Annotated in this window: 53 protein-coding genes and 3 tRNA genes (1 of these 56 running past the window's edge); 36 read left to right on the plus strand and 20 right to left on the minus strand. The window is 52.0% G+C overall.

The window, feature by feature from the left end:
- Positions 1 to 164: 164 nt before the first annotated feature.
- The gene (locus EC840_RS23540) at positions 165 to 482 is read right to left on the minus strand and encodes a PTS lactose/cellobiose transporter subunit IIA (protein WP_015696044.1); all 318 of its coding nucleotides are present in this window, start codon (positions 480 to 482) and stop codon (positions 165 to 167) included.
- Positions 483 to 760: 278 nt separating this feature from the next.
- Here EC840_RS23540 and EC840_RS23545 point away from each other — a divergent pair, with 278 nt between their 5' ends.
- From EC840_RS23545 to EC840_RS23565, 5 genes are read left to right on the plus strand one after another with little or no spacing between them, the layout of a single operon-like run.
- On the plus strand, positions 761 to 2,104 hold the full coding sequence (locus EC840_RS23545; protein WP_113877584.1) for a PTS transporter subunit EIIC: 1,344 nt from the start codon (positions 761 to 763) through the stop codon (positions 2,102 to 2,104).
- Between the two features lie 24 nt (positions 2,105 to 2,128).
- Positions 2,129 to 3,565, plus strand: coding sequence for a glycoside hydrolase family 1 protein (locus EC840_RS23550; protein ID WP_132967254.1), 1,437 nt, complete (start codon positions 2,129 to 2,131; stop codon positions 3,563 to 3,565).
- Positions 3,566 to 3,580: 15 nt separating this feature from the next.
- Positions 3,581 to 3,898, plus strand: coding sequence for a PTS sugar transporter subunit IIB (locus EC840_RS23555; RefSeq protein ID WP_112288284.1), 318 nt, complete (start codon positions 3,581 to 3,583; stop codon positions 3,896 to 3,898).
- 37 nt (positions 3,899 to 3,935) lie between these two features.
- Positions 3,936 to 4,709, plus strand: a complete 774-nt coding sequence (locus EC840_RS23560) for an FCD domain-containing protein (RefSeq protein ID WP_095923259.1) — start codon at positions 3,936 to 3,938, stop codon at positions 4,707 to 4,709.
- A 5-nt stretch (positions 4,710 to 4,714) separates the two neighbouring features.
- Positions 4,715 to 5,164, plus strand: a complete 450-nt coding sequence (locus EC840_RS23565; RefSeq protein WP_129638915.1) for a GNAT family N-acetyltransferase — start codon at positions 4,715 to 4,717, stop codon at positions 5,162 to 5,164.
- Here the strand turns inward: EC840_RS23565 and galR are convergent.
- On the minus strand, positions 5,161 to 6,168 hold the full coding sequence (galR, locus tag EC840_RS23570) for an HTH-type transcriptional regulator GalR (RefSeq protein WP_112288286.1): 1,008 nt from the start codon (positions 6,166 to 6,168) through the stop codon (positions 5,161 to 5,163). The genes EC840_RS23565 and galR overlap by 4 nt on opposite strands.
- A gap of 223 nt (positions 6,169 to 6,391) precedes the next feature.
- On the minus strand, positions 6,392 to 7,312 hold the full coding sequence (locus EC840_RS23575; protein ID WP_113877587.1) for a LysR family transcriptional regulator: 921 nt from the start codon (positions 7,310 to 7,312) through the stop codon (positions 6,392 to 6,394).
- A gap of 119 nt (positions 7,313 to 7,431) precedes the next feature.
- On the opposite strand from EC840_RS23575, the gene EC840_RS23580 reads away from it, so the two are divergent.
- From EC840_RS23580 to lplT, 9 genes are all read left to right on the plus strand, one after another.
- Entirely contained in the window at positions 7,432 to 8,403 is a 972-nt protein-coding gene (locus tag EC840_RS23580) for a transporter substrate-binding domain-containing protein (protein WP_113877588.1), read from the plus strand.
- Positions 8,404 to 8,479: 76 nt separating this feature from the next.
- Complete coding sequence (gene hilA, locus EC840_RS23585; protein ID WP_112288289.1) at positions 8,480 to 9,373, plus strand: L-isoleucine 3(1)-dioxygenase; 894 nt, start codon at positions 8,480 to 8,482, stop codon at positions 9,371 to 9,373.
- A gap of 62 nt (positions 9,374 to 9,435) precedes the next feature.
- Positions 9,436 to 10,167, plus strand: a complete 732-nt coding sequence (gene hilB / locus EC840_RS23590; RefSeq protein ID WP_132967256.1) for a 3(1)-hydroxy-L-isoleucine 4-dioxygenase HilB — start codon at positions 9,436 to 9,438, stop codon at positions 10,165 to 10,167.
- Entirely contained in the window at positions 10,164 to 10,895 is a 732-nt protein-coding gene (locus EC840_RS23595; RefSeq protein WP_132967258.1) for an SDR family oxidoreductase, read from the plus strand. The genes hilB and EC840_RS23595 overlap by 4 nt, the downstream gene beginning before the upstream one ends.
- A gap of 47 nt (positions 10,896 to 10,942) precedes the next feature.
- Positions 10,943 to 12,199, plus strand: coding sequence for an ATP-grasp domain-containing protein (locus EC840_RS23600; protein WP_132967261.1), 1,257 nt, complete (start codon positions 10,943 to 10,945; stop codon positions 12,197 to 12,199).
- A gap of 59 nt (positions 12,200 to 12,258) precedes the next feature.
- Positions 12,259 to 13,497, plus strand: a complete 1,239-nt coding sequence (locus EC840_RS23605) for an MFS transporter (protein WP_129638920.1) — start codon at positions 12,259 to 12,261, stop codon at positions 13,495 to 13,497.
- A 136-nt stretch (positions 13,498 to 13,633) separates the two neighbouring features.
- Positions 13,634 to 15,892: a molybdopterin guanine dinucleotide-containing S/N-oxide reductase gene (locus EC840_RS23610; protein WP_132967263.1), complete on the plus strand. Its 2,259-nt coding sequence runs from the start codon at positions 13,634 to 13,636 to the stop codon at positions 15,890 to 15,892.
- A 356-nt stretch (positions 15,893 to 16,248) separates the two neighbouring features.
- On the plus strand, positions 16,249 to 18,414 hold the full coding sequence (aas, locus tag EC840_RS23615) for a bifunctional acyl-ACP--phospholipid O-acyltransferase/long-chain-fatty-acid--ACP ligase (protein ID WP_132967264.1): 2,166 nt from the start codon (positions 16,249 to 16,251) through the stop codon (positions 18,412 to 18,414).
- Positions 18,411 to 19,619, plus strand: coding sequence for a lysophospholipid transporter LplT (lplT, locus tag EC840_RS23620; protein ID WP_112288295.1), 1,209 nt, complete (start codon positions 18,411 to 18,413; stop codon positions 19,617 to 19,619). The genes aas and lplT overlap by 4 nt, the downstream gene beginning before the upstream one ends.
- A 76-nt stretch (positions 19,620 to 19,695) precedes the next feature.
- On the opposite strand, the gene EC840_RS23625 is transcribed toward lplT, so the two are convergent.
- The 3 genes from EC840_RS23625 to mutH form a co-directional block, all read right to left on the minus strand.
- Positions 19,696 to 20,736, minus strand: coding sequence for an NADP(H)-dependent aldo-keto reductase (locus tag EC840_RS23625; protein ID WP_112288296.1), 1,041 nt, complete (start codon positions 20,734 to 20,736; stop codon positions 19,696 to 19,698).
- Positions 20,737 to 20,913: 177 nt separating this feature from the next.
- Positions 20,914 to 21,132 (minus strand): YgdI/YgdR family lipoprotein, encoded by a 219-nt coding sequence (locus EC840_RS23630; protein ID WP_162940790.1) that lies wholly within the window; start codon positions 21,130 to 21,132, stop codon positions 20,914 to 20,916.
- Positions 21,133 to 21,237: 105 nt separating this feature from the next.
- Entirely contained in the window at positions 21,238 to 21,924 is a 687-nt protein-coding gene (gene mutH / locus EC840_RS23635; protein WP_112288298.1) for a DNA mismatch repair endonuclease MutH, read from the minus strand.
- A 695-nt stretch (positions 21,925 to 22,619) separates the two neighbouring features.
- On the opposite strand from mutH, the gene rppH reads away from it, so the two are divergent.
- From rppH to ptrA, 9 genes are all read left to right on the plus strand, one after another.
- Positions 22,620 to 23,147 carry an RNA pyrophosphohydrolase gene (gene rppH / locus EC840_RS23640; RefSeq protein ID WP_132967266.1) on the plus strand — a complete coding sequence of 176 codons (528 nt, stop codon included), beginning with the start codon at positions 22,620 to 22,622 and terminating at the stop codon, positions 23,145 to 23,147.
- An 11-nt stretch (positions 23,148 to 23,158) separates the two neighbouring features.
- Positions 23,159 to 25,405, plus strand: coding sequence for a phosphoenolpyruvate--protein phosphotransferase (gene ptsP, locus EC840_RS23645; RefSeq protein WP_132967268.1), 2,247 nt, complete (start codon positions 23,159 to 23,161; stop codon positions 25,403 to 25,405).
- Positions 25,406 to 25,587: 182 nt separating this feature from the next.
- Entirely contained in the window at positions 25,588 to 26,457 is an 870-nt protein-coding gene (gene lgt, locus EC840_RS23650) for a prolipoprotein diacylglyceryl transferase (protein WP_112288300.1), read from the plus strand.
- A gap of 6 nt (positions 26,458 to 26,463) precedes the next feature.
- Positions 26,464 to 27,258: a thymidylate synthase gene (gene thyA, locus EC840_RS23655; RefSeq protein WP_113877596.1), complete on the plus strand. Its 795-nt coding sequence runs from the start codon at positions 26,464 to 26,466 to the stop codon at positions 27,256 to 27,258.
- Between the two features lie 249 nt (positions 27,259 to 27,507).
- The gene (locus tag EC840_RS23660; RefSeq protein ID WP_341798977.1) at positions 27,508 to 28,002 is read left to right on the plus strand and encodes a prepilin peptidase-dependent protein; all 495 of its coding nucleotides are present in this window, start codon (positions 27,508 to 27,510) and stop codon (positions 28,000 to 28,002) included.
- Complete coding sequence (locus EC840_RS23665; RefSeq protein ID WP_132967270.1) at positions 27,993 to 28,580, plus strand: prepilin peptidase-dependent protein; 588 nt, start codon at positions 27,993 to 27,995, stop codon at positions 28,578 to 28,580. Before EC840_RS23660 ends, EC840_RS23665 begins: the two co-directional genes overlap by 10 nt.
- Positions 28,577 to 29,062, plus strand: coding sequence for a YgdB family protein (locus EC840_RS23670; protein WP_243701118.1), 486 nt, complete (start codon positions 28,577 to 28,579; stop codon positions 29,060 to 29,062). Before EC840_RS23665 ends, EC840_RS23670 begins: the two co-directional genes overlap by 4 nt.
- Entirely contained in the window at positions 29,055 to 29,399 is a 345-nt protein-coding gene (locus EC840_RS23675) for a prepilin-type N-terminal cleavage/methylation domain-containing protein (protein ID WP_112288304.1), read from the plus strand. Before EC840_RS23670 ends, EC840_RS23675 begins: the two co-directional genes overlap by 8 nt.
- A gap of 301 nt (positions 29,400 to 29,700) precedes the next feature.
- The gene (gene ptrA / locus EC840_RS23680) at positions 29,701 to 32,586 is read left to right on the plus strand and encodes a pitrilysin (RefSeq protein ID WP_132967272.1); all 2,886 of its coding nucleotides are present in this window, start codon (positions 29,701 to 29,703) and stop codon (positions 32,584 to 32,586) included.
- Between the two features lie 83 nt (positions 32,587 to 32,669).
- Here ptrA and argA read toward each other — a convergent pair whose 3' ends face one another.
- Positions 32,670 to 33,995, minus strand: coding sequence for an amino-acid N-acetyltransferase (gene argA / locus EC840_RS23685; protein ID WP_112288305.1), 1,326 nt, complete (start codon positions 33,993 to 33,995; stop codon positions 32,670 to 32,672).
- 228 nt (positions 33,996 to 34,223) lie between these two features.
- Here argA and amiC point away from each other — a divergent pair, with 228 nt between their 5' ends.
- Positions 34,224 to 35,474 carry an N-acetylmuramoyl-L-alanine amidase AmiC gene (amiC, locus tag EC840_RS23690; RefSeq protein WP_132967274.1) on the plus strand — a complete coding sequence of 417 codons (1,251 nt, stop codon included), beginning with the start codon at positions 34,224 to 34,226 and terminating at the stop codon, positions 35,472 to 35,474.
- Between the two features lie 114 nt (positions 35,475 to 35,588).
- On the opposite strand, the gene EC840_RS23695 is transcribed toward amiC, so the two are convergent.
- From EC840_RS23695 to EC840_RS23705, 3 genes are all read right to left on the minus strand, one after another.
- Positions 35,589 to 35,665: transfer RNA gene (locus tag EC840_RS23695), tRNA-Met, on the minus strand.
- 73 nt (positions 35,666 to 35,738) lie between these two features.
- Positions 35,739 to 35,815: transfer RNA gene (locus EC840_RS23700), tRNA-Met, on the minus strand.
- A 62-nt stretch (positions 35,816 to 35,877) separates the two neighbouring features.
- Positions 35,878 to 35,954 (minus strand) — tRNA-Met (locus tag EC840_RS23705).
- 220 nt (positions 35,955 to 36,174) lie between these two features.
- On the opposite strand from EC840_RS23705, the gene mltA reads away from it, so the two are divergent.
- Both mltA and tcdA read left to right on the plus strand, forming a co-directional pair.
- The gene (mltA, locus tag EC840_RS23710) at positions 36,175 to 37,287 is read left to right on the plus strand and encodes a murein transglycosylase A (RefSeq protein WP_112288307.1); all 1,113 of its coding nucleotides are present in this window, start codon (positions 36,175 to 36,177) and stop codon (positions 37,285 to 37,287) included.
- Between the two features lie 33 nt (positions 37,288 to 37,320).
- Positions 37,321 to 38,136, plus strand: a complete 816-nt coding sequence (gene tcdA / locus EC840_RS23715) for a tRNA cyclic N6-threonylcarbamoyladenosine(37) synthase TcdA (protein ID WP_112288308.1) — start codon at positions 37,321 to 37,323, stop codon at positions 38,134 to 38,136.
- Here the strand turns inward: tcdA and csdE are convergent.
- Both csdE and csdA read right to left on the minus strand, forming a co-directional pair.
- Positions 38,124 to 38,558: a cysteine desulfurase sulfur acceptor subunit CsdE gene (csdE, locus tag EC840_RS23720; protein WP_113878230.1), complete on the minus strand. Its 435-nt coding sequence runs from the start codon at positions 38,556 to 38,558 to the stop codon at positions 38,124 to 38,126. The genes tcdA and csdE overlap by 13 nt on opposite strands.
- A 20-nt stretch (positions 38,559 to 38,578) precedes the next feature.
- Entirely contained in the window at positions 38,579 to 39,784 is a 1,206-nt protein-coding gene (csdA, locus tag EC840_RS23725) for a cysteine desulfurase CsdA (RefSeq protein WP_132967275.1), read from the minus strand.
- A 188-nt stretch (positions 39,785 to 39,972) separates the two neighbouring features.
- Here csdA and EC840_RS23730 point away from each other — a divergent pair, with 188 nt between their 5' ends.
- The 4 genes from EC840_RS23730 (at position 39,973) to rlmM (ending at position 43,196) form a co-directional block, all read left to right on the plus strand.
- Positions 39,973 to 40,194, plus strand: a complete 222-nt coding sequence (locus tag EC840_RS23730) for a YgdI/YgdR family lipoprotein (protein ID WP_112288311.1) — start codon at positions 39,973 to 39,975, stop codon at positions 40,192 to 40,194.
- A 492-nt stretch (positions 40,195 to 40,686) separates the two neighbouring features.
- On the plus strand, positions 40,687 to 41,607 hold the full coding sequence (locus tag EC840_RS23735) for a transcriptional regulator GcvA (protein ID WP_112288312.1): 921 nt from the start codon (positions 40,687 to 40,689) through the stop codon (positions 41,605 to 41,607).
- A gap of 94 nt (positions 41,608 to 41,701) precedes the next feature.
- Entirely contained in the window at positions 41,702 to 42,097 is a 396-nt protein-coding gene (locus EC840_RS23740; protein ID WP_112288313.1) for a DUF423 domain-containing protein, read from the plus strand.
- Complete coding sequence (rlmM, locus tag EC840_RS23745) at positions 42,090 to 43,196, plus strand: 23S rRNA (cytidine(2498)-2'-O)-methyltransferase RlmM (protein ID WP_113878228.1); 1,107 nt, start codon at positions 42,090 to 42,092, stop codon at positions 43,194 to 43,196. Before EC840_RS23740 ends, rlmM begins: the two co-directional genes overlap by 8 nt.
- A 158-nt stretch (positions 43,197 to 43,354) precedes the next feature.
- Here the strand turns inward: rlmM and xni are convergent, their stop codons facing one another.
- The 3 genes from xni to queF form a co-directional block, all read right to left on the minus strand.
- Positions 43,355 to 44,107 carry a flap endonuclease Xni gene (gene xni / locus EC840_RS23750; RefSeq protein WP_112288315.1) on the minus strand — a complete coding sequence of 251 codons (753 nt, stop codon included), beginning with the start codon at positions 44,105 to 44,107 and terminating at the stop codon, positions 43,355 to 43,357.
- Between the two features lie 77 nt (positions 44,108 to 44,184).
- Positions 44,185 to 45,549 (minus strand): nucleotide 5'-monophosphate nucleosidase PpnN, encoded by a 1,365-nt coding sequence (gene ppnN, locus EC840_RS23755; protein WP_132967277.1) that lies wholly within the window; start codon positions 45,547 to 45,549, stop codon positions 44,185 to 44,187.
- Positions 45,550 to 45,719: 170 nt separating this feature from the next.
- Positions 45,720 to 46,565, minus strand: a complete 846-nt coding sequence (queF, locus tag EC840_RS23760; RefSeq protein ID WP_112288317.1) for an NADPH-dependent 7-cyano-7-deazaguanine reductase QueF — start codon at positions 46,563 to 46,565, stop codon at positions 45,720 to 45,722.
- A gap of 79 nt (positions 46,566 to 46,644) precedes the next feature.
- On the opposite strand from queF, the gene syd reads away from it, so the two are divergent.
- The gene (gene syd / locus EC840_RS23765; RefSeq protein WP_112288318.1) at positions 46,645 to 47,196 is read left to right on the plus strand and encodes a SecY-interacting protein; all 552 of its coding nucleotides are present in this window, start codon (positions 46,645 to 46,647) and stop codon (positions 47,194 to 47,196) included.
- A gap of 676 nt (positions 47,197 to 47,872) precedes the next feature.
- On the opposite strand, the gene EC840_RS23770 is transcribed toward syd, so the two are convergent.
- Positions 47,873 to 49,111 (minus strand): MFS transporter, encoded by a 1,239-nt coding sequence (locus EC840_RS23770; RefSeq protein WP_112288319.1) that lies wholly within the window; start codon positions 49,109 to 49,111, stop codon positions 47,873 to 47,875.
- Positions 49,112 to 49,300: 189 nt separating this feature from the next.
- Between EC840_RS23770 and EC840_RS23775 the strand changes: the two genes are divergently transcribed.
- From EC840_RS23775 to EC840_RS23785, 3 genes are read left to right on the plus strand one after another with little or no spacing between them, the layout of a single operon-like run.
- A complete protein-coding gene (locus EC840_RS23775) occupies positions 49,301 to 49,615 on the plus strand; it encodes a YqcC family protein (protein ID WP_112288320.1) in 315 nt (104 codons plus the stop codon).
- A gap of 1 nt (position 49,616) precedes the next feature.
- Positions 49,617 to 50,396 carry a tRNA pseudouridine(65) synthase TruC gene (gene truC / locus EC840_RS23780; RefSeq protein ID WP_112288321.1) on the plus strand — a complete coding sequence of 260 codons (780 nt, stop codon included), beginning with the start codon at positions 49,617 to 49,619 and terminating at the stop codon, positions 50,394 to 50,396.
- A 42-nt stretch (positions 50,397 to 50,438) separates the two neighbouring features.
- Positions 50,439 to 50,888 carry a flavodoxin gene (locus EC840_RS23785; RefSeq protein WP_112288322.1) on the plus strand — a complete coding sequence of 150 codons (450 nt, stop codon included), beginning with the start codon at positions 50,439 to 50,441 and terminating at the stop codon, positions 50,886 to 50,888.
- Positions 50,889 to 50,975: 87 nt separating this feature from the next.
- Here the strand turns inward: EC840_RS23785 and EC840_RS23790 are convergent, their stop codons facing one another.
- The 4 genes from EC840_RS23790 to map all read right to left on the minus strand — a co-directional run bounded on the left by EC840_RS23790 (position 50,976) and on the right by map (position 55,963).
- Positions 50,976 to 51,365 (minus strand): DUF3461 family protein, encoded by a 390-nt coding sequence (locus tag EC840_RS23790; RefSeq protein ID WP_132967279.1) that lies wholly within the window; start codon positions 51,363 to 51,365, stop codon positions 50,976 to 50,978.
- Between the two features lie 136 nt (positions 51,366 to 51,501).
- Positions 51,502 to 52,326, minus strand: a complete 825-nt coding sequence (dapD, locus tag EC840_RS23795) for a 2,3,4,5-tetrahydropyridine-2,6-dicarboxylate N-succinyltransferase (protein ID WP_101079222.1) — start codon at positions 52,324 to 52,326, stop codon at positions 51,502 to 51,504.
- Between the two features lie 46 nt (positions 52,327 to 52,372).
- Positions 52,373 to 55,063 carry a bifunctional uridylyltransferase/uridylyl-removing protein GlnD gene (glnD, locus tag EC840_RS23800; protein ID WP_165353147.1) on the minus strand — a complete coding sequence of 897 codons (2,691 nt, stop codon included), beginning with the start codon at positions 55,061 to 55,063 and terminating at the stop codon, positions 52,373 to 52,375.
- 108 nt (positions 55,064 to 55,171) lie between these two features.
- Positions 55,172 to 55,963 carry a type I methionyl aminopeptidase gene (gene map, locus EC840_RS23805; protein WP_113878223.1) on the minus strand — a complete coding sequence of 264 codons (792 nt, stop codon included), beginning with the start codon at positions 55,961 to 55,963 and terminating at the stop codon, positions 55,172 to 55,174.
- A 367-nt stretch (positions 55,964 to 56,330) separates the two neighbouring features.
- Between map and rpsB the strand changes: the two genes are divergently transcribed.
- Both rpsB and tsf read left to right on the plus strand, forming a co-directional pair.
- Complete coding sequence (rpsB, locus tag EC840_RS23810; protein WP_095923217.1) at positions 56,331 to 57,056, plus strand: 30S ribosomal protein S2; 726 nt, start codon at positions 56,331 to 56,333, stop codon at positions 57,054 to 57,056.
- A gap of 147 nt (positions 57,057 to 57,203) precedes the next feature.
- Positions 57,204 to 57,671, plus strand: the 5' portion of a protein-coding gene (tsf, locus tag EC840_RS23815; protein ID WP_112288325.1) for a translation elongation factor Ts. The gene runs 384 nt beyond the window's last position; the window shows 468 of its 852 coding nt (coding positions 1-468); its start codon is at positions 57,204 to 57,206; its stop codon lies off the right edge, out of view.

Raw genomic sequence — 57,671 nt, forward strand, 5'->3', positions numbered from 1 at the left:
ATATGTGGCGACCTCATACCCATCTTGGTGGTCTTTCACCAAACGAATATGAGGTCGCCGCTTAATGGGGTGTCAACTTTTACTAGACCAGAACAAGCACACTTTGAATTTTGTTTTGGACCTTAATACCCCACCCCAGCCCTCCCCTTCGCAGGGGAGGGAGCTTACTTATCAAACATCTCTTTTCTCAGTAACACGATCTCTTCGGCCAGATCACGGCACAGCATGGCGGTCATCAGATGATCCTGCGAGTGCACCATAATCAGATTCACCGGGATTTTGCCCACGCCTTCATCCAGACCAATCAGTTGCGTCTGGACTTTGTGTGCGACCCGCGCCGCGTCGTCCGAGGCTTTCAGCATCGCATCAGCCTGTGCCCACTCTTTTTTACGTGCGTGCTGAATTGCCATCATTGCGTTAGATCGTGCTTCTCCGGCGTTGATCAATAACTCCATCACCGTTTGTTCCAGATCGAATTCCATCGAAAACTCCAAATTGGTATACCAGAAAAGTGTGAATCCATCATATTGGAATTCCAATATTCACATGTGAGAACGCTGTCACAGAAATTAATTCGTATTCCGCTATTTTTTGGCATGCCACATTACGGAAAGTTCGCCGGAAAGTGGCCGACAGGATAATTAACAGAACCGGATTCTGACTCAGCTTCGGACGACACCTTTAATCCTCATTCAATATAAAAAGGTGAAGACGAAACCAACACCTGTGAAGTATAGAAAAAAGAAAATGAGGTGCTGTCATGTCACTGAAAGACCGCTTTATCGATTCTCTCGGGGGATTCGCCAATACCTTTAATAGCCTCAGATATATCATGGCTATTAAGGCGTCTTTTATCACGTTAATGCCCGTTATTATTGTGGGGGCATTCTCAGTTTTAATTTCTAATATGGTGATGGATCCGAAAAACGGATTAGCCCATTTTGAAATGTTCTCCTGGCTGGCAACGCTTAAGCCGATCATGAGCAGTATTAACTACGCCACGCTGAGTTTTCTGACCATCGGTGCCGTATTTTTAATTGGTATTGAACTCGGTAAAATTAACGGCTCACGTTCGTTATTTCCCGGCCTGCTGGCGGTAATTTGTTTTATTGCCGTGACGCCGACCACCGTCGATATGATGGTCAATGGCCAGATGCAGGAAGTCAAAGATGTACTGGCCAAACAGTTCTCCGATACCAAAAGCCTGTTCCTCGGCATGTTTATTGCCATTCTGTCGGTTGAAATTTATTCCCGTCTCGAGCGGATAAACGGCCTGCGTATAAAAATGCCGGAGAGCGTGCCGCCAAACGTGTCGGCATCTTTCTCGGCGTTAATTCCCGCCATTATTACCGTGGTTATCGTCGCGACGTTTGGCTTTGTTTTCCATCGCGTCACCGGCATGTATTTGTACGACGCGGTGTATCAGGTGATTCAGCGTCCGCTGGAATCGGTGATGCAAAGCCTGCCGGGCATCCTGCTGCTGATGTTTGTCGCGCAGCTGTTCTGGGTGATCGGTATTCACGGCAACCAGATGATTAAACCGATCCGCGAACCGCTGCTGCTTGGCGCGATCATGGTCAACATGACGGCGTTTGAGCAGGGCCATGAAGTGCCGAACATTATCACCATGCCGTTCTGGGATGTGTATATGAGTATCGGCGGTTCCGGTTGCACCATCGGTTTGCTGCTGGCGGTGATGCTCGCCACACGGCGTAAAGAGATGCGCGAAATCGCCAAGCTTTCTCTCGGGCCAGGCTTCTTCAACATCAATGAACCGGTAATTTTCGGTATGCCGATCATGCTCAATCCGATTCTGGCGATCCCGTTCATTATTACGCCGCTGATCACCGGCACCATCGGTTATTTTGCGACGAGCCTTGGTTTCGCCGGACGTGCCGTCGTCATGGTGCCATGGACCACGCCGCCGATTATCAACGCCTGGCTTTCTACTGCGGGGTCGATGGGCGCGGTGGTCACGCAGATTGGCTGCATCGTGGTGGCGGTACTGATTTATCTGCCGTTTGTGAAAGTGGCTGCACGCCGTGCCGAACAGGCGCAGCTGGAAGCCCTGCAACAGAGCCAGAAACAGGCTGCTACGGCGTAAACCATTCGGAAAAAGAGGGACGTTATGAGTAAGGTTTCAATCGCCATTCCTGACGGATTTATTCTCGGTGCTGCGGCATCTGCGTGGCAGACCGAAGGCTGGAGCGGCAAAAAAGACGGGCAGGATTCGTATCTGGATCTCTGGTACAAAAACAACCGCCATGTCTGGCACAACGGCTACGGCCCGGCGAAAGCCACCGATTTCATCAACCGCTACAAAGAAGATGTGGCGCTGATGAAAGCCAGCGGACTGACGCATTACCGCACGTCGGTTAACTGGTCGCGTTTTTTCACCGACTACGAACGGGGCACCGTTGATGAAGAATACGCCGCCTACATTGACGACTATCTGGATGAGATGAAACGCAACGGCATCGAACCGATGCTGTGTCTGGAGCACTACGAGTTACCGGCGTTTCTGATTGAAAAATACGATGGCTGGAGCTCAAAAAAAGTCGTCGAACTGTTTGTGCTCTACGCGGAAAAAGTCTTTGAACGCTATGCCGGAAAAGTCAGCCGCTGGTTTACCTTCAACGAACCGGTGGTGGTGCAGACCCGCGTGTATCTGGATGCGATCCGCTGGCCGTTCGAACAAAACACCGCCAAATGGATGCAGTGGAATCATCACAAAGTGCTGGCAACCGCCAAAGTGGTCGAGCTTTTCCATCGCAAAAAATATAACGTCGCAGGCACAGTCGGGGTGATTTTAAATCCGGAAGTGACGTACGCCCGCTCATCGGCGGCGCATGACCAAAAGGCGGCGCATTTATACGATTTATTCTACAACCGCGTATTTCTGGATCCGATGATTAAAGGGGAATATCCGCAGGAATTGCTGGAGTTACTCGAAAAGCACGGCGTGCATTTCGAGTATTCTGAAGCAGAACTGGCGGTTATCCGTAATAACACCGTGGATGAAGTGGGTATTAATCTTTATTATCCGCACCGCGTAAAAGCCCCATCCCGCGAGTGGAATAAAGACACGCCGTTCCATCCGGCGTATTACTACGAACATTTCGAATTACCCGGTCGGCGGATGAATAAGTCGCGCGGGTGGGAAATCTATCCAAAAATTGTTTATGACATGGCGATGCGTATTAAAACAGAATACGGAAATATTTCGTGGTTTGTTGCTGAAAACGGTATGGGTATCGAAAATGAAGGTCAGTTCCGCGATGCAAAAAACGGGGAAATTCAGGACGACTATCGTATTGAATTTGTTGCCGAGCATCTTTACTGGACATTAAAAGCGCGGGAAGACGGTGCGAATTGTCAGGGATATATGCTCTGGGCGTTTACCGATAATGTCTCGCCAATGAACGCGTTTAAAAACCGTTACGGTCTTATTGAAATTGATCTTGATAACAACCGTGATCGCCGTCAGAAGAAATCATCTCACTGGTTTAAATCGCTCAGTGAAAGTGGTGTGTTGTCATTAACGCTCGATGACCAGGAAAAATAACCTAAGGAAAACACTATGAAACGACTCGTTTTAGCCTGTTCGGCAGGGATGTCCACGTCACTGGTGGTCACCAAAATGGAAAAAGAAGCCGCCGCGCGCGGTCTGGAATTTAAGATTTACGCCATCCCGGAAAATAACCTGCGCGATGAACTGGACGCTTATGGCCGCGATATTGTTGCCGTCCTGCTCGGACCGCAGGTGCGTTTTAAGCTGGCGGAGAATAAAAAGCTGACTGATGAGCACGGTATCCCGATTGCAGTAATCGACATGGTGGCTTACGGCACGTTAAACGGTGCAAAAGTGCTGGATCAGGCGCTATCTCTGATACAGTAACATCCGGTCTTTATTGTTTTTGCATCAGGGTGATTGTGTGGAAAAAGGTGTGGTTTCGCAGGACAGAAAGCAGTATCAGGAAATCGGGCACGACCTGCGTGAGCAAATCAAGCAAGGGCATTTCGCCGTAGGATCCCGCCTGCCGCCCGAACGCAATATGGCGGAAACCTACGGTGTCAGCCGGACGATCGTGCGCGAAGCCTTACTGATGCTGGAACTGGAAGGCACGGTGGATATCCGTCAGGGTTCCGGCGTGTACGTGATCCGCATTCCTTCTCAGGAAGAAGGCGAAGACGAACTGATGTATCAGGGGCAGATTGGCCCCTTTGAAATCCTGCAGGCGCGGCAGTTGCTCGAAAGCAATATTGCCGCGTTTGCCGCCAAAATGGCCACCAAAGCGGATATCGAAAACCTGCGCCGCACGCTGGAGCAGGAACAAATCGCCATCGTCGCCAATGATGAAAGCGGCGACAACGACCGGTTGTTTCATCTGCTGATTGCCGGTGCGACGCAAAACCAGATGCTGCTCGATTCGGTGAAAAATATCTGGATGCACCGCGATTCCAGCCCGCTGTGGAAACAGTTACACAGCCATATCGCTACCCGCGGTTACCGCCTGAAATGGCTGGCTGATCATCAGAATATTTTGGCCGCACTGCGCCGCCGCGACGTGATGGGCTCGTATCAGGCGATGTGGCAGCACATGGAAAACGTCAAAAATACGCTGATGGAACTGTCGGATGTCGATGCACCGGAGTTTGACGGTTATCTGTTTGAGTCAGTGCCGATTTTCCAGGGCAAGCTGGTCTGAGCGCGGTGAAAATCATTAATCTCACGGAAAGCCCGGAATTTGCCGATACGGTAACAGACTGGCTGTGGCAGGCGTTTGGCAGCGAAAACAGCCGGGCGTTTTTTGCCAGCGTGGTGAAAAGCTGTCTGACCGGCGCAGATTTGCCGCAAACCTTTATTGCGCTCGACGGAGAGACATTAGCGGGAACGGTGGGATTGTGGCGCTGCGATTTGATCAGCCGTCAGGATCTGACGCCGTGGCTGGCCGCGTTATACGTGGATGAAGCGTATCGTTCGTGCGGGCTGGGGCAGCAGTTACAGGAATTTGTGCTGGAGCAGAGCCGCCGCAGCGGCTTTCATGAGTTGTATCTCTACGCCGAATTTACCGGCTATTACGAACGTTTTGGCTGGAAATATATCGGCGACGCGCTGGATTATCCGGACAAACCGGTGCGCGTCTATCACCAGTCGCTTTAGGTATTCGACGGGCTGCTTACCGAGTGACGGCGCACCAGCGTCGGGCTGAACATATGGGTCGTTTCCGGCAGCGGCTGGCCGTTTGCCAGGGCTAATGCCAGTTGCGCAGCCTGATTCGCCATCGCCACCACCGGATAACGAACCGTGGTCAGGCGCGGGCGCAGGTAGCGCGAAATCAGCACATCATCAAAGCCAATCAGCGAAATCTCACCTGGCACATCAATGCTGTTATCGCTTAATACCGATAATGCACCGGCGGCCATCGGGTCGTTATAGCAGGTCACCGCCGTGAATCCTTTGCCCAGTCCGAGTAAATCCGCCATGGCTTTTTCGCCGCCAATTTCATCCGGTTCCGCGTAAGCAATCAGCTTGTCATCGACCGGAATATTGTGTTCCGTCAGCGCGTCGATATACCCCTGCAAACGGTCGCTGGCATCGGAAATACCGTGGTTGGAACATAAAATCGCGATGCGCTGATGTCCGGCCTGGATCAGATGGCGGGTCGCCAGCCAGGAGCCGTAACGGTCATCGAGGGCGATACAGCGTTGTTCGAAGCCCGGCAACGTGCGGTTAATCAGCACCATGCCGGGGATTTGCTGCATCAGGCTGGTCAGTTCATCTTCCGGCAGCATTTTGGCGTGAACCACTAACGCCGCACAGCGGTGGCGGATCAGCTGCTCAATGGCCTGACGCTCTTTTTCCACGTTATGGTAACCGTTACCAATCAGCAGAAAATTGCCGGTGGCATAGGCGACCTGTTCGACGGCTTTGACCATCGCACCGAAAAACGGATCGGAAACATCGGCCACGATCAGCCCCAGCGTTTCGGTCGCCTGCTGAGCCAGGGCGCGGGCGTTGGCATTCGGGTGATATTGCAGATGTTGCATGGCGTTCTGTACGGCTTCCCGCGAGCTGTCGCTGGCTTTCGGGGAATGATTTATTACGCGTGAAACGGTCGCAACCGATACGCCTGCCAGTTTTGCTACATCCTTAATCGTCGCCATAACACTTCCGTTTTCCGTGAGGGTAATCGTTTACACTGACCAGTTTTGCGGAAAAGACCGCTGGCTGCAAGGATGCTGATCGCAACTTTGGGATGTAAGCGGAATGTAACGGGAAAAATACCGGAAGGTTTTGGCCTCCTCTGCGAAGGAGGAGGCGGGGCAGGGACAGAGATTTCGCAGGGAAAGGATTTCCAGCGTACACGTCAGTCCCGTTTCATTCTGGCTAAACTCTACCTTCCTCCTTAATCCACTGCATAAAATCATCGATAAATACTCTGGTTTTAAGCGGCAGCAGTTTATTGGGCAGGGTGATTGCGTAGGTGTTGCGCGGCAGGGGGTTCTCCACTCGCCATTCAGGCAACACGCGATGCAATTTACCATTCGCGATATATTTGTTGGCGATGAAAGTGGGGATCAGCGCAATGCCGACACCTTGCAGGATGGCATCAATCATGGCGTCGCTGTTATTGATCATCAGCCGTGGAACCAGCGTCACAGTCTCCATTATATCATTGTGCCAAAAACGCCAGGCACCGCGAAATTGCCGTTCATCGGGGAAAAAAATGTTGTGTTTGGTGAGCGCAGCCGGGAAATCGGGCAGCACTTCGTCGTAATCCGCAGCACAAACCAGTACGTAATCGATAGGCATCAGGGCACGGGCAACCATATTTTCCGGCGGACTTTCGGTGACGCGAAGTGCCAGATCGTAGGCGTCCTGCGTCAAATTAGTGACGCGATCGGTCAGCGACAGTTCGACGTTTATTTCTGGATAGCGGCGTAAAAAGGCGGGCAGAAATGGGGTGAGCAGGATCTTACCCAGTGTATTTGGCGCGGTGATACGCAAAACACCCTGAGGGGTATCGCTGAAGCTATCCGCCCGGGAGAAAAGTGTCTGCGTGGCGGACAGTACCGTCAGCGCCTGCTGATAAATTTCCAGTCCGATCTCGGTGATGGCAACAGAGCGGGTCGAGCGGGTAAATAACACCACATTGAGGCGTTTCTCCAGCCGGTCAATCATCCGGCTCACCGATGAGGGAGCCAGCGAAGCTTCCCGTCCTGCTGAAGAAAAACTACCTTTTTCAACCACCTGAATAAAAACGGACAAACTGGGAAGGAGTTCGGCTAACTCATTTGTGCTTTTCACGCATAGCTCTTTTGTTTCTGGAATATCTATCCAAATTATCATCAAGCCGTATGATGTTCAACAGAGGCAATCTCTGGTGAGAACCAGTCACAATAGTCAATTTAATTAATAGGTTAGCTATGTTGAACCAAACGGTTATTGAACGGATACGCCAGCACGATGTGCTGAATGTTGGCGTTAGTCTGGGTTTTAAAGGATTGTCGTTTCGCAATGCATTACACAATTGCTGGGAAGGGTTCGACATTGATTTAGCCCGGGCGGTCGCGGTGGCGGTGTTAGGTGATGTCGGAAAAATTCATTATATGCCGTTGCAGTCCGGCGATCGGTTTCGGGCGTTGCGTGACGGAGTGATTGACCTGGGGTCATTTAATTCCAGCATCACCTTCCAGCGTGAATCTGAGTCAGAAGTCAGTTTTGTTCATCCGATGCTGTTTGATGGTGAAGTGCTGATGACGCCGGCGAGTAATTTGCTCGAACCCGTTGAACAGGCAAAGTATACCCGCGAGCGCCGGATAGCAGCCATGCGGGGATCAACCACCGAAGAAAACCTGAAGCGTTATTTTGGAAATTTAAATCTCTCTTGCGAGATCCGACTGTTTGATTCGCCGACGCAGGCTCGTCAGGCTTATCAGCTGGGCGAATGCAATATTTACTGTCTCGATTCCTATCTGCTGGCCGGCGAACGTGCTCAGCTGAAAGATAAAGAAGCGCACATTATCTTGCAGGATCGCATCTCGCTGGAAGCCATGTCACCGGCAGTGTCCTCTCATGATACGCAGTGGCTGAAAGCGGTGACCTGGATCATGCGTACGCTGATAGAAGCGGAAAACTTACAGATCACCAGCAAAAACATTCTGGAAATGAGTCAGGAGGCGACGGGATACCTGCGTACTTTCCTTTATCCGTCAGAACAGCATTGTAAAAATCTGGGGCTGCGTCCGGATTTTATCCGCGCGATCATTCATCAGGTCGGAAATTACGGTGAAATATTCCAGCGTAATTTAGGTAAATACTCAGAGCTTAATCAGGAACGTCGGGATAATAATTTATGGTCTCAGGGTGGGATGCTGTATTCGCCTTTATTTATCTGACATATTACTTACCCAGATTAATTAATAACAAAATTTTTGTGCGATTATCATTTTAATATTCTTTGGCAGGAACTTCATGAGTGAATTATTGGCTGAAAAACAGCAAGAGATGGTATTGTCCGGTTCAGTAAAAAAGGGCTTCAGTTATTTAGAAACTGAGCCTGATAATGTCGATTTTAGTGTTATCAAGAATATTATTCTGCACGGTCATCATCAGGGTAATGTTCTGTATATTATCCGTAATTTTGCGAATAAAGAAATCTGCCAGGATGTAGCAGAAAAGTTTAATCAGATGGTGGATCGCAACGGTGGCGGAAACCGCGCCGATGACGGTTTTGTTCTGACCAATCAGATTGGCGCCACACAGTTTTCCCGTAACGGCGAGCAATATATGGCGGAAGTTAACCGGGTCAACGGCAGTGTTGCAGAACTGATGTCCGTCGCAGACAGCTATGCCACCGAGTCCCTGTTCCTCAACCGCACGCTGGAAGATTTATTCCTGGATGAAGGCATCCATTTTGGCCCGGCGCGTTATAAAAATTCTTACGCCTGTTTTGCCACGTTCCGTCGCTGGCTGGATAACGGTGTTATGTCGCTGATGCCTCATGAAGACCGCGCCCAGCTTAAGTTTGCACAACAGGATGATTTTGAAATTGCCGATGCAATGACGGTTACCGCGTTTAATGTGTGTCTGGAAGCGGCGCAGGGCGGAGGCGAATTGAAGATGTGGAACCTCGATCCGGATGAGCCTTGCCGCGCCCGCTTTGGCGTGACGGACACCGGTTATCCGTATCCCCCGCACCTGTTACAGGGAGTGGAATCGCTGTCAGTGCGACTGAATGCCGGGGATATTTATTTCATGAACGCCTGTCATCTGCACGGTGTCAGCAGCGTCAGTCAGGGAAGTCGTCTTACGGCCGGGCGCTTTATTGGCAGACTCAATAACAGCAAAGTGGTGTATTGGACATAACAGGAGTGAATTAATCCTGGTGATACTTTCCCTCTTTGTCCTGAATTAATAACGAGTCTTATATGGAATATGTTAATCATCTTGCCGCCGGAGGGTATGCATTTATTCCCGGTGGCTATTATCAGACATTGTCTGATGTGAATTACGATAATAAAGATATTTTTCTTTCTGAACTTGAACAGTTGAAACTGGCGTATGAACAACTGACGCTGGATCCTTATTCTGCAGGAAATCGCTGGCGCGGTTATGCGCAATGCCGGCGTAATGAGCAGGGTGAACTCAGTTTTGGCCATTTTGCGGAATATAAGCAAACCAAAAAATACAATCCGGATACCGGAGGTATTGTTCGCCATTATCCTTTGCTGCCCGAAAACATTACTGCTAACCGCCTGATGCAGGCAATTTTGCAGGACGACATCGCTTTTGTTGAAGCCTATGAGCGTATCGGGCCGCTGGAAGAGCTGTCCGTCGGTATTCATTTATTCCGCTATGAGGCGCAGTGCGATGCGCCGGCGTACAGCTCGCCCGTCTGGCTGCATAAAGATGATGAGGATGTGGTGTTTGTTCACCTGATCCATGCCTCCGACAACATGCTGGGTGGCGACAATCTGATTGCCCCGAACCCTAAAAATATTGAGCGGGTACTGCGTCTGGAGGCGTTATTCGACACGCTGGTGGTCAATCACGACAAATACCATGCGGTGACCCCCATTGGCTGCCGCCAGCCGGGAGAGACGGCACTGCGTGACATCATTCTGGTGACGTTCCAGCGCACGATGAAGGAAGCAGCATGAGACTGAAAAATAAAGCATTTATCACGGGCGCCTCCAGTGGTATCGGTCAGTCGATGGTGGCGGCCTATCTGGCTGCGGGCTATGCGGTAGAGGGCATCGACTGTTCCCCGTCCGTTTTCGCCAATGAACCTGAATACGTTCACCACCAGCTGGATATCACCGATTCAGTGCGTCTGAATGGCGTATTTGAAGCAGCAGAATACGCCAGCGATAACAATGTCTTAATAAACTGCGCCGGTACGCGTGAAATCTGCCGCATCGATGAATTATCACTGTCGCTGTGGGAACGTGTTTTTGCCGTCAACGTGACCGCCAGTTTTGTTGCCGGACGTGCATTCTGTCAGCAACTGGTTCGCCATAACCTGCCGGGCAATGCCGTCAATATCGCCTCGGTCTCCGGTCTGATGGGCGAGCCGGATCGCACCGCTTATGTTTCATCAAAGCACGCCGTGATCGGCCTGACAAAACAGCTGGCGCTGGAATACGGCAAGCATCAAATCCGGGTGAATGCCATTGCGCCCGGTGTAATCCGCACACCGCTGACCGAACCTTACTACGACAACCCGGCACAGATGGAGAAGATCCAGCGCGGTCAGTTCCTGCCTGTGCTCGGCGAAACGCAGGATGTGGCAAAAGCGGCCATGTATCTCACCTCTTCCGATGCGCGATTTGTGACCGGTTCCACGCTGGTTATAGATGGCGGCTGGACGATTGGTAAAGACCTTTAATCCGATGGCCGGCATAACGGCCACTACTGACTTGCAGGAGTTTTATTATGAACAACACCTATATTTTGATCCTTGGCGGTGAGTTTGCTTTACGTGAGCGTGTGCTGGCCGGGGCTTTACGTGCCTCAGGCGGAATGCGGGTACTGACGATGGCAAAAAATCGCACCACGCCGACCATCAAATTTTTCGACGGCTTTATTCCGGGGGATGTGGCCGATGCAGAGGCTGTACTGAGTGCTGTACAGGCTCATCAACAGGAAACCGGTGAAACCCCTGCGGCGGTTATCCCGATGAACGATTTCACCGTGCGCGCCGCCAGCCTTCTGACTGAGCATTACCAGCTTCACGGAAATGATTGCCAGACGATCACCAACTGCCGTGACAAATTTGTGATGAAGCAAATCCTGCAAGCCGCTGGCCTGCCGGTGCCTCGCTTCGCGGCGTTCCGTACGCTCAACGAACTGAAAAACCTGATCGCAGAGTTCGGTCTGCCGGTGGTGATCAAACCGCGTGAACTGGCGGGTAGCCTGGGCGTGTTGAAAATCACTCACGAACAGGAAATCGAAGAAGTGTTTGCCCGTTGCGTTACCGATGTGATTTCACTCAATGGTGAATCCTTTGCGCCAGAAGACTTGTTCCAGGTCGAGGAATATATTCCGGCGTGGCAGGAAGTCAGCGTTGAGGTGATCAATCAGGGCGACTATCACCGGGCCATGGCAGTTACCGACAAATACCTGGGTGAAGAGCCGAATTTTGTTGAAGTCGGCCACAGCATGCCGTCGCTGCACAGTGACAATCAGCAACTGCGTGACATTGCTGAACGGGCCTGTCATGCACTGGGGATCCGTTACGGGGTGGCGCACTTTGAAGCCCGTATTACGCCTGCCGGTGAAATCAAAATCATCGAAGTGGGCGCACGCACCGGCGGCGACACCATTATGGATTTGGTGGAAAGAACCTACGGTATCAACCCGTATGAACTGCACGTACTCAGCCATCTGAACAAACTTAAACCGCTGCCGGATACGCTCGAACCTCGCGGCCTGAGCGCCGTTGCTTTTATTAAAGCCGACGTGGGTGTGATTGAGAAAATCACCTTGCCCGCCAGCCTGCCGGATCATGTGGTGAATATGCAGGTGACCGCTAAGCCGCTGGATCTGTCGAAAAAGCTGGTGTCGTGGAAAACCCGTGAAGGTTCCGTGGAGTATTTCTGGCCACAGCGTGCCGCAGAACAGGGTTTTGATGAGCATTTAACCATTGCCGATCAATACGCCCGCTCGCTGTTTACCCTCCGTCAGATCTGATATCACCCGAGCCACCTCATTTGTGGTGGCTCCCGAACTTCTTTAAGGAAAGCAATGATATGAACAGTGATCGTTTTGGATTAAAACGTTTCGTCTTTTCCCGCTTTGCCGGGTCACTGTGCGATCAGTTTCTGCTGTTTGCCGTGCCGCTGGCGATTTTAAAAGCCACCGGTTCTCTCACCTTTTCGTCGCTGGCATTCGTGATTGAATGGCTGCCGCGCATTCTGTTTTTCCCGCTTTCAGGTTTTCTGGCTGACCGTATCAAGCCCCGTTTTATCTTCTTTAACGTGGAAGCCGGACGCTGCGTGTTAATGGTGATCGCTTTCCTGACACTGACCTTTCATCCCGGCGCCACATTCCCGGTGCTGGCGGTCATGATGGCGCTGCTGTCGGTAGCCTATGTCCTGAACTTTGTCGCCACTGAGGCACTGTTACCGCGCCATATCCCGGCAGAGACTCTGCCGAAAGCGCATTCAATGTTGCAGGGTGTCGACCAGACCACGCAGGTTCTTGGCCCGGCGCTGGCCGTGGCAATTTCTGTTTATGGTGGCGTAGGGGCGATTTTAGCCTGTGCCGCCGTGCTGTTTGCTGTCTCTGCCATCAACTATCTGTTCCTCGAAACGCATGACCTGGAAGTGGCAGAGAAGATGAGTCTGCGTTCCATTGTGCAATCCAATATTACGGCGATTCAGGTACTTAAGCAGAATAAAATCCTGCTGCATCTGTGTGCGCTGACCTGGGTCGTCAATCTGGTCTACGGTGCGGCGCTGGTGGTGAGTGCGGCGGTGATCCTTAAAGAGTTTCATCTGCCTGAGAGTTACTTTGGTGTATTACAGACCTCGGCGGCGCTGGTCACCATCATTACGTTTTTCTTTGTGCCGCGCATTGCCAAACGCTTTGGGCTTTCCACGCTGGGAACCCTGTCATTTTGCGGCATGATATTGTCAGGTGCCCTGATGTCGCTTTCGCTCGATTATGCGATGTATCTGGCAGGTTACGCATTACTGATGGCGTTTGACGGTGCATTCAGCGTCTACCTGCGCACCTTACGCAGCCAGATTATTCCGCAGAAACATCTGGGAAAAACCATGGGGCTGATTGGCCTGATGAATATGTGTTCGGTCCCGGTTAGCGGTCTTGCGGTGACAGCGCTGGCAGGCAGCTTTATGCCGTTGCAAATCATCGCCATCATTCTGGTTTTTGCGCTGATATTAGGATTGATGTTGATCGTCATTGGCCGTCGTGCTTTTGGCTATAACAGCTGGTTACCGCCGGTCATCGCTCAGCCACAGGCCTGAATGAGCATGTCTTAGTAAATGAGGATGAAGGGGGAACAGGTCACCTTTTCTGTTTATCCACATTTGTGCTTTGAGTTATCAGCGCAGTGAATGGTATTTTTAAAGTCATTTATCTGCGCTGAGAAAAACAGAAATAATGTCTATTAAACGCTATCCGCAACTGGCCCACTGGGGCGCGTACACCGCCGTGGTGGAAGATGGCCGGTTAATCCGCTGCGAACCTTATAAAGCGGATGCCGATCCTTCCCCTCTGCTCGATTCCATTGCGCCGCTGGTCTATTCCGACAAACGTATCCGTAAACCTGCCGTGCGCCGGTCGTGGCTGAAAAACCATGAGAACAGCGATCGCTCGCTACGCGGACGTGAAGATTTTGTCGAAGTGGACTGGGATCTGGCGCTGGATCTGGTGGCGGAAGAGAACAAACGCGTGCGTGACCGTTACGGCGCTTCCGGCATTTTTAATGGTTCTTACGGCTGGTCATCGGCCGGTCGCCTGCATCATGCCCGTTCTCTGGTGCGTCGTTTTTATTTCACCGGCGGCGGTGGTGTGGATCAGCAGGGCAACTACAGCTGGGGTTCGGCGCAGTTCTTTCTGCCTTATGTTATCGGCACGTTTACCCCGCTGACCGGACGTGTGACGTCATGGCCGAGCGTGGTCGAACATGCTGACATTCTGGTGGCGTTCGGTGGTCTGGCGCTGAAAAACGCGCAGGTCGCTTCCGGCGGTGCAGTGGAACATACCCTGAAACCGGCGCTGGAGCAGCTGGCGAAGAAAGGCACGCGTGTCATAAATATCAGCCCGATGCGTGACGACTGCCCGGAGTTTGTGAATGCGGAGTGGATCCCGATCCGCCCGAACACGGACGCGGCGCTGATGATGGCGGTAGCGTATGAGATTCAGCGCCAGGAAGCGCAGGACGACGCGTTTCTTGGCACCCATTGCGTCGGTTATCCGCAACTTGCCGCCTATCTGCGCGGCGAAACCGACGGCATCCCCAAAACGCCTGACTGGGCGGCCCATATTACCGGCGTTCCGGCAGAACGTATTGCGCGTCTGGCAGACGATCTGATCGGCGTGCGCAGCTTTATTACCTGTTCTTATTCGGTGCAGCGCGCCCATCGCGGCGAGCAGCCTTACTGGATGATGATCGCCATTTCCGCCATGCTCGGGCAGGTCGGTTTGCCGGGCGGCGGCTTCTCGTTTGGTCATGGCTCGATGAACAGCGTCGGCAATCCGCGTTATGACACGCCGGGCCCGGCGGTCAGCGCCGGACCGAATCCGTCAGGACTGTCGATTCCGGTGGCGCGCATCAGCGACATGCTGCTCAATCCCGGTCAGCCGTATGGATTCCAGGGCGAGACGCTGACTTATCCGGATATTCACCTGGTCCACTGGGCGGGCGGCAATCCGTTCCATCATCATCAGCAGCTTAACCGGCTGGTGGAGGGCTGGCAGAAGCCGGACACCGTGATTGTGCAGGATAACGTCTGGACGCCAGCGGCGCAGATGGCGGATATCGTGCTGCCCGCGACGACCTCGCTGGAACGTAACGATATCGGCGGTTCATCGCGTGACCGCTTCGTGCTTGCGATGCATCAGGCGATAGCGCCTCAGCATCAGGCGCGTAACGATTTTGATATTTTCGCGGATATTGCGGATCGTCTCGGTTATCGCGAGCAGTTCACGCAAGGGCGCAATGAAGATCAGTGGCTGCGCCATATTTACCGTCAGTGCGGTGAAGCGCAGAAAGGCACCGGCGTGGAATGGCCGGACTTCGAAACGTTCTGGGAGCGCGGTTTTGTTGAACTGCCGATGCCGGAAAAAGATTACGTGTTCTTCGAGGAATTCCGCAAAAGCCCGCGCGCTAATCCGCTCGGCACGCACAGCGGCAAAATCGAATTGTTCTCTGAAACCATCGCCGGTTACGGCTATAAAGATTTCGCGCCGCATCCCGAATGGCAGCCGCCGGTCGAATGGCTGGGTGCTGAAAGCGCCAAAGAATGGCCTTTGCACCTGATTTCCATTCAGCCGAAAGATCGCCTGCACAGTCAGCTCGATCAATCGCCACTGGCGCAGTCGAACAAAACCGCCGGGAAGGAAACGCTGTTTATGCATCCGGAAGATGCGGGCAGCCGTCAGCTGAAAAATGGCGACCGGGTTAAAGTGCATAATGCGCGCGGCAGTTGTCTGGCGGGTGTTTCGCTTAACGACGGGATCACGCGTGGCGTAGTACTGATGTCCACCGGCGCCTGGTTTGATCCGGGCTTTGGTGGCAAATGGCAGGAAACCGAGCAGGCGGGCAACCCGAATGTGCTGACGCTGGATATCGGCACATCGCGTCTGACGCAGGGGCCAAATGCCATGAGTTGTCTGGTTGAAGTTGAAATTATTTAAAGTAGTTTTCGATGGTTAGCCCGATTTAAGAGAAATCGGACTCATTTTCACCACTCGTTACACTTTGCGGAATTATGTTTCGATTGCCTGCTGGCTGTGGTTCGTACAAAACAGCTAAATTGAACGTCCCAGAGGTATTGATTGGTGAATCATCAACGTGCTCTGCATGTTGATACCGATTAAATTTGCACCAACCTACGCGGATGCGTAGGTTTTTTTTTGCTTCAATTCCGGCACGTCGCTAAGCAACCTCCTAAACTCTCTCTGACTGGCGTCTTTTACAACGGCTTATAGTATGCTGTTTCCCCAACCTTTTTCTTTCAAGATCAGGGATGACACATAAGGAGATGGCAAACATGTATAACTTTCTTTTCGCCGCATTCAGGTGGCTTTTCCGTCTGATGTTCCGGGTCACTGTGACCCCGGTGAAAAACGACTTTAATTACCCGCGATTAATTCTCACGCCGAACCATGTCTCGTTTATTGACGGCATGCTTCTGGTGCTTTTCCTGCCGATCAAACCGGTATTTGCAGTGTATTCCAACATCACGGACAGTTGGTTTATGCGCTGGCTGAAACCGTATGTGGACTTCATGCCGCTGGATCCGACCAAACCGATGGCGATCAAGCATCTGATCCGCGAAGTGGAAAAAGGACGTCCGGTGATTGTCTTCCCGGAAGGCCGTATCACGGTGACCGGTTCACTGATGAAGATTTACGACGGCGCGGCCTTTGTGGCGGCGAAGTCACAGGCGACGGTGATCCCGGTGCGTATCGACGGGCCGGAATACACACCTTTTGGCCGTTTGTTCGGCAGCTTTAAAATCCGCTGGTTCCCGAAAGTCACTATCAATCTTTTGCCGCCGACCACCATCCCGATGCCGGATGCGCCACGTTCCCGCGACCGCCGTGTGCTGGCCGGTGAGCAACTGCATAAAATCATGATGCAGGCGCGCATGGATACCCGCGAGCCGGAAACGCTGTATCAGGCGTTGTTATCCGCGCAAACCCGTTATGGCCGCCGCAAACCTTGCATCGCCGATATCGCGTTCAAAGAAGATTCCTATCAGGGCCTGCTGAAAAAATGCCTCGGTGTGAGCCGTATCCTGCAACGTTTCACCCGTGAAGGTGAACAAGTCGGCATGCTGTTGCCGAACGCCACCATCATGGCGGCGGCGCTGTTTGGCGCATCGATGCGCAACCGTATTCCGGCGCTGCTCAACTACACCGCCGGGGCGAAAGGGCTGCAAAGCGCGATGAAAGCTGCGCAGATCAAAACCATCATTACCTCCCGCCAGTTCCTTGAGAAAGGCAAACTGACGCATCTGCCGGAGAATGTCCCTGAGGCGAACTGGGTCTATCTGGAAGATCTGAAAGACACGGTGACCACGCAGGATAAGCTGTGGATCCTGTTCCATCTGATTTTCCCGCGTCGTGCGATGCTGCCGCAAAAGCCTGATGATGCGGCGCTGGTACTGTTTACTTCCGGTTCGGAAGGCAATCCGAAAGGTGTGGTGCATTCCCATGCCAGCCTGCTGGCGAACGTTGAGCAAATCCGGACTGTTGCAGACTTTACGCCGCGTGACCGCTTTATGTCGTCGCTGCCGCTGTTCCACGCTTTTGGCCTGACCGTCGGATTACTGACGCCGCTGATCACCGGCGCACGCGTATTTTTATACCCAAGCCCGCTGCATTATCGCATCGTGCCGGAACTGGTGTATGACCAGAACTGTACCGTGCTGTTTGGGACTTCCACCTTCCTGGGCAATTACGCCCGCTTTGCCCATCCGTATGATTTTGCCCGTTTGCGTTATGTGGTGGCTGGCGCTGAGAAACTGGCTGAAAGCACCAAGGAAATCTGGCAGAACAAATTCGGTATCCGCATTCTCGAAGGCTACGGCGTGACCGAATGTGCGCCGGTGGTGGCCATCAACGTACCGATGGCGACCAAAGTGAATACCGTCGGCAAAATTCTGCCGGGGATGGAATCGCGCCTGATTACCGTGCCGGGGATTGAAGAGGGCGGTCGTCTGCAACTGCGTGGCCCGAACATCATGAAAGGCTATCTGCGCGTGGAAAATCCGGGCGTGCTGGAAACTCCGCAGGCTGAGAATGCCGCAGGTGAAATGCAGGCTGGCTGGTATGACACCGGGGATATCGTCACGCTGGATGAAAAAGGTTTCTGCGCCATCCGTGGTCGCGTGAAGCGTTTTGCCAAACTGGCGGGAGAAATGGTGTCGCTGGAAAGCGTCGAGCAACTGGCGATCAAGGCTTCACCGGATAAACAGCATGCGGCGACGTCGCGCAGTGACGCCAGCAAAGGCGAGGCATTGGTGTTGTTTACCACTGATACTGAATTGCGTCGTGATGCGCTGAGCAAAGCTGCCCGTGAACTCGGGCTGCCGGAACTGGCGGTACCGCGTGATATTCGTGTCGTTAAAGCGTTACCGTTGCTCGGCAGCGGTAAACCCGATTTTGTCACCCTGCGCCAGATGGCAGAAAACCCGGAGACTGAGGCATGATCCAGCCAGTCAAGGCGGCATCGCCGCTGATGTCAAAAAGTATGAGTGCGGTGATTGTGGCGCAGTTCCTGTCCGCTTTCGGTGACAACGCACTGTTATTTGCCGCGCTGGCGCTGATCAAACAGCAGCTTTATCCCGACTGGAGCCAGCCCGTTTTACAAATGGCGTTTGTCGCGACGTACATTATCCTCGCACCGTTTGTCGGGCAGTTCGCGGACAGCTTCTCGAAGGGCCGCGTGATGATGGTGGCTAACCTGCTGAAACTGGCGGGCGCAGCGGTGATTTGCGCCGGTATGAATCCGTTCCTCGGCTATACGCTGGTTGGTATTGGCGCTGCGGCGTATTCACCGGCGAAATACGGCATTCTCGGTGAAATCGCCAGCGGTGAGCAGTTAGTGAAAGCCAACGGTCTGATGGAAGCGTCCACCATTGCCGCGATCCTGCTGGGTTCTGTTGCCGGTGGCGCACTGGCTGACTGGAGCATTCTGGCGGCGCTCGGGATCTGCGTGCTGGCGTACGGCGCGGCAGTGGCGGCAAACTGGTTTATTCCAAAGCTGGATCCGGCGCGTCCGGGGCAGTCGTGGAATCCGGCAAAAATGAGCCGGACGTTTTTCTCTGCCTGTAAAACCTTGTGGCAGGATGGCGAAACGCGCTTCTCGCTGGTCGGCACCAGCTTGTTCTGGGGTGCGGGCGTGACGCTGCGTTTCCTGCTGGTTCTTTGGGTGCCGGTGGCGCTGGGTATCACCGATAACAAAACGCCGACGCTGCTGAACGCGATGGTGGCGATCGGGATTGTGTTTGGTGCGGGAGCCGCGGCGAAATTAATCCGCCTGGACACTGTGAAGCGTTGTCTGCCCGCCGGTGTCGCCATTGGTATCGCTGTCGTGGTATTTGCGCTGCAAACCAGCATGCTGAGTTCTTACATCGTTCTGGTTGTTGTGGGGATTTTGGGCGGTTTCTTCGTGGTGCCGCTGAACGCCCTGTTGCAGCATCGCGGTAAAATTTCTGTCGGTGCCGGTAATGCGATTGCCGTACAGAATCTGGGTGAAAACACCGCTATGCTTTTGATGCTGGGTCTCTATTCGCTGGTGGTCATGGCGGGTGCGCCGGTCGTGGCGATTGGTATCGGATTTGGTGTGGTATTCGCGCTGGCGATTGCCGGGCTGTGGATCTGGAAAAACATGCAGAAACGCCGTCTGGCGTAATGTGGTTTTAGCACAAAAGGAAAGGGCGCTGAGCGCCCTTTTTTGTTGCCTGCGATCCGCATTAACTATGCAGGAATTACGGTGCAGGAATAGTGAAGCGTTTGTGGATATTTTCCAGGTCAGCGAGGATTTCTTCGTCAAGTGTCAGGTTCTGACTGTCGATGTTGATCTTCAGCTGTTCCATGGTCGTCGCGCCGAGCAGCGTGCTGGCCACGAACGGCTGCTGACGCACAAAGGCCAGCGCCATTTGTGAAGGATCCAGATTGCGTTTCTTCGCCAGAGCCACATATTCGGCAATCGCCGCTTCTGCCTGCGGTGAAGAATAACGGGTGAAGCGGCTGAACAGCGTATTACGCGCACCCGCCGGTTTCGCACCGTTCAGGTATTTGCCGCTTAAGGTGCCGAACGCCAGGCTGGAATACGCCAGCAGTTCAACGCCTTCGTGCTGGCTGATTTCTGACAAACCGATTTCAAAGCTGCGGTTCAGCAGGCTGTACGGGTTTTGAATCGACACGATGCGTGGCAGATCGTGTTTCTCCGCCAGTTGCAGATAACGCATCACGCCCCACGGGGTTTCGTTAGAAACGCCGATGTAGCGGATTTTACCGGCACGTACCTGTTCATTCAGTGCTTCCAGCGTTTCCAGCAAGGTCACCGGAGACTGTTCTTCGGTGTACTGATAACTCAGTTTGCCAAAGAAGTTGGTCTGACGCTGCGGCCAGTGCAGCTGATACAAATCCAGATAATCTGTATTCAGACGCTTGAGGCTGGCATCCAGCGCGGCGCGGATATTTTTGCGATCCAGCATCTGAGCCGGGCGGATAGCGTTGTCACTACCACGGGAAGGTCCCGAGACTTTGCTCGCCAGAACAATCTTCTCACGGTTGCCGCGGGCTTTGAGCCAGCTGCCAATATAACTTTCTGTCAGTCCCTGCGTCTCTGGACGCGGAGGAACGGGATACATTTCGGCGGTATCAATCAAATTGATGCCTGCTGAAACGGCGTAATCGAGCTGCTGATGGGCGTCGGCTTCGCTGTTTTGTTCACCAAAAGTCATGGTGCCAAGTCCCAGTAAGCTCACTTCTAAAGAACTGTGGGGTATACGGTGATATTGCATTGCCGGTCTTCCTTTATATCTGAGAATGTCAGGCTAATGAAAAAGCGCCTCAACTGACTATATACAAGGGAATCATCAGGGGGAAGTGGCAGAGAGTGCCGGTCATCTGAGCAGGGCGGGGAATGAGCAAAAGAGCCGGTAAAAACCGGCTCTTATCGGACAGGACTGATACTTAACTTAACGCTTCATGACCTGACTGACGTTATCATTGTTGATCTGGCGTTCATTGCCTTGTTCATCGGTGTAGCTCAGCAGACCAGTGGATTTATCCAGCTTTGGTTTGCCATCGGTCAGGATCATGCTGCCGTCTTTGGTCGAGATGACGTAATCGCTGGCGCAACCTGCCAGGGTAAAAACCAGCATTGCGGCACCGGCCATCATCAATGTTTTTTTCATCATTATTATCATTCCTTTTATGTACGACAAGAGAGTCAGATTCTAGCGTAGCAAAACGTTTTAAAAGTGGCAGAAAAGGTGATTAAAATTTTCTAAATGCGGCGATCAAAGCAAAAAATGCCGGGCGAGCAATGCCGAGGTAAAACGCTTCTTAAGATAGAAACCGCGAGGCAACGTCAGGATCGGTTGCCCGAATTCGCCGATGGCTTCGGTCAGCGCCTTACTGTTCGCGGCCTTTGGCCTGATTTGTAAAAACTCGCCATGACGGGCAGTGATGCTTTCTACTTTGCCCAGCACAATCAAATCCATCAGTTCTTCCCAGTCCTGACGCAGTTGTTCATCTTCTTCAGGAGAAGGCTGCCACAGCAACGGCGCACCAATATGACGGTCTGACAGCGGGATCTGACGTTCGCCTTCAACCGGTATCCACAGCACCCGCGCCAGTTTGTGGCGCACATGGCTGCTTTCCCACGTCACACCGCTGTTGCCGGTTAAAGGTGCGACACACACAAAGGTAGTTTCCAGCGGCTTGCCACGGGAATCCACCGGAATGGTTTTCAGCTCAATGCCAATGTCAGCAAAATCCTGCTCAGGTTTACTGCCGGCTATCGCACCAAGATAAACTTCCAGCAACATGCCGACCCAGCCTTTCTCCCGTTTAAGGTTTTCCGGAATAGGGAGTCCCGCATGCGCCGCCAGTTCGCCCAGCGTGTGACCCGCCAGCGACTGCGCGCGTTGCAGCAGTTCCTGTTCGTGACGGGGCGGTGAGGTCGCGGGTAAAGGAATAGACATAAAAAACAACGCTCAATTAAATGATTAATTTTTGTACTGCTTTGTGCAGGCACAATGAATAAAAAGTTATCCCTGTGGAGTAATGAAATAATAGCATGATTTACCTTAGGTTTTTTTCCGCTTTCTGGTCTCTTTTATTCACATTTGATTAGGTTGATCACCTGTTGAAGGCGACAATAAACAGGATCTTCCACCTACTTATCCACAGATTTCTTGGATAACCCTGTCTTTTACCGATCACTGGTTCGATTTACAGGCTTGACGGAAGGGGTTTTATGCAATTTTTGCCCTGATGACGTCAACTTTTAAACGATCGCTGTGGATAAAAACGACATTGGTGGATCTTTCACCAGGTCACTGTGCAGTGTGAGATAACTCTCATTTTTGACCGTGGGATAACTTCAGTTATTGTCAGTAATGTTATGTTTTATAGTGATTTTATGGAAATCCATTTTGCTGGCAAAAATAAGTTCAGCAGAGTTTTACCCCGCTTACTCTTAAGTTCTTCACATATCTATCCACAGAAAAAGTGAATAAAATCGCGGGTGATTTCCAAAATCTGTTTATAACTTCGAGGTTAACGGAGAGTTATCCCATTTTTATTCATGCTCATCGGCATTAACCAGTGGTTTACCGCCTGTTGGTAGTATGAAACAATCAGAACATCTATGATTTTAAGCTATTGAGGTAGTCCGGTGATCGATGATGATGGCTACCGCCCGAATGTTGGTATCGTAATCTGTGACAAGCAGGGTCAGGTATTGTGGGCCAGACGATACGGTCAGCACTCCTGGCAGTTTCCGCAGGGGGGCATAAACCCCGGTGAAACCGCTGAGCAGGCCATGTACCGCGAGCTGTTTGAGGAAGTGGGGCTTGGCCGTAAAGATGTACGTATTCTGGCTTCAACCCGTAACTGGTTACGTTATAAATTACCAAAACGTTTGGTGCGTTGGGACACAAAGCCGGTTTGTATCGGCCAAAAGCAAAAATGGTTCTTGCTGCAACTGATGTGTAACGATGCTGATATCAATATGCAGCGCAGCAGTACGCCTGAATTTGATGGCTGGCGTTGGGTGAGTTTCTGGTATCCGGTTCGTCAGGTGGTTTCTTTTAAACGCGATGTTTACCGTCGGGTGATGAAAGAGTTTTCCACCACGATTATGCTGATGCAGGAAGTCTCCCTTCCCAGGACATCACCCGCTTATCGTCGTAAAAGAGGCTAAGTCACGAAGAGATGCTCACGCGTTTGCGAGAAATTGTTGAAAAGGTAGCAATGTCATCCAGCCTCAATGATGCGCTGGATGTACTGGTCAATGAAACCTGCCTGGCGATGGACACAGAAGTGTGTTCCGTCTATCTCGCTGACAATGACCGCCGTTGTTATTACCTGATGGCGACGCGAGGTTTGAAAAAACCTCGCGGGCGGACTATTACTCTGGCGTTTGATCAGGGGATTGTCGGTCTGGTAGGGCGTCTTGCCGAGCCTATTAACCTTGCTGATGCGCAGAGCCATCCCAGCTTCAAATATATTCCTGCCGTAAAAGAAGATCTGTTCCGATCCTTTTTAGGCGTACCGATCATTCACCGTCGTCAGTTGCTTGGCGTGCTGGTTATCCAGCAACGCGAACACCGCCAGTTCGATGAAAGTGAAGAGTCATTTTTGGTCACGCTGGCGACGCAGCTGGCCGCGATCCTTTCTCAGGCACAGCTTAATGTGCTTTACGGACGCTTTCGTCAGACCCGTGTCCGCGCGCTTGCGGCATCGCCGGGTGTGGCTATCGGTATCGGCTGGCAGGACAGCTCGCAGCCTTCGCTCGAGCATGTTTATATGGCGTCCACGCTTGATACGGTGCGTGAACGCGAACGTCTGACCCGCGCACTGGAAGATGCTGGTGCTGAATTCCGTCGTTTCAGTAAGCGTTTTACTGCCAGTGCGCAGAAAGAAAGCGCCGCGATTTTCGATCTCTATTCCCACCTGCTTAACGATGCACGCCTCAAGCGCGAGTTGTTCGCTCAGATTGATCAGGGCGCGGTGGCGGAGTGGGCGGTCAAAAAGGTGGTTGAGGAGTTTGCCGCTCAGTTTGCCAGTTTGCAGGATACTTACCTGCGTGAGCGCGGCAGCGATTTACGTGCGCTGGGTCAGCGACTGGTTTTCCATCTCGATGACACGATCCAGGGCAATACCCAGTGGCCTGAGCGTTTTATTCTGGTTGCCGATGAGCTGACGGCTACTTTGCTGGCCGAAGTGCCGCAAGACCGGCTGGCCGGTGTCGTGGTTCGCGACGGCGCCGCCAACTCCCATGCGGCGATTCTGGTGCGCGCAATGGGCGTGCCGACCATTATGGGCGCTGATATTCAGCCTGCACTGCTGAGCCAGCGACAACTGATTGTTGATGGCTATCGTGGCGAGTTACTAATTGACCCCGAACCCGTGCTGGTCACGGAATATAAGCGTCTGATCAGCGAAGAAATGGAGCTGAGTCAGAAAGCTGAAGACGACGTTGAGCAACCCGCCGCGCTGAAAAGTGGCGAACGGGTGAAAGTGATGCTCAATGCCGGTCTGAGTGCCGATCACGAAAAACTGTTCGGCAGCCGCGTTGACGGTGTCGGGCTGTATCGCACGGAAATACCGTTCATGCTGCAAAGCGGCTTCCCTTCTGAAGAAGAACAGGTCGCGCAGTATCAGGGCATGTTGCAGCTGTTTCCGCAAAAACCGGTCACCCTGCGCACGCTGGATATCGGTTCTGATAAACAACTACCGTATATGCCGATCAGCGAGGAGAACCCTTGTCTGGGCTGGCGTGGTATCCGTATTACTCTCGATCAGCCTGAAATTTTCCTCATTCAGGTACGCGCGATGCTGCGTGCTAATGCGGCGACCGGTAATCTCGGCATTCTTCTGCCCATGGTGACCAGTCTTGAAGAGATTGACGAGGCGCGTCGTTTAATCGATCGTGCCGGACGTGAAGTAGAGGAACAACTCGGTTACGAGCTTCCGCGGACACGTCTTGGCGTGATGATCGAAGTCCCTTCCATGGTCTTTATGCTGCCAGCGCTGGTCGGAAGGGTCGAGTTTATCTCCGTCGGTACCAACGATTTAACGCAGTATCTGCTGGCGGTGGATCGCAACAACACCCGCGTGGCCGGGCTCTATGATAGCCTGCATCCGGCGATGCTGCGCGTGCTCAGGCAGATTATCACCAGTGCAGAAGTCGCCGGACTGGACGTCAGTTTGTGTGGCGAAATGGCGGGTGATCCGATGGGCGCATTGCTGCTTACCGGCATGGGGTTCCGTAATCTCAGCATGAACGGACGCAGCGTCGCCCGTGTAAAATACCTGCTGCGACGCATTGATTTAGCCGATGCAGAAGAGCTGGCCGGACGGGTGTTACAGGCGCATTTCACCACGGACGTGCGTCAAATGACCGCCGCATTTATGGAAAGACGCGGACTGGGCGGCCTTATCCGCGGCGGTAAATAAGCGCCGGACGCCAGGTTTTGCGCTGCAGTATTCTCATCCTGATCGCACTCTGGCGCGGGATGAGATGATTTTTTACAGAACTTTTCCAGCGGCTTAGCCCCGGAAAACCTTCCGGCTATGCTACTATTCGCTCCCTGCTGGCCCCTGACCGGGCAATAATGATAAACAATTTGTGGTGATAGATGAGCAACAGCTATCTGGCGTTTCCCCAGTTTGATCCGGTGATTTTCTCAATCGGACCGGTATCTCTTCACTGGTACGGACTGATGTATCTGGTCGGTTTTGTCTTCGCAATGTGGCTGGCGGTACGCCGTGCTAACAAGCCAGGCAGCGGCTGGACCAAAGACGAAGTTGAAAACCTGTTGTACGCGGGTTTCCTTGGTGTCTTCCTCGGTGGTCGTATCGGTTACGTATTCTTCTACAATCTGCCTTTGTTCCTCGAAAACCCACTGTATCTTTTCAAAGTGTGGGACGGCGGCATGTCCTTCCACGGCGGCCTGATTGGCGTAATCGTGGTCATGCTGATTTTTGCCCGTCGCACTAAGCGCAACTTCTTCCAGGTTGCCGATTTTATCGCTCCGCTGATCCCGTTTGGTCTGGGCGCGGGTCGTCTTGGTAACTTTATCAATGGCGAGCTCTGGGGCCGCGTGACCACGGATGTGCCATGGGCAATGCTGTTCCCGGGTTCCCGTCAGGAAGATATTGCGATTGCCGCCGCTGACCCGAAATGGCAGCCGCTGCTGAACCAGTACGGCGTGTTGCCGCGCCATCCTTCTCAGCTGTATGAACTGCTGCTCGAAGGTATCGTACTGTTCATCATCCTGAACGTATTTATCCGTAAATCCCGCCCGATGGGCGCGGTATCAGGCTTGTTCCTGATCGGTTATGGCTTATTCCGCATCATCGTTGAACACTTCCGCCAGCCAGATGCACAGCTTGGTTTGTTCGACGGGATCATCAGTATGGGACAGGTGCTGTCCATCCCAATGGTTGTCATTGGCCTGATTATGATGGTCTGGGCATATCGCCGTCCGCAGAAACAATTGTCGTGAGGTAACATGAAACAGTATCTGGATTTAATGCAGAAAGTGCTCGATGAGGGCACCCCTAAAGCCGACCGTACCGGTACGGGCACGTTGTCGATTTTTGGTCATCAGATGCGTTTCAACTTGCAGGAAGGTTTCCCGCTGGTCACGACCAAACGCTGCCATTTACGCTCCATTATTCATGAACTCCTGTGGTTCCTGAAAGGCGAAACTAACATTGCTTATCTGCGTGAAAACAATGTCAGCATCTGGGACGAGTGGGCTGACGAAAACGGCGACCTCGGACCGGTTTACGGCAAGCAATGGCGTGCCTGGGGTGCGGCTGACGGCAAGCAAATCGACCAGCTGGCAAATGTGGTTGAACAGCTGAAGAAAGACCCTGACTCGCGTCGTATTATCGTGTCTGCATGGAACGTGGGCGAACTGGATAAGATGGCGCTGGCACCTTGCCACGCTTTCTTCCAGTTCTATGTGGCCGACGGTAAATTGTCCTGCCAGCTGTACCAGCGCTCATGCGATATCTTCCTCGGCTTGCCGTTCAATATCGCCAGCTACGCACTGCTGGTGCATATGATGGCGCAACAATGCGACCTTGAAGTGGGTGATTTTGTCTGGACGGGTGGCGATACGCACCTGTACAGCAACCACATGGAACAGACGCATCTGCAACTGAGCCGTGAACCTCGTGCGTTGCCAAAACTTGTTATTAAACGCAAACCGGCCTCCTTGTTTGATTACAACTTCGAAGATTTCGAGATTGAAGGGTACGATCCGCACCCTGCAATCAAGGCACCTGTCGCTATCTGATCCTTCGTTGCATGCCGCCTGACACTTGCGTCAGGCGGTCATTCCCCCCTTATCCTGCTTTCCAGTTGCTCCACTTTTTACGCCTTTTCCTGACAATTTCTATCCCGATTTATATCCCGGTGCTATCCCTGCGAGACATCACGCAACTTTTTTGTCGCGTGGATTTCGTTGCATCGAAAGTCCTCACGACATCCTGGAAAAAATGACTCTGCCAGTGGCAGAAAAAATCTAAATGCCTATTTTGGCCGCATGAAAACATTTGAGCGGGCAGGGGAAGAGGGAATGTCGCTGATTGAAATGATGGTTGTCGTGGCTCTGGTCGCCATGTGTACGTTGTGGGGGATCCACAGCTGGCGCAATTACCAGCAGGCATTAAAGCTTGAGCAATCTGCTCAGCAACTGCGTTTGTATCTTTTCGGGGTGCAGGCAGAAGCCAATAATTACAATCGCTCTGCTGTCTTATGGGGCATTGCCGGCACTGATGGATGCGTGGGAACCGGAACCCCTCCTTCAGGTTGTCATAATGCTGTGGGAAAAATATTCGCCACCCGTGGATCCGGTGTGGAGTTACTTGCTGTCAGCGAAAAAAACATGGGCTTTTACGGCCTGCGTAATGCGGCGCTGGCCGGGCATATCACACTGAAAAATTCAGCGGGAAGTTTGCGGATCGTACTTTCTGTCAGAGGACGGTTGCGTACGTGCAGTGAAGCGCAGCCATTGTTGGGCATCGGCTTATGCCAGTGAGCATACCCCGCTGTCAGGGGTTCACGTTACCAGAAGTCATGATAGCAATGGGGATTGGCAGCATGCTGATGCTCAGTGCCGCACAAATCTATCCGCTGATGCGTCAGAGAAGCCAGAGCCTGGGCCGGCATTATCAGCTCGAGCAACTTTTACGCCAGACTACTTTTGCTATTGGCAAAGATATTCGTCGGGCCGGTTTCTGTAACGGAACCTGTGAGGGCAAATCTGTCATCATCGGCAATGCTGCGGGTGAAGCGGCGAGTTCCTGCATCCTTGTTATCTATGACCTGAACCGTAACGGAAAATGGGATAAGCCCGGGACGGCGGAGTCTGAATACTTTGGTTATCGTTTACGTCAGGGCGGTATTGAGGTTCAGCGCGGGGCAGGTGATTGCAGCAGTTTGGGGTGGGAAAAATTTCTCGACCCTGCTGAAGTCAACGTGACCCGGTTTGTGGTAACCGAGGTAGCAGCAAGTGGCTCCGGCCGCCTGTATTCACTGCAACTTGACGCCAGCTGGAGCAAAAATCCTTTTATCCACCGGCAGGTGACCGAAATGATTGCAGGCCACGTTTTATGACAGCAGCTGAAATGCGCGATTCGGGCAAACAGCAGGGGAGTGCAATGATCCTGAGTATTATGGTGATGATGGGGTTGGGGTTGATCGCCCTAAACTCACTGCAACAGCAACTTTCCGCGGGACTGGCGCTGACATCGAATCAGCATCGTTATGTCATTGCCTGGGAAAATGCAGCATCAGCGTTAGCGTGGGGTATACGCCAGTCATGGAAAGACAGCAGCGAACCTTTCTGGCAGTGCCGGAATGTGGCAGCAGGCATCATCGCTTCAGGCACCGGCAGAGTGTGTGTCCGGCCTTCATTGCGCCAGGATATTTTCCTGTTTCGTGGCGAAGGAAGAATGGCAGAAGGCAATGAATCTGTTATGCAATATCAGCAGGTCAGTGTGAAAAAGCAGGCCAGCGGAGAGGTAATTTTTTCACCCCTGAAACAGGGATGGCTGGATTTTTGCCCTGAGGCTGATGAGCAGTTCTGCAATGAATGAAAGCCGGGCAGAACAACAAGGTTTTAGTCTGACAGAGGCTCTGATTGCAATGTTGTTGCTGTCAGTGTCGATACTTGGACTCCTGAACTACTACCAGTCGCTGACGTACGGGTTTATGCGTCAGTGGCAGGTTCAGCAGGCGTGGGCAGAAGCGCATTCTCAGCTTGAGGCCTATTCAGTGACAGGAAAAGGCACTGAGCCTTTTACCGAAGGTTGGGAATTTCTGCTTACTGGCATTTCAGATGCACAATCCTGCAAGTTAGTCAGTGCTAAGATTCAAACGCCGGCAAAATATCAGGCAATATTGCAGCGCCTGATATGCAATTCCAGTCCCTGAAACGGTGTCCGTCAGCGGCATAACCAAGGACAAAAATACGCTCAAGCCACTTGCAATGGTGAGCTAACAGCTTAGAGTGGTTTAACAGGGTGATTTTTCCCTATTGGAACATTTGGCTTTATGGCTAAAACGTGACGGAACACAGGAAGAAAATCCCAATGCGATTTTTTTCACAACTATCCTGTTTCTGCGGGGTCTGAACAGACTCATCTGCTCAAAACAGCTTGTTGAGGTTCATCTGTTGTTGAACCCTGTATTTATTGCCCGTGTGGCACGTTTATTCGATTTAGGGAGTGTGGCAATGTTAAAACAGGTTACCCGTATTTCCGGGTTACTGTTGTTATTGACCTTTTGGGCCCCTGTTGTTTCAAGTGCAGCCGACTGGCAGCCTTATCCACAAGCTATCAATAAAAGTCAGAACGACCCGCGTCAGTATCAGGCCATCAAACTGGCGAATGATATGACCGTTTTGCTGGTATCTGATCCTCAAGCCCCCAAGTCTCTCGCTGCACTGGCTATTCCTGTCGGATCACTGGAAGATCCCGGTTCCCAATTAGGCCTGGCTCACTATACCGAACACATGTTGCTGATGGGTTCTAAGAAATATCCTCAGCCTGAAAGCCTTTCTGAATTCCTTAAGAAACACGGCGGTAGTCATAACGGCAGCACGGCTTCTTACCGCACGGCCTTTTATCTGGAAGTAGAAAATGACGCTCTGCCGGAGGCCGTTGATCGCCTTTCCGATGCCATTGGCGAGCCTTTACTGGATCCCGCTAATGGCGACCGCGAGCGTAACGCTGTCAACGCTGAGCTGACGATGGCACGCTCCCGAGACGGAATGCGCATGGCGCAGGTTCGCGCAGAGACATTGAACCCTGAGCATCCGGCAGCCCGTTTCGCCGGGGGGAATCTGGATACCCTGAAAGACAAACCCGGCAGCAAGCTGCATGATGAACTGACGGCTTTTTATCACCGCTATTATTCCGCTAACCTGATGGTCGGCGTGATTTACAGTAATAAGTCTTTGCCGGAACTGGCAGAACTGGCCTCAACGACCTTTGGTCAGATAGCCAATCATCACGCGGTGGTTCCGCCAATCACGGTGCCCACGTTAACCGCTGAACAGAAAGGGGAGTTCATCCATTTTGTTCCCGCACAACCCCGCAAAGAATTACGCATTGAATTTGCCATCGATAACAACAGCGCAGATTTTCGCAGTAAAACTGACACCTATATCAGCTATCTGATTGGCAACCGCAGCCCGAATACACTCTCTGACTGGTTACAGAAACAGGGTTATGCTGACGGGATAAGCGCCGGTGCTGATCCGATGGTGAACCGTAATATGGGCGTCTTCAATATCTCGGTTTCCCTGACGGATAAGGGGCTCGCACAGCGTGACACCGTGATTGCCGCTGTATTCAGTTATCTCAATGAGATGCGCGCCAGGGGTATTGAGAAGCCCTATTTTGATGAAATTGCGCACGTGATGGCGCTCGATTTCCGGTATCCGGCATTAACGCGGGATATGGATTACGTCGAATGGCTGGTGGATACCATGCTGCGCGTACCGGTTGAGCACGTTCTCGATTCGCCTTATCTGACAGATCAATACGACCCCAAGGCCATTGGATCCCGTCTGGATGAAATGACGCCGCAAAATGCGCGCTATTGGATAATCAGCCCAAATGAGCCGCACAATAAAATGGCTTACTTCGTGAATGCGCCTTATCAGGTCGATAAAGTACCGCCTCAGACCTATGAGCAATGGAAAACCATCGGGCAAACTATCGCGTTATCACTGCCGGCACTGAATCCCTATATCCCTGAGTCACTCGCGCTGGTGACCAAAGACTCTAAAGCGACAAAACCTGAACTGCTGGTGGACGAAAAAGGTTTACGGGTGTTTTACATGCCCAGCAGATACTTTGCTGACGAGCCAAAAGCCAATGTGACAGTCTCTTTCCGCAACGATCAGGCGCTCAGCACGGCTAAAAATCAGGTGCTGTACGGTCTTACGGATTATCTGACCGGCGTAGCGTTCGATCAACTGAGCTATCAGGCCTCCATCGGTGGGATTACTTTCGGCACATCGCCGGACAATGGCCTGCAATTTACAGCCACAGGTTTTACCGAGTGCCTGCCTGATTTGCTGGCAGCGCTGGTAGACAATTATCCTGACTTCAAACCGACACAGGAACAGCTGGATCAGGCGAAATCCTGGTATCTCGAACGACTGGCTTCAGCAGATAAAGGAAAAGCGTTTGAACTTGCGCTGCAACCTGTTCAGCTGCTTTCCCGCGTGCCTTATACCGAGCGCAGCGAACGAGAAAAACTGGTTTCCGCCATCACCCTTGAAGATGTGAACGCTTACCGTGAACAACTGGTACATCATGCCGCCGTAGAAGTGATGGTTGTCGGTAATATGACTGCCGCTCAGGTTAAAGCCATGTCGCAACAGATCATGCAAAAGCTTGGCGCACACGGAGACAAATGGTGGCGTGGCGAGCAGGCGCAGGTGACTGAGCCGGTTAAAGCCAATATTCAGCGTGTCGGGACCAGTTCGGACTCCGCGCTGGCTGCCGTTTATGTGCCAACAGGCTACGATGAAGTCCAGAGTATGGGATACAGCGCACTGCTCGGGCAGATTATTCAGCCCTGGTTCTACAGCCAGCTGCGTACTCAGGAGCAACTGGGATACGCTGTCTTTGCTTTCCCAATTCCTGTCGGAAAACAGTGGGGGATTGGTTTCCTGCTGCAAAGTAACAGCAAACAACCTGACTATCTGTATCAGCGCTATCTGGCATTTTATCCACAAGCCGAAAAACGCCTGCGTGAAATGAAAGATGCTGAGTTCCTGCAGTACAAGCAGGGGCTGGTCAACGAAATGCAGCAGAATCCGCAAACACTTGATGAAGAAGCCGATCGGTTCGGTAATGATTTCAGTCGCGGAAATGCGCAATTTGATACCAGAGCGAATGTCATCCGCGTGATTGCCGGTCTGACACAAACCCAGCTGGCGGATTACTTCCAGAAAGCGGTGATTAAGCAAGAAGGGCTGGCGATGTTGTCTCAGGTTTCTGGCAATGACAGCAAAATACCGCAATATGCCACACCGGCAGGTTTTAAAACCTGGCCAGATACGTCGACATTGCAGAAAACGCTGGAACCCAAATCTGCTGAATAATTTTGCAGGAACCAGCAGAAAACTAAAAAAGGACGCTTTTGCGTCCTTTTTGTTTTTTATAAGTCACCGTTCAGTACGGAGAGTTACAGCTCAGATATCAGGATTTTTGAACGACGCTGATAGTTGTACATTTCCTGTTTCTGGATCGGCAATACATCTACCTCTGCCGGTTTAAAACCGCGTTCCTGGAACCAGTGAATGCTGCGCGTCGTCAGGACAAATAAACGGTTTAGTCCCATCATTTTTGCCTGGCTGGCAACACGCTGCAGCAGCATCTCACCTCGTGAAGAACTGCGGTAATCCGGATGAACGGCAACGCAGGCCATTTCGCCAATGCCTTCGTCATGGAACGGATAGAGCGCGGCGCAGGCGATGGTCAGATTATCCCGTTCGATAATCGTGAATTTATCGATTTCCATTTCCAGCTGTTCGCGGGAACGACGCACCAGAATGCCCTGTTGCTCCAGAGGGCGGATCAGTTCAAGGATACCGCCGATGTCGTTAATGGTGGCGCGGCGAACCTGTTCAGCGCTCTCCATGACGATTTGCGTACCGATGCCATCGCGGGAGAACAATTCCTGAACCAGCGCACCATCTTCCTGATAACTGATCAGGTGGCTGCGACGAACGCCGCTGCGGCAGGCTTTCACCGCACCACGCAGGAAGCGCACTGTGCCGGAAAGATAATCGCCACTGGATTCCATCTGATCAATCCGTTCCTGCGCGTCATTCGGGAACAATTCGGAAATGATATTACCTTCCTCATTAATGACCCCCTGTGAAGAACAGAAGCCGATCATTTTCTCGGCTTTAAGCTTAATCGCCAGCTGCGTTGCCACTTCTTCTGATGTCAGGTTGAAGCTTTCACCCGTAACGGAAACCGCAACCGGACCTAGCAATACAATGGCATTGCTGTCGAGCTGACGATGAATGGCTTCTTCATCAATACGGCGGATACGGCCGCTGTGGCAGTAATCGATACCGTCATCCACTCCCAGCGGCTGCGCGATAATAAAGTTGCCGCTGACCACGTTGATGTGAGCGCCCTGCAGTGGCGTATTATTCAGGCTCATTGAAAGCCGGGCGGTGATATCAAGCTGTAAAAGGCCGGCTGCCTGCTTAACCAGTTCCAGTGAACGGGCGTCAGTGACGCGGATATTTTTATGGTAAATCGGTTCGTAATTGTGCTCAGAAAGGTTCGCATCAATCTGCGGACGGGCACCATAAACGACCACCAGACGAATACCCAGACTGTGTAACAGGCCGATATCATTGACAATATTACTGAAGTTCTCATGTTCAATGGCTTCACCACCGAGCATGACAACGAATGTTTTGCCACGGTGAGCATTGATATAGGGAACTGAGTGGCGAAATCCCTGAACCAGTTCAGTACTACGTTCCTTCACGGCAAAACCTCGTTTGAATTTTTATTCGTAATTTTTGTATTTTTATTCTTTTGGGGCCGTGTGGCAAGTAAGAAATCTCTGTTTTTGAATTAACACTGATTACAAACAGGCAACAAATTGATAAATCGAATAAATGTTAGGGAATGACATGCGGGATTCGATTCGCTAGAATTCGCAAACTGATTTTTTTATCACCTGTTTTTTACTTTTAGATACTTTTGAGACTGCATGACTGACGATAATCACAATCCCGGACGACGACGCCTTCTTCAAACCGTAGCTGCCTCCTGGATGCTTAGTGTCAGTAAAGTAGGTTTTGCCGCCAGCTCACAGGTTATCGCGGTACGCATCTGGCCTTCCTCGACGTATACCCGCATTACTCTTGAATCCAGCACTCCCTTAAAATATAAGCAGTTTCTGCTTAATGATCCGCCGCGAGTGGTCATTGATATTGAGGGCGTCCACCTGAACAGCGTGCTTAAAGGTCTGGGCGAGAAAGTTCAGCAAAGTGATCCCTATATCCGCCAGGCGCGGGTGGGGCAGTTCGATACCAAAACGGTCCGTATGGTGCTGGAACTCAAGCGGGCCATCAGTCCGCATGTCTTTACGCTTAAACCAGTGGCGGAGTTTCATAACCGTCTGGTTGTCGACCTTTATCCGCAAGAAGGGGAAGTCAGTGTTCAGGACGATCCTCTGCTGGCATTACTGGAAGACTATAACCGCGGGGATGTCGCAAGAACGCTGCCGCCGGAAACCAAGAAAGACGGTAAGGCTGGGCGCAGTCGGCCGCTGGTGATCATGCTCGATCCCGGACATGGCGGCGAAGATCCGGGTGCTATCGGCAAATATAAAACGCGTGAGAAAGACGTGGTGTTGCAGATTGGACGCCGGTTACAGAAGCTCATTACGCGCGAGCCGAATATGAAAGCGTATATGACCCGCAATGAAGACGTATTTATTCCGCTGAAAGTCCGCGTGGCAAAGGCGCGAAAGCTGCGGGCAGATCTGTTTATCTCAATTCATGCGGATGCGTTTACCAGCCGGGCTGCCAAAGGATCGTCGGTGTTTGCGTTATCAACGAAAGGCGCAACCAGTTCAGCGGCACGTTTTCTGGCACAAACGCAGAATGAATCCGACCTGATAGGCGGCGTCAGCAAAAGCGGTGACCGCTATCTCGATCATACGATGTTTGATCTGGTTCAGACTGCGACCATCAGTGATAGCCTGAAATTCGGTAAAGAAGTGCTGACGCGGATGGGTAAGATTAATCATCTGCACAAAAACAAAGTCGATCAGGCTGGATTCGCTGTGCTGAAAGCGCCGGATATTCCTTCGATTCTGGTCGAGACGGCGTTTATCAGTAATATCAATGAAGAGAAAAAACTTCGGACTGCGCATTTTCAGCAGCAGGTGGCGGAGTCCATTCTGGCCGGGATCAAAGCGTACTTTGTTCAGGGCGGGATGTCGGCGAGAGGATGATTCTGTTGTGAGGCGGGAAGTGCGTTCCCGCTGTTTACCGGAATTCAGATACAAAAAAACACCCGTTAAGGTGCCTGATGTTTTACTGCTTAATAATACTGATTTTTAAGTAGTTGGTTGCGGGGGCCGGATTTGAACCGACGACCTTCGGGTTATGAGCCCGACGAGCTACCAGGCTGCTCCACCCCGCGTCCGTCACTACTTGGTACTGCTTTACTTCATCACATTATCCGAACTGAGCATCTTCATACTTCAGTCTCGAATTGGTTGCGGGGGCCGGATTTGAACCGACGACCTTCGGGTTATGAGCCCGACGAGCTACCAGGCTGCTCCACCCCGCGTCCGTATACTGCTTTACTTCATCGTACAATTCAACTGAGCATTTCATACATCGAAATCGAATTGGTTGCGGGGGCCGGATTTGAACCGACGACCTTCGGGTTATGAGCCCGACGAGCTACCAGGCTGCTCCACCCCGCGTCCGATGGAGGCGAACTATACTCCCCATGAGATTTCGTGCAACCCTTTTTTGAATTTATTCAAATAAAGCACTTAGTTGCTGGCTTTTTATCCACAAAATGACCGTTTGAGGCGCAATTTGAGTCAGTACACTTTTTTCGACTGTGACAATTCCTTTCTGACAGGCCGTTTGTTATCGTTTCGCCAGTCATTTCCCTGAATGTAAGAGAGCGCGGCAATAATGAAAGGACGTTGGAGTAAATATCTGCTGGGTGGTCTGGTGATAGCGGTACTGGCGGGATGTTCCTCGCGACCAACCGACCGTGGTCAGCAGTATAAAGATGGTCGCCTGGATAATGCGCTTGAATACGTGAATGAGCCGAATGCGACGGGCAAACCGGTTAATGCGCTGGATTACTCCAATCAGGTTGCCGCAGTTCAGATTGCCTCTTCTTCTTTATACGGTCGTAACAACACGACATTTCAGGCTGTCGAACAATGGTTACGGTCCGGCGCGGATACCCGCAATCTGAGCCAGTACGGCATCAGCGCTTATCAGATGGAAGGTGCTGACAATTTCGGTAACGTTCAGCTGACCGGCTATTACACGCCAGTGGTGCAGGCGCGTTATACGCGTCAGGGTGAATTCCAGTATCCGCTGTACCGTATGCCGCCAAAACGCGGTCGTCTGCCTGACCGTGCCTCGATTTATTCCGGAGCCCTGAGCGATAATTACGTCGTCGCCTGGACCAATTCCCTGATGGATAACTTCATGATGGAAGTGCAGGGCAGCGGGTATGTCGATTACGGCGATGGTCGCCCGTTCATGTTCTTTGGTTATGCCGGCAAGAATGGCCATGCTTACCGCAGTATCGGCAAAGTGCTGATCGACCGTGGTGAAGTAGCGCGCGAAAACATGTCGATGCAGGCTATCCGTCAGTGGGCCGATACACACAGCGCGGCAGAAGTTCGTGAACTGCTGGAGCAAAACCCGTCATTCGTGTTCTTCAAGCCTGAGCCTTTCGCGCCAGTTCGCGGTGCCAGCGGCGTTCCGCTGATTGCCAAAGCGTCGGTAGCGTCTGACCGCTCGCTGATCCCGGCGGGGACAACATTGCTGGCAGAAGTGCCTGAGCTGAATGATAAAGGCAAGTTTACCGGTAAATATCATATGCGCCTGATGGTAGCACTGGATGTCGGCGGGGCGATTAAAGGACAACATTTCGATATGTATCAGGGAATTGGCCCTGACGCCGGACATTCTGCCGGATTTTATAATCACTACGGACGCGTCTGGGTGTTAAAATCAGCGCAGAACGGCAAACCGCTGTTCACGGCCTACGCGCCTTCTAACTAGATTTCGACATAACGCACTGAGGTTTATCTTTTCATGACAGCTACTTATTCCGACGCTTATCAGCAACGTTTTGGCGGAACTGCCCGGCTTTATGGTCAGCAATCGCTGGAGTTGTTCTCGCAGGCGCATGTCTGCGTTATTGGTATCGGCGGAGTGGGCTCATGGGCGGCGGAAGCGCTGGCGCGAACCGGCATTGGCGCGATAACGCTGATTGATATGGATGACGTCTGCGTGACTAACACCAACCGTCAGATTCATGCCTTGCGTGAAAATGTCGGGCAGGCGAAAACAGAAATCATGGCGCAGCGTATTCTGGCGATTAATCCCGAGTGCAAGGTGACCTGTATAGATGATTTTATTACGCCGGATAACGTCGCTGAGATGCTCGACCAGGGTTTCAGCTACGTGATTGATGCTATTGACAGCGTGCGACCTAAAGCTGCTCTGCTGGCTTATTGCCGTCGTTATAAGATCCCGGTGGTAACGACCGGCGGTGCGGGCGGGCAGATCGATCCGACACAGATCGCGGTCGTGGATCTGGCGAAAACTATTCAGGATCCGCTGGCGGCAAAACTGCGTGAGCGTCTGAAAAGTGATTTCAACGTGGTGAAAAACAGCAAAGGTAAGCTCGGAATTGACTGTGTATTTTCCAGCGAACCGCTGATGTATCCGCAGGCAGATGGTTCTGTGTGTGCCTCAAGGGCAACGGCAGAAGGGCCGAAACGGATGGACTGCGCTTCCGGTTTTGGGGCGGCGACGATGGTTACCGCGACGTTTGGCTTTGTCGCGGTATCTCATGTGCTGAAGAAAATGATGGCGAAAGCACAGCGTCAGGCTCAGGCCGCCTGACGGGCAAGAGCGATTACGCCTGCTGCCAGCGCGTTAAGTCCGCTTGCGCGGCTGGTGCTGAGCTGCTCACGCAATCCTAATACATCAAACAACGCCAGCGGATCACGCTTTAAGATCTCGTCTGGCGTTTTGCCTTCTACGGCAGTCAGTAATACGGCCAGCAAACCTTTCACGATCCGACCTTCACTGTCGCCATAAAAATGCATCGTCCCGTTCTCTGATTTTTCCGCACCAAGCCAGACCCGGTTTTCACATCCAGATAGCTCATTCTCAGGTGTTTTCAGCGCCGTATTCAGCGGTGGTAAGGATTTTGCAAGCAGGATTAACTGGCGATAGCGGTCTTCCCACTGACGAAATGACGCGAATTTTTCGGTCAGTGAGGCTTCAGTGATCTCATGGCCGAAAGGATGTGGCGCTGACATGGTATTCCCCAAACAATGAATTAATCGGCTAACAGGTCGAGGGCGTATTTTACCGCCTCGAACAGCCGCGTGACGTCCTGTTCATTATTATACGGCGCAAATGAGGCCCGTAATGTTCCGCTGATGCCCAGAGCGTTCATTAGTGGCTGAGCGCAATGCTGTCCGGCGCGCAAGGCGATCGCCTGTTCGGCCAGCAACGCTACCAAATCACTGTGATGTACACCGGCAATATCGAATGCCAGAACGGACGAATGGTGACAGCGGAAACTGCGGAATCCTTCAATCTTCGCAAGTTGTTCTTCGGCCAGTGCCGCCAGCTGTTGTGCATGTTTTTCCGCTGCGGGCAGATCGACAGTTTTTAACCATTCCAGCGCAGCAGACATCCCGATAACACCGGCAATATTTGGCGTTCCCGCTTCGAAGCGGTGCGGAACAGCCTGCGGTGCGAAATCTGTCATGGAAGCCTGCGTCAGCATTTTCCCGCCGCCCTGCCATGGCGACATACTTTCGAGTAATTCCGTTTTGCCATACAACACGCCGATGCCGGTCGGGCCGTAAAGCTTATGACCCGAGAAAGCATAAAAGTCGATATCGAGGCGTTGTACATCTGGCGGACAATGCACCACACCTTGTGCGCCATCGATAAGCACGGGCGTACCGTTTGCGTGTGCCAGTTCAACGGCGCGGGCAATATCAGGCATTGCGCCCGTCACGTTCGACATTTGCGTCAGCGCCAGCAGGCGTGTCTTGTTGCTCAGCAGGCGGGGAAGGGCGTCTATATCGGGTATGCCTTGTTTATCCACCGGCAGCGTGACGACGTGCGCCTGACATTGCTGTGCCACCATCAGCCACGGAATAAGGTTCGCGTGATGTTCTGCCTGACTGACAATAATCTCATCACCCGGTTGCAGTCGTGGGCGCAGCCAGCTTTGTGCCACCAGATTGATAGATTCCGTGGTTCCCCGCGTCCAGACGATATTTTCGCTACGTGGCGCATTAATCCATTGTGCGATCTGCGCTCTGGTCTGCTCGTATTGTTCTGTCAGGGTTTGCGCCGCACGATGTTGGCTGCGGTGAACGGTAGCGCCTTCCTGAGAGTAGAAATTCACGGTGGCGTCGATCACTGCCTGCGGCTTCAGTGCGGTGGCTGCACTGTCGAGATAGCATTGTCCCTGAGACAGTGCTGGAAAGTGCTGGCGGAAAACGGCGGGGTTAAAGTCTTTCATACCAATTCAGATCCTTCAGCCTGAGTTAAAAATTGCAGGTTTTTTGTAACACAAGCCGCTTATTCATTTTAGGAATGGTTACCTGGAAATTTATCAGAAGTTTGTTATGCTGAATTACGTTAACTAAATACATTAGCCTGGAAGTTTAACCAGGAGTTTTAAGCATTTTAATCTGCAAGGAGTCTATGATGAAGAAGATCGCCGCCGTAATTTCAGCCGCACTGCTGACCACAACACTTGCCGCCTGTTCAAGCAACTACGTGATGCATACCAACGATGGTCGTACCATTGTTGCTGATGGCAAACCTAGCACGGACAATGATACCGGTATGATCAGTTATACCGATGCGTATGGCAACAAGCAGCAGATCAATAAATCTGAAATCAAAGAAATGGCAGAAGGGAATTAATCCCTCAGGTGACCTCCCCGATTGTATGAATCCGGGGTAACCTCACGTTCTGCTCTATGACAAAACCGGCTCTTCTTGCGATGAGGCCGGTTTTGCCACATTATGCGCCCGCATTCCTGTCTCTTTGCCCTAAACTCTTAGCCCCATACTGTTTGCCCCAGATACAGGCAAAAAAAAGCACCGCAAATAGCGGTGCTGAAAAATCACTTTGGACAGACAGGGTAATGTACAGGAAGTGAAAAGTTTGTAGCATTCAAGCTACGTGTCTGGATTGCCAGACAATTGCAAACACAACATCACAACCACAAGCCAAAAGTATTTCAGCATCCTCATACCAATCTACTTTTCGTTCCGGCTCAGGAAGTGGCGCCACTATAGGTTTTTGCCTGTACATCCTCAACGGACAAATTATAATGTCTCGGATTAAAAAAACTAATATCTAAATCCGCGGACAGGCGCTCCGCTTACCGGCGAATAAGAAGTATCCATTCTATGTCAAAACGTTTACCGCCTTTGAATTCTCTGCGGGTATTTGATGCCGCAGCGCGCCACCTTAGTTTTACTAAGGCTGCCGAGGAATTGTTCGTCACGCAGGCCGCTGTTAGCCACCAGATTAAGTCACTTGAGGACTTTTTAGGGTTAAAACTGTTTCGCAGGCGTAATCGCTCATTGTTACTGACCGAAGAAGGGCAGAGCTATTATCTGGATATTAAGGAGATATTCTCATCCCTGAATGAGGCGACGAGAAAACTCCAGGCACGCAGCGCGAAAGGCGCTCTGACGGTAAGTTTGCCGCCGAGCTTTGCGATTCAGTGGCTGGTGCCAAGATTGTCTGGCTTTAACTCAGCTTATCCGGGCATCGATGTGCGCATTCAGGCTGTGGATCGCGAAGAAGACAAATTATCCGACGATGTCGACGTGGCGATTTTCCACGGCCGGGGCAACTGGCCGGGGCTGCGGGCCGAGCGTTTATATGCTGAGTATTTACTTCCGGTTTGTTCTCCTTCTTTACTGATGAGCGATAATCCGCTGAAGGAACCGGCAGATTTAAGCCACCACACTTTGCTGCATGATGCTTCCCGCCGCGACTGGCTGGCCTACACCAAACAGCTCGGGTTACAGCAAATCAATGTCCAGCAGGGGCCCATTTTCAGCCATAGCGCGATGGTGGTTCAGGCCGCCGTCCACGGGCAAGGTATTGCGCTGGTGAATAATGTCATGGCGCAGACTGAAATTGAGGCCGGACGTCTGGTCTGCCCGTTCAGCGAAGTTTTGATCAGTAAAAATGCTTTTTATCTGGTTTGTCATGACAGTCAGGCAGAACTGGGTAAAATAGCCGCCTTTCGTCAGTGGATCCTCGCGCGTGCAGCCAGCGAGCAGGAAAAACTGCGCTTTCGTTTCGATCAGGCATGAAGCCGGATCGCCTGGGAGAGAAAGTCCAGGGTCTGCTTATCAGACTGATTACTTGGGATTTTCATCGGCTAATAACGATAACAGGTAACGCACAATGACCAGTCGTTCAATGTTGATCTTCGCCGCAATCAGCGGCTTTATCTACGTCGCTTTCGGTGCCTTTGGCGCACACGTGTTGAGTCAGTCGCTCGGCGAAGCAGAAATGGCGTGGGTTCACACCGGATTAACGTATCAAAGTATTCATACGCTGGCGGTGATGATTTTAGGTGTTGCGATGCAGCGCCAGCGTAATGTGTGGTTCTACTGGAGCAGCGCCTTTTTAGCGCTGGGAACCGTGTTGTTCAGCGGCAGCCTTTATTGTCTGGCGCTGTCGCATCTCCGTTTATTCGTTTTTGTAACTCCGATTGGCGGTACCTTATTCCTGGTCGGTTGGATTTTGATGTTGATCGGCGCACTGCGCCTGAAGAAAAAGGCCGAACGCCATGAATAAAGTTGCTCTCTACTGCCGTCAGGGTTTTGAAAAAGAATGCGCAGCAGAAATTACCGACAAAGCCGCAAAGATGGAAATCTTCGGTTTTGCCCGCGTTAAAGAAAACAGCGGATATGTGTTGTTTGAATGCTATCAGCCAGATGATGCTGACAAGATTGCGAAGAATTTGCCTTTCCGCGAACTGATTTTTGCCCGTCAGTTAATCGTGGTCGGCGAATTGCTGAAAGATTTGCCGCCGGAAGACCGTGTTTCTCCGATCGTCGGCATGGTTCAGAATGTGATCACCAACGGCGGTGAGCTTCGCGTCGAAGTGCCGGACACCAATGAAAGCAAAGAGCTGACTAAGTTCTGTCGCAAACTGACGGTGCCGCTGCGTTCAGCGATGCGTGAACGCAAAGTGCTGGGTAAGAAAGAGAATGCGCTGCGCCCTGTGGTACATGTGTTCTTTATTGCGCCGGGCTGCTGCTACGTCGGGTATTCCTACAGCAACAACAATTCACCCTTCTATATGGGTATTCCGCGCCTCAAGTTCCCGTCTGAAGCGCCAAGCCGCTCGACGCTGAAACTGGAAGAAGCCTTCCACGTCTTTATTCCGGCGGATGAGTGGGATGAACGTCTGGCGAGCGGCATGTACGCGGTCGATTTAGGCGCGTGTCCGGGCGGCTGGACGTATCAGCTGACACAACGCAGCATGATGGTCACGGCTATCGACAACGGTCCGATGGCGCCGAGCCTGATGGAAACTGGCCAGGTTATTCATCTGCGCGAAGACGGCTTCCGCTATAAATCCACCAGTACCAAAAACTACTGGCTGGTCTGTGACATGGTAGAGAAACCGGCGAAAGTGGCTGCACTGATGTGTGACTGGCTGGTCAACGGCTGGTGTCGCGAGGCGATTTTCAACCTGAAGTTACCGATGAAAAAGCGTTACGAAGAAGTGTCTAATATTCTTGAGCGCATCGATGAACGTCTGAAAGAAAATGGCGTGAACGCGGAGATCTTCGCGAAACAGCTTTATCATGACCGCGAAGAAGTTACCGTGCATATTCGCCGTTTCTGGTCGGCTATTGGCGGGCGTCGCGATGAGCGTGATCGCTGATACTCGTCATACTTTGAACTGCAGGGGCGTTGGCTGCGTGCGTTCGCCCGAATCACTTACCTGAGTAAGCTCATCGGGTCTCTCTTACTTGCCGCCTGCCTGCAATTCAAATTATTTAGAGTATCCTTCCTGAGCGCTTCTCTTTGAGAAGCGCTTTTTTATGGCAGGCGCAGTTGCTGTAAGTTGCCGTCCAGCGCGACGTCGGTTTGCAGCGTTGAAACCCGTTTGCAGATATAAGCCTGTTCACGGTGTTCCTCCAGCTTCTTACGCCACTTTTCCGGCACACCTTCCAGATTATCGTAAAGTTCATCCAGCGAGCCGGTTTGCGTCAATAATGTCACCGCTGTCTTCGGACCAATGCCCGGAACACCTGGAATTTTACTGCTGCTGATCCCCGCCAGACCCCAGTAATCGGTGAGTTGCTGCGGCAGAACGCCAAAGGTTTCCTGCACAAAAGGCATATCCAGCCAGCGTTTTTGGAAATAATCGCGGATCTGAACATTTGGTGCCAGCAGCTGGCAGTATCCTTTATCGGTTGAAACGATAGTGACCTGATGACCGCCAGACGATACTTTTGCCGCCAGCGTGGCAGCCAGGTCATCCGCTTCATTGCCCGCAGAATGCCAGCAGGCGATGCCTTGTGCCTCGAAACCGGCTTTCAGGCTGGGCATTTCTGCAAACAGATTGTCCGGCATCGGTGTGCGTCCGGCTTTGTAATCAGGCAGGCTCTGATGACGCCAGCTGTCGGCGCGGTCATCTTCGTCAAATACGGCAACGGCGTGCGTGGGCTGAGTATGCTGAATCAACTGGCCGATGGCATTCTGGCAGGTAACAAGACAAGGCGAGCCCTGAACTGCGTGAATTCGGCGGATCAGGTTCAGGGCGTCGATAATAAGCAGATGTATTGCCATGATAATCTCCATAATAAAGGCGACTTACGTCGCCCTTAGATCTGCTTTAGAAGTGTGCTTGCCGTGTGATCGGTCGGTCAGGCACAAATCTCATAACAAGGAATGTAAGCGCTGCCCGGCAATTTCATGCGGTGCTGTGCGACGAACCCTTGCAGCAGACTGTCCATTTTTTTCATTAATGCCGGATCACCATGCAGTTTGAAGCGACCATGTTGCTCGATGGCGTGGATCCCAAACTCTTTCACGTTACCGGCCACAATACCGGAGAAGGCGCGGCGCAATGCGGCGGCCAGTTCCTGTGGTGGCTGGTTTGGATAAAGGTTCAGGTTCGCCATGTTTTCATGGTTTGGTTCGAACGGATGCTGTAAATCAGGCGCAATACGAATCGACCAGTTAAAGCTGTAAGCATCGCCGCTGTTCCGGCGGTTTTCTTTCACCAGCGGCATCGCGCGTTTCATCTGACGGGCCACTTCTGTCGGATCGTCGATAATGATGGTGTAGAACTTACAGGCTTCTTCGCCCAGCGTTTCTTTAATGAAAGCATCGAGAACGTGGAAGTAATCGGCGCTTTCTTTCGGACCGGTCAGGATCAGCGGGAGAACCTGATCGTTGTTTTCCGGATCCATCAGGATCCCCAGCAGATACAGCAATTCTTCTGCGGTGCCGACGCCGCCAGGGAAAATAATGATCCCGTGGGCAATGCGAACAAATGCCTCAAGCCGTTTTTCAATATCAGGCATGATGATCAGTTCGTTGACCAGCGGATTAGGCGGCTCAGCGGCAATAATTGAAGGTTCTGTCATGCCGATAAAGCGGCCTGATTTGTAACGCTGTTGTGCGTGACCGACGGCGGCACCTTTCATTGGCGCTTCCATCGCACCCGGGCCACAGCCGGTGCAAATGTTCAGTTCGCGCAAACCCAGCTGGCTGCCGACGTTGCGGGCGTACTGGTATTCGATTTCATTAATAGAGTGGCCGCCCCAGCACACGACCATGTTTGGATCTTCATCCAGATGCAGGGCGCGGGCGTTGCGTAAGATAGAAAACACCAGATTGGTCAGGTGCGCTGAATTTTCGGTATTCAGGTGCTGAAAACGACCAGCGTTATCAATTTGCCCGCTGACGAAGAGAATATCGCGCAGCACGGCAAACAGGTTTGCCTGTAATGAACGGATAATCCGGCCATCCACAAACGCGTCTTCCGGCGGGTTCACCAGTTCCAGTTTCACACCGCGCTCTCTGCGCAATACATTGATATCAAAGCTTTCGTAACGATCGAGAAGTTCTTTACTGCTGTCAGTCTGACTGCCGCTGTTAAGGACGGCCAGTGAACAATTTCGGAAAAGGCGATAGAGGTCGCTGCTCGCCGTGCGTTTGAGCATGTCGACTTCCAGCTGCGACAACAAATCCATTGAGCCTAACGGGCTGATATGTGTAATCAAAGTTGCTCCTTGACACCAACGGGTGCAGTGATTCTTTCTGCTACCTGATTGCGGCGCATGATTTTTCGGATCATGTTTTTTGCGCCGTATGCAATTTAACAGTAACCCTGTCATCAGGCTTTTACCAATGCTCACAGAGCGTTAGCTCAGTTCTTGAGCAACGTCTCGCATTATTGTCTGACAAGTCTCGCTGTTGCAGGTTCAAACGGGAAGTTGGATCTCCACGGATTGATATCCAGCCCGCCGCGACGAGTGTAGCGGGCGTACACGGCGAGTTTTTCCGGCTGGCAGAAACGCAGCAGATCGTTGAAGATCCGTTCGACGCATTGTTCGTGGAATTCGTTGTGATGACGGAAAGACACCAGATAGCGCAGCAGGGCTTCGCGGTCGATTTTCGGGCCACGATACCGGATTTGCACGGAACCCCAGTCGGGCTGATGGGTAATCAGACAGTTTGATTTCAGCAGATGACTCACCAGAGATTCTTCAACGATTTCTTCACCTTTGGCGCTGGCCAGATAATCAGTGCTGAATTCGTAGTTGTCGATTTCAATATCCTGCTCATCAATACAGATACCGTCGAAACGTCCTACCGGCGTGCCTTCAATTTCAGACAGGCGGCTGACCGTTACGGTCACGTCACCTTGCGCACAGGCGCTCAGGTCACGGGTTAAGGTTTTCTGCACTGTTTCCCAGTCGGGGAAGACGGTCTGATTAAAACTGTTCAGATAGAGTTTGAAACTTTTGGATTCAATCAGGTTCTGACTATTAGCATTCAGGCTGATTTCGCCCACAGCAACCTGTGGCAATCCCTTCGCGTTGAGCCAGGACAGTTCATATAGCGTCCAGATATCTGCGCCATGAAACGGTAAGTTATCCGGATACAAGCCCAGCGGCTCACGGTTCATGCTGCGCGGAACGGCCTGTAATAAAGACGCATCGTAATGGTCAACGTAAGCCGTACTTTTGCCCAGCGTCAGTTGCGCCAGAGCGGGGTTATCCTGATATGAGGACATGCTGTCACCTTGCTTAGAGATCGGTACAATAGAGAATAGTCACCAGTTTAACCCAGCCTTAGCGGAAGATGAGAGAATTATGGAGTCTGAAGTTTCAGTAGCATTGCGTGAATTTACTCAGCGTTTTGTCGATCTCTGGCAACAGGAAACCGGCATGCCGCCTGCCAGTGAAGCCCTGTTTGGAGTAGCTTCGCCGTGCGTGGTGAAGACGGAAGAAGGCAAAGTCTACTGGCTGACTCAGACGTTCAGCCCGCAGGCGACCCTGGAAAATGTCGAACGCGCGATGGAATTACAACTGCGCCCGGAGGCGCATGCGTTTTATACCACGCAGTTTGCCGGAGACATGACCGCCAGCTGGCAGGGCAATGCGCTGACACTGTTGCAGGTCTGGAGCCCGGAAGATTTCACCCGTTTGCAGGAGAATTTGATTGGTCATCTGGTGACGCAAAAGCGTCTGAAGCTGTCGCCAACGATTTTTCTGGCGACCACAGATTCCGAGCTGGATCTGGTTTCGCTGTGTAATGTGACCGGGAATGTTGTGCTGGAGCAATTCGGCAGTAAAAAAAGAACTATACTCTCGCCATCGTTGTCAGAATTCCTTACAATGCTGACCGCTGTTTACCCCGCCTGATTTTATTGTCGATGTACCCCATCCCGCAGAGCACAAATGGCTCACAAGCGTGTGAGAGATCTCTCACAAAGACTGTAAGAGATCTCGCTAATTTGACTTAACTATCTCACGACAAAAATCCATATAACAACCAATATCAATAAGTTAACTCACTTATTGTTTGTAAGAAGGCTTACCTTCCCTGTTTTTGGCTTACAGCCTGTCTTGTCCGGAAGGGCAAAATCAACGATTCTAGTCGTGCACCAAGGAAGCATGAGACAGAACATCAGGATGATGGCTGAATCATTAAAGAAGGGGACGGCTCAGGAAGAGTCAGGACGGCATCGGATTATGCCAGGATGTTTCAGGACGAAACCAGGGACACCTCCAGGACGGAGAAGAGAGCTCACAAAGGAAGCTGAGCGGGTCACAGATGACCAAGGGATATCAGTCAGGATGACTTAGGACAGACCGTCAGGATGAAAGTTGGACGATGCGAAGGACAGCCGGTTAGGATAACCGCAGGAAAAGTTTTCAGGGATTGAGCAGGGAGCACTTAGGTAGCTGGATTGCTATAAAACGAACCGGGGGCACTGTGTAAACAGTGCCCCCAACTTTTTGTCTGAATCTTTTATCGCACGCCTGAACATTCTGATAACAGAAGGCGTTCCGCGATATCCGAAGCGCCCCTCAGTTATTAGCCAATTGCCCCTAAGACATCATCCTGCCCCTGTTTTTTAGGCAGCAGGAATAACGTAGCGAAGATATCCAGCAGGTAAATCGCAGCCAGTAACGTAATCGCTGCGGTAAACGACACCTGCGCTACCAATATCCCGATCACCAGCGGACCAAAACCGCCCACACCACGTCCGAGATTAAACAACAGATTCTGCGCCGTCGCCCTGACGTGTACCGGATAGAGATCGGATATCAGTCCGCCGTAACCGCCAATCATGCCATTCACAAACATGCCCATCAGTGCACCCGCGAACAACATCAGCGTCGGATCGGTAAGCTGCGCATAGCACACCACCATAATGACCGCACCGACCTGATAAATCAGGAAGATTTTCCAGCGCGGGAAACGGTCAGAAAGCATGCCGAACAGCCAGATCCCAAACGTCATCCCTACAACCGTGACCGCCGTCCACAGGCCGGATTTAGTCAGCGAGAAGCCGAAGTTTTTCGACAGGTAGCTTGGCATCCAGATCATCAGACCGTAATAGCCAAAGTTCTGCACAGAGCACAGGATCAGAATGCCGATACTGGCTTTCGTCGTGACTTTATCGCGAAACAGTAACTTAATGCGACTGAACAGTGAGCCATCGTTATTGCTGGCAGTGTGTTTAACGAAAGCTTCCGGTTCGCCCATGGTGCGGCGGATCAGGAAAGAAGCCAGCGCCGGTAACAGGCCGACCAGGAACATGCCGCGCCAGCCGATAATGCCGAGCAGCATTGGCGTCAGGAAGGCTGCCATTAACACGCCGAGCTGCCAGCCCATGCCGACATACGCTGAGGCGCGGTTACGTTTTTCCGCCGGCCACGCTTCTGCAATCAGCGCCATGCCGATACCGAACTCACCACCGAGCCCGACGCCTGCCAGCGTGCGGTAAATCAGTAAATCCCAGTAGCCTTGTGCGAAAGCGCATAAACCAGTGAACAGAGAGAACATCAGAATGGTGAAGGTCAGTACGCGGATGCGGCCGAAGCGATCGCTGATGGGCCCGAAAATCACGCCGCCCAGGACGGCACCAATCAGAGTCCAGGTGACCAGAGAGCCACTTTGTGAGGATGACAAACCAAATTCGCTGGTGATAGCGGGAAGCATGAAGCCGAGGATCAGTAAATCAAAACCGTCCATGGCGTAGCCGGTGACGGAGGCCAGCATAGCTTTTGCCGGTGTTGCGTGTGCTTTTTGAGTATGTTGTGCGGACATTTTTACACATCTGTGAAGAAAAAAGTGGCGGTAGTTTGCCCGTAACGGGCGTTTATCGCCACCACGAAAAACTTATGGCTGGATTGATTAATTGGATACGATGCAGAAAGTTGGGGCATCAGTCCTTCAATGTTATGCTTTGCGCCCCCGGCGGAGGCTGCCCGGGGCCATGAACGAAGAGAGTCATTGATGAATACAGAAAACCAGGTTCGCCAGATTTTAGAAGATATCGAGCAGGTCATGCGTGATGACAAGTTGTGGCACGCCACGCCGCCGGAAGCGGAAGCCTTTGAAAGCAAAGAGCCGTTTTCTGTGGATACCATGTCTGCTGAGCAATGGCTGCAATGGGTGCTGGTTCCCCGTATGTACGCGTTGCTGGAAGCTCAGGCGCCACTGCCAACCCGTTTTGCTATCACCCCCTATTTTGAAGTAGCGATGCCGGAAGCACTCCGTTTGCTGACACAGCTGCAACGCCTCGACGATTTGCTGAATATAGAAGACTGACATGCTGGAAATTTTGTATCAGGACGAACATCTGGTCGCAGTGAATAAACCTGCGGGCATGCTGGTTCATCGCAGCTGGCTGGACCGCCATGAAACGGTGTTTGTGATGCAAACATTGCGTGATCAGATTGGTCAGCATGTGTTTACGGTTCACCGGCTGGATAAGCCGACGTCGGGCGTTTTGCTGCTGGCGCTGTCCAGCGAAGTGGCTCGTTTGCTGTCGCAGCAGTTCGAAAATAATCAGATGAGCAAAACCTATCACGCCGTAGTCCGCGGGTATGTGCCACAAGACGGCACCCTGGATTACGCGCTGACCGAAGAGCTGGATAAAATCGCTGATAAGTTTGCGGATCCGGATAAAGCGCCACAGCCTGCAGTGACGCATTATCGCGTCGTCGCACAGGTCGAAATGCCAGTGGCTGTAGGACGTTACGACACCGCGCGCTACAGTCTGATGGAACTGAAACCGGAAACTGGCCGTAAGCATCAGTTGCGCCGTCATATGTCGCATTTGCGTCACCCGATTATCGGTGACAGCGCGCACGGCGATTTAAAGCAAAACCGTGGCATGACGCAGCATTTTGGCTGTTCTGGGCTGATGCTCCATGCCAGTCATATGCAATTGCCACATCCGGTAACCGGTGAACCTCTTTCCTTGAATGCTCGCTGGGATCCTCGCTGGCAGAATGTAGTGACACAGTTTGGCTGGCAGGGAAAAATCCCTGAGCTTGAAAGGGTTGAGTTTGCAGAAACTTGCGGTCAGGATAGTCCACAAATTTAAGTCCTTTGATTGAAATATTGGCATCACACAGGAGTGAAACTCATGGCAGAAGTCGGAATTTTCGTCGGTACGGTGTACGGCAATGCGTTACTGGTAGCAGAAGAAGCGGAAACCGTGCTGAAAGGCCAGGGCCATGACGTCAAATTGTTCGAAGAAGGCACGCTGGAAGCCTGGCAGTATTACCGTCATCATTTTGTCCTGATTGTGACTTCAACCACCGGTCAGGGCGATTTGCCGGACAGCATCGCGCCTTTGTATGCCGCGATCCGTGACACTGTCGGTTATCAGCCCGAACTGCGCTACGGTATGATTGCGCTGGGTGATATCAGCTACGATCATTTCTGTGGCGGCGGCCATAAGCTGGATGATTTATTGCAGGAGCAGGGCGCGTCGCGTATCGGCGAATTGCTGGAAATTGATGCGATGGAAACCGCCGAGCCGGAAACGGTCGCTGTTCCCTGGGTGGAAAAATGGGGCCAGTTGCTTAAATAATTTCGCAGCAGTCTTTTCTGCGCACAATAAAAAAGGTCAGGCAAATGCCTGACCTTTTTACTTTCTCAATCTTCTGGCTGCGAATAATCAGCGACCGCTGGTCAGTTTTTCCAGATCGGATTCAATTTCAGTAATCTTATTCGCTACAACGGATTCCAGGTGACGCAGGTCATCAAGAATTTTACGCTTCAGATCCACTTCAACCTGATCGCGCTGGCAGATTTGGTCCAGTTCATCAATTACATAGCGCAGGTTAGGGCTGATTTCATGAATTTCTTTATAACCTTGCCCTGTGTTATCGGCAACGATGGTTTTGCGCTGGCGTGGATATTTAAATTTCACGCTTTTAGCAAAAAACTCACCTTTATCTCTGCGGAAGTAGATCTTCAGAATGTCGTTATTGGCCTCCTGACGCAGGCTGTAACGATCAATATCGTCGGGATTATTAATGCCCAGGCTTTTCAGATTGTCATACATAGCGCTACCTTCGTTTAGGAGAATATTTAACGGTCATGATGAACCGAAGAAGAATTCGAATCGTTGATTAATGACACAATTTGCTATCAACAAGATAAAAAAATAGCGGGTAACTGATGACCCGCTATTTTTAATCTTAGTCGATGGTTCGCAATAACTCATTCAGGCCGGTTTTGCCCAGAGTTTTCGCATCTACTTTCTTGACGATCACAGCACAATACAGGCTGTATTTACCGTCTTTAGAAGGCAGGTTGCCGGAAACGACAACGGAGCCCGCAGGGACGCGACCATAATGTACTTCGCCCGTTTCGCGGTCATAAATTTTGGTGCTCTGGCCGATGTAAACGCCCATGGAAATCACTGAGCCTTCTTCGACAATCACGCCTTCAACGATTTCAGAACGCGCGCCGATGAAGCAGTTGTCTTCGATGATGGTCGGGTTAGCCTGCAAAGGCTCCAGAACGCCGCCGATGCCTACGCCGCCGGACAGGTGTACGTTTTTACCGATCTGCGCGCAAGAACCTACCGTCGCCCAGGTATCAACCATGGTGCCTTCATCAACGTATGCGCCGATGTTGACGTAAGAAGGCATCAGTACGGTGTTGCGTGCAATGAATGCGCCTTTACGCACGGCAGCAGGTGGCACCACGCGGAAACCTTCACGCTGGAAACGCGCTTCATCGTAGTCCGCGAATTTCATTGGCACTTTATCGAAGTAACGGCTTTCTCCGCCTTCCATCACCTGATTGTCATTGATTCTGAACGAGAGCAGTACCGCTTTCTTCAGCCACTGATGCGTCACCCATTCGCCATCAATCTTCTCAGCCACGCGCAATTCGCCGCTGTCGATTTTGTTGATAACCTGAGTGATGGCGTCGCGCGTTACGCTGTCAACGTTAGCCGGAGTAATGTCTGCACGGCGCTCGAAGGCTTGTTCAATAACGGTTTGTAGTTGCTGCATCCTGTTCTCTTTCCTGAATTGGTTTTAAAAGATAGTGGTACTTGTATCACATTTTATCGCCAGGGTTGAGTGCCTCAGTTAATCGGCGTGTGATTTCCTGACGAGTTTGCTTATCCAGCGCACGGCGCTCACTGTTGGCAAGAATAAATAAATCTTCTACGCGTTCGCCGATGGTTGAGATGCGCGCACCGTGCAGCGACAGTCCCAGGTCAGAGAACACTTCCCCGACGCGTGCCAGCAGACCGGGCTGATCCAGCGCCACCAGTTCCATATACGTGCGGCGGTCGGTATGTGTTGGCAGGAAACTGACTTCGGTCTGTACGCTGAAATGACGCAGTTTCGGCGAAGGACGTCGGGCGCGCGGCGGCTGATAAGCCTGCGTCATCGACTGTTCCAGCGCATAACGGATTGCTTCATGGCGATCCTGTGCCAGCGGGCTGCCGTCCGGTTCGAGCACGATAAAGGTATCCATCGCCATGCCGTCGCGATTGGTGAAAATCTGCGCGTCATGAATGCTCAGGTTACGCCTGTCCAGCTCACCGGCAACGGTGGCAAACAGATACGGACGGTCAGGGCTCCAGATAAATATCTCTGTACCGCCGCGCGTTGCCTGACGGCTAACCAGCACCAGCGGTTTGGTGGAGTCGTGCTCCAGCAGATGTCTTGCGTGCCACGCCAGCTGATTCGGTGAGTGACGCAGGAAGTAATCCGCCCGGCAGCGGCTCCAGATGCGGTGCAACGCTTCCTCATCAATATTATCCATGCGCAGCAAGGCCAGCGCCTGCAGGCGGTGATGACGTACGCGCTCGCGCAGATCCGGCGTATTTTGCATACCGCGGCGCAGCTGTTTCTCGGTGGCGAAATACAGCTCACGTATCAGGCTCTGCTTCCAGCTGTTCCACAGAGTTTCGTTGGTGGCACAAATATCGGCTACGGTCAGGCTGACCAGATAGCGCAGACGGACTTCGGTCTGCATTTCCGCAGCGAATTGCTGAATTTCATTAGGATCCTGAATATCGCGGCGTTGCGCTGTTACTGACATCAGTAAGTGACAACGAACCAGCCAGGCGACCAGCTGAGTTTCACGGGAATTAAGCCCGTGCAGTTCGGCAAACTCCAGCACATCCTGCGCGCCAAGAATCGAGTGATCGCCACCGCGGCCTTTGGCGATATCGTGGAACAGCGCGGCCATCAGCAGCAGTTCAGGCTGCGGCAGGCGCGGGTACAATTCCACGCACAAAGGATGCTTTGGTCGCGTCTCTTCATGGGCAAAACTTTCCAGTTTTTGCAGCACGCGGATGGTGTGTTCATCGACCGTATAGGCGTGGAACAGGTCGAACTGCATCTGCCCGACGATTTGTCCCCATTGCGGCATATACGCCCACAACACGCTGTGGCGGTGCATCGGCACCAGCGCACGCGACACGGCACCCGGATGACGCAGAATCGCCATAAACATTTCGCGTGCCTGCGGGATCATGCACAGCGGCTCTTTCAGATGGCGGCGCGCATGGCGCAGTAAACGCACGGTCGTCGAGTAAATCCCTTTGATTTCACGGTGACGCACCATCAGGTGGAACATGCCGATGATGGTTTCCGGGTGGGTATCGAACAGGGATTCGTCGCGCAGATCGATAAGGTCGCCGCGTAACTGAAAATGTTCATCCAGCGGGCGTGGTTTTTCATTCGGGCCAATCGCCAGAATCGCTTCATCGAACAACTGCAATAACATCTGATTCAGCTCGCCGACCCGGCGGGTCATGCGATAGAAATCTTTCATCATGCGTTCGACCGGCTGATTGCCTTCGCCCTGATACTGCAACAGCTGCGCCACGCTTTGCTGACGGTCGAACAGCAGGCGGTTATCGTATCTTGGCAACACCAGATGCAGGGCGAAACGGATACGCCACAGGAAGCTCTGACACTCCAGCAGCTCGTTGCGCTCAGCTTTGGTCAGGAAGCCAAAGGCCACCATTTCATCGAGCGATGTGGCGCCAAAATGGCGGCGGGCCACCCACAGAATAGTGTGGATATCACGCAGGCCGCCCGGACTGCTCTTGATGTCCGGCTCAAGGTTATAGCTGGTGCCGTGATAACGCTGATGGCGCTCATTCTGCTCTGCTATTTTAGCGCGGAAAAAATTCGGCGAAGGCCAGAACCCGTCGCTGAAAATGTGTTTCTGCATACTGAGAAACAGCGCCACATCGCCGCAAATCAGGCGTGATTCGATAAGGTTAGTCGCAACGGTTAAATCGGCCAGACCTTCTAACAGGCACTCTTCCAGAGTGCGGACACTGTGGCCGACTTCCAGTTTGAGATCCCACAGCAAAGTGATCAGCTCGCCAATCCGCAGCGCCTGTTCGTCGTTGAGGCGTTTCTGGCTCAGTACCAGCACATCAATATCGGATAAAGGATGCAGCTCGCCGCGGCCGTAACCACCGACGGCCACCATCGCGGTTTCAGGGATATTGTCGAACCCGTAGAACGTCCACAGACGTTGCAGTAGCTGGTCGATGTAATGCGTTCGCGCATCCACCAGCTCTTCCGCCCGTTGCCCGGCATTGAAGGCATCCGCCAGCCATACCTGAAACTGTTCCATATGCTGTTTCAGACTCTGACGGTTTAAATCGTCATCCGGATAGACAGAAGGGGAGGCAGGTTGTGGCGGGAAAGTGTGGGTAAGATCCTGCGTGGTTTGTGGTTGCAGGCTCTTTTCAGCCGGAAAATTTTCAATCATGGGTGCGCAGCCCTACACGTGAGAGACCAATAAACGTGAAAGATAAAAAAACCGGCTTTCGCCGGTTTGATTCACAGATTTATACCCTCTCCGCAGAGCGGGCGACTGTTAGTCGTGCGTCAGAATAGCCGGGATGGTGTCATCCTTACGCAGCGTCATAATTTCACAACCGTTATCTGTCACCACAATAGTATGCTCGTACTGAGCCGACAAGCTGCGATCTTTAGTTTTTACGGTCCAGCCATCTTTCATGGTGCGGATACGGAAATCACCGGCGTTGACCATCGGTTCAACCGTGAAAGCCATACCAGCCTGTAATACCACGCCGCCGTCATCTGCATCGTAATGCAGAACCTGAGGTTCTTCGTGGAAACCTTCACCGATACCGTGACCGCAGTATTCGCGAACCACAGAGAATTTCTCAGCTTCGACGAATTTCTGGATCTCTTTACCCAGTGTACGCAGACGGATACCCGGTTTGATCATGCGCAGCGCGATATACAGGCTTTCCTGCGTGATGCGGCAAAGACGCTCACCCAGAATCGTCGGTTTGCCCGCAATGAACATCTTGGAGGTGTCGCCGTGGAAACCGTCTTTAATCACGGTGACATCGATATTGACGATATCGCCATCTTTAAGGATTTTGTCGTCGCTCGGAATACCGTGACATACCACTTCGTTAATGGAAATGCAGACAGATTTCGGGAAACCGTGGTAATCCAGACAAGCAGAAACCGCTTTTTGTTTGTTCACGATGTGATCGGCACAAATGCGATCAAGCTCACCGGTGCTCACGCCAGGTTTGACGAAAGGCTCAATGATTTCCAGCACTTCGGCGGCCAGACGGCCAGCAACGCGCATTTTTTCGATGTCTTCAGGGGTTTTGATTGAAATAGCCATGTGTTGTCCTGCAGGTTCTGTGCATCAGGTGTGCTTTATTTCTACACCGATGTCGTCAATAATTAGCTGTGGCTTATGGTATCAGCCCTGATATTTGCTGCCAAACTATCATTTCCCGCTAAGCAATTCGGTGAACAAAAGTTGCTGTCCGGCCGTTATTTATGATATAAAGCGCGCCGGCAATCCGCTCTGGGTCTTACGACGCTGAGGGATTAAAGCCAAAATCACTCATTGTGTACTTATTCACGTAAGTAATAACACACACGTATCGACACATACGCCGGGGTGCCTTGGGAATTCGTTCTTCGGGGTCGGTTGTATGGGATACGTGGAGGCATAACCCCAACTACTTAATAGAGGTTTTATCATGGCAACTGTTTCCATGCGCGACATGCTCAAGGCCGGTGTTCACTTCGGTCACCAAACCCGTTACTGGAACCCGAAAATGAAGCCATTCATCTTCGGCGCTCGTAACAAGGTTCACATCATCAACCTTGAGAAAACTGTTCCAATGTTCAACGAAGCTCTGGCTGAGTTGCAGAAGATCTCCTCCCGTAAAGGTAAGATCCTGTTCGTTGGTACTAAACGCGCAGCAAGCGAAGCGGTAAAAGAAGCTGCACACAACTGCGACCAGTTCTTCGTGAACCATCGCTGGTTGGGCGGCATGCTGACTAACTGGAAAACTGTTCGTCAGTCCATCAAACGTTTGAAAGATCTGGAAGTTCAGTCTCAGGACGGTACTTTCGAGAAGCTGACCAAGAAAGAGGCGCTGATGCGTACTCGTGAACTGGCTAAGCTGGAAAACAGCCTGGGTGGTATCAAGGATATGGGTGGTCTTCCTGATGCTCTGTTCGTAATCGACGCTGATCACGAACACATTGCAATCAAAGAAGCTAACAACCTGGGTATCCCGGTATTCTCCATTGTTGATACCAACTCCGATCCGGATGGCGTTGACTTTGTTATCCCTGGTAACGATGACGCAATCCGTGCAGTAAATCTGTACCTGAGCGCTGTTGCTGCCACTGTTCGTGAAGGCCGTTCGCAAGATCTGGCTGTTCAGGCAGAAGAAAGCTTCGTAGAAGCTGAATAATAAGGCAAGCTCAGCAGAGCCCTTATTAACCAGGTATTGAAATATGTTGGTTAGGGGGCCTTTATTGGCCCCCTTTGCTTATCTTAAATGCGAGAAATATCTCACCGCAAAAAACCTTTTTGCACTGAGATAATCGAGGAAAATACAATGGCTGATATTACCGCTGCCCTGGTAAAAGAACTGCGCGAACGTACTGGCGCTGGCATGATGGATTGTAAGAAAGCTCTGGTTGAAGCGAATGGCGACATCGAGCTGGCAATCGAAAACATGCGTAAATCTGGCGCGATCAAAGCTGCGAAAAAAGCAGGCAACGTAGCTGCTGACGGCGTGATCAAAACCAAAATCGAAGGCAACTTCGGCGTGATTCTGGAAGTTAACTGCCAGACTGACTTCGTCGCTAAAGATGCTGGTTTCCAGGCTTTCGCTGACAAAGTGCTGGACGCTGCTGTTGCAGGCAAAGTGACTGACGTTGACGTTCTGAAAGCTCAGTTCGAAGAAGAGCGTATTCAGCTGGTTGCTAAAATCGGTGAGAACATCAACATCCGTCGCGTTCAGATCCTTGAAGGCGATGTGCTGGGCAGCTACCTGCACGGCGCACGTATCGGTGTTCTGATC

This window comes from Rahnella sp. JUb53, from assembly GCF_004346065.1.
Taxonomy (GTDB): Bacteria; Pseudomonadota; Gammaproteobacteria; order Enterobacterales; family Enterobacteriaceae; genus Rahnella; species Rahnella variigena.

Bases quoted from the DNA above. Each gene is read 5' to 3' on its own strand.
- EC840_RS23540 (WP_015696044.1), bottom strand. From the start codon at position 482: ATGGAATTCGATCTGGAACAAACGGTGATGGAGTTATTGATCAACGCC.
- EC840_RS23545 (WP_113877584.1), top strand. From the start codon at position 761: ATGTCACTGAAAGACCGCTTTATCGATTCTCTCGGGGGATTCGCCAAT.
- EC840_RS23550 (WP_132967254.1), top strand. From the start codon at position 2,129: ATGAGTAAGGTTTCAATCGCCATTCCTGACGGATTTATTCTCGGTGCT.
- EC840_RS23555 (WP_112288284.1), top strand. From the start codon at position 3,581: ATGAAACGACTCGTTTTAGCCTGTTCGGCAGGGATGTCCACGTCACTG.
- galR (WP_112288286.1), bottom strand. From the start codon at position 6,168: ATGGCGACGATTAAGGATGTAGCAAAACTGGCAGGCGTATCGGTTGCG.
- EC840_RS23580 (WP_113877588.1), top strand. From the start codon at position 7,432: ATGTTGAACCAAACGGTTATTGAACGGATACGCCAGCACGATGTGCTG.
- hilA (WP_112288289.1), top strand. From the start codon at position 8,480: ATGAGTGAATTATTGGCTGAAAAACAGCAAGAGATGGTATTGTCCGGT.
- hilB (WP_132967256.1), top strand. From the start codon at position 9,436: ATGGAATATGTTAATCATCTTGCCGCCGGAGGGTATGCATTTATTCCC.
- EC840_RS23595 (WP_132967258.1), top strand. From the start codon at position 10,164: ATGAGACTGAAAAATAAAGCATTTATCACGGGCGCCTCCAGTGGTATC.
- EC840_RS23600 (WP_132967261.1), top strand. From the start codon at position 10,943: ATGAACAACACCTATATTTTGATCCTTGGCGGTGAGTTTGCTTTACGT.
- EC840_RS23605 (WP_129638920.1), top strand. From the start codon at position 12,259: ATGAACAGTGATCGTTTTGGATTAAAACGTTTCGTCTTTTCCCGCTTT.
- EC840_RS23610 (WP_132967263.1), top strand. From the start codon at position 13,634: ATGTCTATTAAACGCTATCCGCAACTGGCCCACTGGGGCGCGTACACC.
- aas (WP_132967264.1), top strand. From the start codon at position 16,249: ATGTATAACTTTCTTTTCGCCGCATTCAGGTGGCTTTTCCGTCTGATG.
- lplT (WP_112288295.1), top strand. From the start codon at position 18,411: ATGATCCAGCCAGTCAAGGCGGCATCGCCGCTGATGTCAAAAAGTATG.
- EC840_RS23625 (WP_112288296.1), bottom strand. From the start codon at position 20,736: ATGCAATATCACCGTATACCCCACAGTTCTTTAGAAGTGAGCTTACTG.
- EC840_RS23630 (WP_162940790.1), bottom strand. From the start codon at position 21,132: ATGAAAAAAACATTGATGATGGCCGGTGCCGCAATGCTGGTTTTTACC.
- mutH (WP_112288298.1), bottom strand. From the start codon at position 21,924: ATGTCTATTCCTTTACCCGCGACCTCACCGCCCCGTCACGAACAGGAA.
- ptsP (WP_132967268.1), top strand. From the start codon at position 23,159: ATGCTCACGCGTTTGCGAGAAATTGTTGAAAAGGTAGCAATGTCATCC.
- lgt (WP_112288300.1), top strand. From the start codon at position 25,588: ATGAGCAACAGCTATCTGGCGTTTCCCCAGTTTGATCCGGTGATTTTC.
- thyA (WP_113877596.1), top strand. From the start codon at position 26,464: ATGAAACAGTATCTGGATTTAATGCAGAAAGTGCTCGATGAGGGCACC.
- EC840_RS23660 (WP_341798977.1), top strand. From the start codon at position 27,508: ATGAAAACATTTGAGCGGGCAGGGGAAGAGGGAATGTCGCTGATTGAA.
- EC840_RS23665 (WP_132967270.1), top strand. From the start codon at position 27,993: ATGCCAGTGAGCATACCCCGCTGTCAGGGGTTCACGTTACCAGAAGTC.
- EC840_RS23670 (WP_243701118.1), top strand. From the start codon at position 28,577: ATGACAGCAGCTGAAATGCGCGATTCGGGCAAACAGCAGGGGAGTGCA.
- EC840_RS23675 (WP_112288304.1), top strand. From the start codon at position 29,055: ATGAATGAAAGCCGGGCAGAACAACAAGGTTTTAGTCTGACAGAGGCT.
- ptrA (WP_132967272.1), top strand. From the start codon at position 29,701: ATGTTAAAACAGGTTACCCGTATTTCCGGGTTACTGTTGTTATTGACC.
- amiC (WP_132967274.1), top strand. From the start codon at position 34,224: ATGACTGACGATAATCACAATCCCGGACGACGACGCCTTCTTCAAACC.
- mltA (WP_112288307.1), top strand. From the start codon at position 36,175: ATGAAAGGACGTTGGAGTAAATATCTGCTGGGTGGTCTGGTGATAGCG.
- tcdA (WP_112288308.1), top strand. From the start codon at position 37,321: ATGACAGCTACTTATTCCGACGCTTATCAGCAACGTTTTGGCGGAACT.
- csdE (WP_113878230.1), bottom strand. From the start codon at position 38,558: ATGTCAGCGCCACATCCTTTCGGCCATGAGATCACTGAAGCCTCACTG.
- csdA (WP_132967275.1), bottom strand. From the start codon at position 39,784: ATGAAAGACTTTAACCCCGCCGTTTTCCGCCAGCACTTTCCAGCACTG.
- EC840_RS23730 (WP_112288311.1), top strand. From the start codon at position 39,973: ATGAAGAAGATCGCCGCCGTAATTTCAGCCGCACTGCTGACCACAACA.
- EC840_RS23735 (WP_112288312.1), top strand. From the start codon at position 40,687: ATGTCAAAACGTTTACCGCCTTTGAATTCTCTGCGGGTATTTGATGCC.
- EC840_RS23740 (WP_112288313.1), top strand. From the start codon at position 41,702: ATGACCAGTCGTTCAATGTTGATCTTCGCCGCAATCAGCGGCTTTATC.
- rlmM (WP_113878228.1), top strand. From the start codon at position 42,090: ATGAATAAAGTTGCTCTCTACTGCCGTCAGGGTTTTGAAAAAGAATGC.
- xni (WP_112288315.1), bottom strand. From the start codon at position 44,107: ATGGCAATACATCTGCTTATTATCGACGCCCTGAACCTGATCCGCCGA.
- queF (WP_112288317.1), bottom strand. From the start codon at position 46,565: ATGTCCTCATATCAGGATAACCCCGCTCTGGCGCAACTGACGCTGGGC.
- syd (WP_112288318.1), top strand. From the start codon at position 46,645: ATGGAGTCTGAAGTTTCAGTAGCATTGCGTGAATTTACTCAGCGTTTT.
- EC840_RS23770 (WP_112288319.1), bottom strand. From the start codon at position 49,111: ATGTCCGCACAACATACTCAAAAAGCACACGCAACACCGGCAAAAGCT.
- EC840_RS23775 (WP_112288320.1), top strand. From the start codon at position 49,301: ATGAATACAGAAAACCAGGTTCGCCAGATTTTAGAAGATATCGAGCAG.
- truC (WP_112288321.1), top strand. From the start codon at position 49,617: ATGCTGGAAATTTTGTATCAGGACGAACATCTGGTCGCAGTGAATAAA.
- EC840_RS23785 (WP_112288322.1), top strand. From the start codon at position 50,439: ATGGCAGAAGTCGGAATTTTCGTCGGTACGGTGTACGGCAATGCGTTA.
- EC840_RS23790 (WP_132967279.1), bottom strand. From the start codon at position 51,365: ATGTATGACAATCTGAAAAGCCTGGGCATTAATAATCCCGACGATATT.
- dapD (WP_101079222.1), bottom strand. From the start codon at position 52,326: ATGCAGCAACTACAAACCGTTATTGAACAAGCCTTCGAGCGCCGTGCA.
- glnD (WP_165353147.1), bottom strand. From the start codon at position 55,063: ATGATTGAAAATTTTCCGGCTGAAAAGAGCCTGCAACCACAAACCACG.
- map (WP_113878223.1), bottom strand. From the start codon at position 55,963: ATGGCTATTTCAATCAAAACCCCTGAAGACATCGAAAAAATGCGCGTT.
- rpsB (WP_095923217.1), top strand. From the start codon at position 56,331: ATGGCAACTGTTTCCATGCGCGACATGCTCAAGGCCGGTGTTCACTTC.